Raw genomic sequence first — 57671 nt, forward strand, 5'->3', positions numbered from 1 at the left:
CACGTCAACACCAATCCAACGAAAAAGCGCCAACAAGTCGATAAGCGATTGATTTTCAAAGACCCGAACCACAAAGATAATTTCACAAATCCAGCAAAAGCCATCCAGTGACAACGCAGCAAGTTCGCGAGCCAGCGGCGCAAACTATCCAGCCCCCAGCAAAGATGCGACAATCGCGCCCATTCAATGCATATATATACAGATAGGAATTCATCATGCCCTGGCAAGAACTGCGCCTGACTACTGACTCGACCCAAGCGGAAAACTATTCCGATGTTTTATTTGATCTTGGCGCGCTGTCAGTCTCGATTGAAGACGCTGCGGCCGGCACGCAGGATGAAAAACCAATTTTTGGCGAGCCGGGTGAGCCCGTCGATCAATTGTGGGACACCAGCGTAGTTCTGGCGTTGTTTGATGCCGAAACGGATCTCTCGCTGATCGTGACTGCGGCAGCCAATCAGCTCAAGCAAGCAGCCCCACAATATGAAATCGTGGTGGTTGAAGAACAGGACTGGGTGCGCCTGACGCAATCTCAATTTGATCCGATCCCTATTTCGCCACGTTTGTGGATCACCCCGACTTGGCATGAGTGCCCAGATCCTGCAGCCGTGAACATTCAACTCGACCCGGGTCTCGCTTTTGGTACCGGTAGCCACCCCACCACGCGCCTGTGTTTGCAATGGCTGGATCGCGAAATTCAAGGCGGCGAAAAAGTGCTGGATTACGGCTGCGGCTCAGGGATTTTGGCGATTGCCGCATTGAAACTGGGCGCCGGCCCAACCGATGGCGTGGATATTGATCCGCAGGCGATGATTGCTTCGGCACAAAATGCCGAACAAAACGGCGTGACCGCCCGCTTTTTCCTGCCGGATACCGCCCCAGCTGAAAGCTATGACGTGGTGATTGCCAATATTCTGACCAATCCATTGAAAGCGCTGGCGCCACTCTTGGCGGGTCGCTGCCGCAGCGGCGGCAAATTGGTGCTGTCGGGCATTCTGGCGGAACAAGCACATGAAATCGTGGCGATTTACGGTGAATGGTTTGATTTTGTTGCGCCAAACGAACATGAGGGCTGGGTGTGTTTGTCTGGCTTACGGAAATAAACCCTTAAATCCGGTTAAAATCGCCGCATGACACACATCACGCGCTGCCCAAATTGCAACACCGCCTTTCGCGTTAGCGATGACCAGCTCGCCGCCCATCATGGCAAGGTGCGCTGCGGGCGGTGTTCGTTCATTTTTAATGCGCGTGATTTTTTACAGCCGGCGAGCGAGCCCGCCGCTCCAGCTCCAGCTCCAGCTCCAGCTCCAGCTCCAGCTCCAGCTCCAGCTCCAGCATCTCAGGGTATTGCCACCAAGACCAAACCGTCAAAGCCTTCTGAGGCCATACCCCGCGACCCACTCGATATTCCTACCGAGCCACAGCTACGCGAAACCACGACGCCGCAGGCAGCCAAACCCAATCGCCCAGCACCAGCAGCAGAAGATCGGGATTTACAGCGGGCGCTAGCCAAGCTAATCAAGAAAACCCGCAAAGAGAAAAAACGGAAAAACCTCAAACTCACGCGCAATACCATTGCCGCTAGTTTGCACGACGATAGTACCGAGCTCGACGCAGGTAGCGCCCCACTGACCGAGGCCGACACCGATGAGCTGGAATACCGGCCCATTCTGGATGACAGCGACCCGCTCTTTATGCCCGAGCCACCCTCGCGCTGGCGTTGGCTATGGCGGGTCGGCACTGTGGTGTTGGCTTTCAGTCTGTTTGCCCAATTAGCGTATCAATACCGACTGGAGCTCAGCCAGGAATTCCCAGCCCTGCGCCCGCGCTGGCTGCATTTGTGCAGCAAAGTGGGCTGCGAGATGCCACTGCCGCGCAATGGGCAAATGCTGCGCTCCGAATGGTCAGAGCTGACTTATATTCCCGATCACCCCACGCTGATTCAGGTGAAAGCCACGTTGCGCAATCTGGCGCCGTATGAACAAGCCCTGCCCAAACTGGAGCTAAGCCTCACTGACGATAATGAACGGCTGGTGGCGAAAAAAGTCTTTACCCCGGCGCAATATCTGGCGCAAAACGACACTCCGGTTAACCAGCTCAATGCCAATGATGAATTGCATGCCTTTTTGCAGCTCGACCTTGGCAACCTGCGCTCCACCGGTTATTCACTGTACTGGTTTTACGACTAAGCCCCGCCCGCCTTGCATTTAAGCCCCGGCGAACCATACTGAAAGCAACTTTCAGGAGGAACCGGGCATGTCCACAGTCTTACTTAATGGCACGCCAATCAGTATTGGCGGCCGTTTTCCCCATGTTGGTGAAACCGCCCACAGCTTTATGCTGGTGGACACCAATCTACAAGATGTTGCACTTTCTAAATACTGGGGCCAGCGCAAGCTGATCGCCGTGGTGCCAAGCCTGGATGCGGCCATTGGCCTCACCATCGCACGCCAGCTGGAGCGCCTATCGTATTCGCTCACCAATACAGTCTTGATGACGGTCTCGGTCGATACCCCCTACGCCCTAGCCCGCATCGGCGAGGCCGAAGGTTTTCGCAAACTCAATCTGATGTCGACGCTACGCGGGCGAGATTTTCACAAAGATTATGGTGTGATGATCACCGATGTGCCGCTGTCTGGGCTGATGACCACGGCGCTATTTGTGCTCGACATTAATGATGTCGTTTTGCATGCCGAGCTGGTGCAAGAGCTGATGAACGAGCCCAACTACGATGCCGCGATGAATATCCTGAATCCGCCCGCCAAAGAAGAGAGCGGCGCCGAAGCGCCGGCGGCCGGCTAAACACCGCAGAAAAAAAGCGGCTACGGCCGCTTTTTTTTTATGGCTTCAGCCTTATCTACCCAGCAGTAGCAATTGCCTGCTGCTATCAAACCACAACGAACTACTACTGGAGCGCTCATCAATGTCTACCGTTACTCTGGGTGGCAACGCCGTCACCGTAAATGGCACTTTCCCAACCGTTGGCGCTGTTGCCGCTGATTTCACTTTGGTCGGCAAAGATCTGGCCGACGTGACCCTGGCTAGCTTTGCGGGTCAGCGCAAAGTGCTGAATATTTTCCCAAGCGTTGATACCCCTACCTGCGCGACTTCAGTACGTCGCTTTAACGAAGCCGCGGCCAAGCTGGAAAACACCGTCGTGCTATGTATTTCAGCTGACCTGCCTTTCGCCCAAAACCGCTTCTGCGGCGCCGAAGGGCTGGCCAATGTAGTGAATCTGTCGACCATGCGTGGTCGCGACTTCCTGGCTGCCTACGGCGTAGATGTGGCCAGCGGCCCATTGGCTGGCGTAGCTGCGCGGGCCGTCGTGGTACTGGATGCCGACAATAAAGTGCTGCATAGCGAGCTCGTAAGCGAAATCAAAAACGAGCCAAACTACGACGCCGCACTGGCCGCATTGGCTTAAGCGCCATCGCGCCCGCCGCGCGCTAGCTCGGCTTAGCAGGGCAAATCCCGTACAATAGCTAGGGGATTTGCCCTGTTTGTTTTTGGAAGTCTGCATGTCTAGCTGGCCACAAGCGCTGTTTGAGCAGCATCCGGCGTTTCGTCTTTTGCATCCTTTGCTGGGCCAGTTTCGCGCCATCCCCACCCATGCCGATTGGGATCAGCTACCCAGCCCCGCGCGCAGCCCTAGCGGCGCGCCAATCCGCTTTGTTGACCCAGACAGCATCACGGCCTATTACGAACTCGCGATTTATCAGCACGGCACCGTGGCCACGCGGCTGAATTGGCATGACACCTTCAACGCGCTGATCTGGCATCGTTTCCCGCGCCTGAAAATCGCGCTGAATCAACTACACCAGCGGCAAATCAGCCAAGCCAGCGCACCCAATATTCGCGGCCCGGTGCGTGATGCGGCCACCTTGTTTGATGAATGCGGGTTTATTTTGCCCTACAGCCAGCCCTCGCTACTGGAACTCCTGCAGCAACATCGCTGGGAAGCGCTGTTTCTGACCGAACGCGCAGCATGGGGGCAAACGATTGCGGCCTATTCCTTTGGCCACGCCAATTTTGAAAATCTGTTGGCCCCCTTTGTGGGGCTGACCGGGAAATGCTGGCCGATCGCAGTGGCAGCCGATTTTTTTAGCTGGCCGCTCGATACGCAGCTGAGCTGGCTCGATGGCGAGCTCGCCGCCGCGGTGGATGCCGACCAGCTGCAAACCCCGCGCCAATTGCCACCGCTCCCCTACCTGGGCATACCCGGTTGGCACCCCCAGCAAGATACGGCCTTTTACCAGAACACCGCTTACTTTCGGCCCAAGCGCCAGACCACACCCAGCAAGGTATAAGCCTGTAAACCACAGCATACAATACTTAAACAGCAATACCCCTATTGCAATTTAAACTGCACCCGGCTCAGGGCGCCATCACTGGCGCTGGGGTTTAAATTCGGCCGCAATAGGAAAATCCGCTCACCAGGCAAACCGGCGGCTTTCAGCGCCTCATCCACCCGCTTGGCGCGCTGCTCGGCCAAGGTGCGTAAATCCTGCTCGGTCACCGGCTGATGCTGCAGTAACAGCGCCTCCATTTGCTCGGGCGGCAGCGATTTGGCCAGGCCCAGCACATTGCTCGGCTTATCAAATTTGGCCGCGCTATACAATTTGCCCAGCAGCTCGGCGCGCTCTTCGGCGCTGATCTGGATTTGCTCACTCTCTAGCGACTGGGCTGTTTCGCCGAGCTGGCGGGCTTTCAAGGCCCGCAACTGGCGGTTAAGCAAGCGCGTTTTCAGCCCCGCCTCATCAGCGCTGCGCGCCGCCCAGCCACTGAGCTCCAGCTGCAAGGCCGGCCGATCGTTCAGCAGTTGGCTGGTTTGCTGGATGGCCTGCTGGGCAGCCTCACTCAGCCGGCTAGAGCCCGATTCAAACGCCACATACGATTGGCTCGGCCCGCCGGCGCCCATGCCGCTGAGCGCATCAAAGGGCGCCGTCACGACTTTCTCGAGCAAATTGCCGATCACTTGCCAGATCACTGCGCTGAGTTTGAATTGCGGATCATCCAGCGAGCCTTCCACTGGCAAATTCAGCTTGATCTGCCCACGGCGATCTTTCAGCAAGGCCAGCGCCAGTTTCACCGGCAATTTAGTCACTTCCGGCCCATCGGTTTTTTCGTTCCCCAGCGTGAGCTGATCGAGGAAAATCTGATTGCTGGCCTTGAGCTGCCGGTTTTCCACCCGATAGCTTACTTCGCTGGAGAGCTTGCCTTTCACAATGCCGTAGCCGGCATATTTTTGCGCATAGCTACTGGCCGAGGTGAGCTCATAGCCCTGCACACTGCCGCGCAGGTCAAAAAATGGCGCTTTTGCCAGCGGATTGAGCGTACCGGCAATCGCAACGGGCGCCACCTGATCAAGCGAGCCTTTCAGATTGAGCGTAGCACGCCCCAGCTGCGCGCTATCAAGGCCCTGAATCTCGCCATTCAGGCTAGTGAGGTTGGCGGTGTAGTTGGGCTTGATCAGCAAATCACTAAAGCGCACATTGCCTTGCTGCAGGCGGATTTTACCCACCTTGATCGGGGGTAATTCTGCGTCGCTCACCGGGCGACTGGCCACCACTGCGGCAGGCCGGCTGGCGACGGCTGATTCGCGCGTCACCGACACCTGCCCGGCATCGCTCACCAATACATCCTGCACATTCATCCGCCCATTGGGCGACAGAATCAGCCGCGAATACAGCTGATCAATCAGCACATCGCGCACCTCCACTTTCACCGGCGCAAACTGGCTGTTAATGCCGTTAAAGGCGAGGGTTTTCCATTTCAGAAAATCCTCGCCAGTGGCTTTGTCGAGTGCATAAAACTGCCGCAAAGCCACATCGCCTTGAAAGCCACCGCCCCATTGCGGCTGGCTGCTGAGTTTCAGCCGGCCTTTGGCATCCACAAAACCGCTGGCGAGCGAAATATTCAGCAGGCGGCTGAAATACGGCTGCGCATAGGCGGCATCAAGGCTGCGCGTGTCGAGCTGCAGATTGGCAGCGAACGGCTGCGGAGTGAGCGTACCCGTGAGCGCCAAGGTGGCCTTGCGCCCGGAGCGCGCTTGCAGACTCAACTGCGCACTTTGCCCGGTTTGGGTATCCAAGCCCTGCAGGCGAATTTGCAATTGCTGCAGGCCCAGTGGCACGGCCTGCGCCAACTGGCGATTTTCGAACTTGAGCTGATAGTCATCCAGCTGCGCATTCGCCAGCTTTACTCGCCATGGCGCCGCGGCGTGCGCGGCAGGTGTCGCTTGGGCGGCGGTGCGCGGTGCGCCTTGGCTGACCAGCGCCTGCTGTAAATCCAGCTCATTATCCGGCAACCATTGCAGGGCAATTTTCCCCGCGCCGCTGCGCAATTCTTGAATCTGCAGCTGTCGAGCTACGGTATCCAAGCTCAACCCCTGCACGGCCAGCTCGCCGATGGCCACGGCAGGCTGGCGGGTGTTGGGCAAAGTCCAGTTCAGGTCGCGCAGGGCAACATCGGTGTGCTGCAATTGCAGCTGAGGCGCAGCGGTGTCCGCGGCCGACTGAAACTGCAGCTCGGTCTGTACATTCAACAGCCCGCGCAATTGGCCGCGCACAGCGCTAGCGGCGTAACCGGCCCAATCGGCCAGTTGCCAGTCATGCGCGGCCAGCTTGCCCTGAATTTGCAACGGCTGCGGCTTGAGCTGCAAGGCGGCGGTGAGATTGGCCGCATTAGCCCCTTGGGCCTGCAGATTGATCAGCCAGGGCTGTTGCCCGCGCAGCGCCCAGTGTTGCCCGCTTAACAGCTGTATCTGCACGCTTTGCGCCACCGCCGGATTTACCGCCGCATCTTGCCAATGCAACTGGCTATTGCGCAGGGTAAATTCGCCGATTTTCACATCCGGCAACGTTGTTTTCGCCGGCGCGTTTGTCGTAGTCGCAGTTGTGTTTACTGGCGCGGCGGGCGCCAGCTGTTGCCAATTGAGCTGGCCATTGGCGGCGCGCTGGGTGTGCAATTCCAGCCCATCCAGCCCAAGCTTTTGCAAATGCCATTGCCCTCGTAAAGGCTGCAGATCACCCAGTTCAAGCTTGGCTTGCCGCAGTCGCAGCGCCGGTGCGCCAGCGACGTTGAGTGCCACATCACGCAAAGCGAGCTGGCCTTTCAAGATAAGCTGGGTGTCTTTGGGCTGCTGCCGAAACACCAGCTGCAGGCGGCTATCAAGTACGGCATTGGGGATTTGCAAGGCAGCCGGTAGAGGGGTATAGGCCAGATAGTCTTGTAATTTAAGGCCTTGCAGATCAAACTCCAGGGAGGTATCTAGGCTATCTTTGAAGGGCTTACTCTGTCCCTGCAGCGCAAACCGCTGCCCATTCAGTCGCCCGCGCAACAGCGGCGCAATGTATTCATCCACCCGCTGCGGCAGATTGGAAATAAACGGGATGGCGAGTTCCAGCTGATCCAGCCGCTGCTGGCTATGGCGATAGCGATCATCCAGCGCAATTTCACCCTGCTCTACCTGAATATTATTCAGCGCAAAGCGCAGCGGCTCGCTGGGCGCTGACTTGGGTTTGGATTGTAGTAAATCGGAAAAATTAAATTCGTGCTCACCCAGCCGCACCAGCCGGATTTGCGGCGCCACCAAGGTCAGCTCACGCAACACCGGCCCACCTCGCAGCAAAGACATCACTTCGGCATTGGCACGAATCTCTTTGGCCACAACAAAATCGCCATAACGATCGCGGATGCGTAAATCACGCAGTGTCACGGTCCAGGTAAACGGGTTTAGCCCCAGCTCGCCCACCGTTACGTTGCGCTGCAAGGCGGCGCTGGCTTGTTGCTCCAGATAGGGTTTGAGCATGGGCGGCAATGCCAACATCGCGATCAGGCCCAAAACCACCCAGCCCAGCACCAGCCAACCCAATCGTCGCCCCCAACGATGGCTGGCTAAGCGTTTTATGACATTTGGCAACATGCAGTGCACCTGTAGTCTGGCTAATTATTTACAGCAATTGTATTCCAAGCCCGAATCAACGATAAAGGAAACTCGCCAGTCATCAGTGTAGTCAAACAAAGGTAAAAACCACGCCCACGAGGGCGGGCTTACGCAGTAAAATAAGTGATTGCTACTGAACGTTCCCTTGCTGCAGGATAATCACCGTGTTTTCTTTCTTCCGTAAAAAAGGTCCGGATGGTCAGGAAGTCATGACCCAGACCGGCCCCATGACGCAAACGGGCCCCGCCACCCAGGCGCGCGTCGACGCTGCGCCCGCAGAAAAAAACACCAGCGATAGCTACGATCTGTCGGCGCTGGCCATTGAGGTCTCTAGTAGCTCAGACACGCTCAGCAGTGCCGAAGAACAAGCCGCCATTCTGTTTGCCAACGGCCAGCTCAAAGCCGCCTACGGCGCCCTACAGGCCGACAAGGCCAATTTCATCGGCAAGAAACGGCATGACTCATGGCTGATGCTGTTTGAGCTGTTGCAGCAAGATAATCAGCACGATGCTTTTGATACGCTGGCGCTGGAATACGTGGTGGAATTTGAAAAAACCCCACCGGCTTGGCAAGTGCGCGCAACACCCGCCAAGGCCGCCAGCAGTGGCAGCGGCTATTTTGCCTTTGCTGCCAAACTCAGCCACACCAGCATTGATCAGCAAATCAACGAGCTGCTGCAATTACATAAAAAACACGATCAGATTCGGCTCGATTTTTCCAAAGTGGCAGAAATCGACACCCTTTCCGCCGCCGAATTACTCTCGGCGCTGCAACAAACGCACAAAAAACCCAATAGCCTGCAACTGATTGGCGCAAGCGCCGTGCTCGATTTATTGAAAGCCAAAATCGAAGTCGGTCGCCGGCATCCGGCGGAAGCCCCTTTCTGGTTGCTGAACATCGAAATGCTGCAAATCATGGGCTTGCAGGAAGAATTTGAAAATCTGGCCGTGGATTACGCCATCACCTACGAAGTATCCCCGCCGTCTTGGGATGCCCGTCAGGCCGCCAAATCGGCGCAAGATATCGCCCGCGATGAAGCCGCCGCCAAAGCCGAAATCGCCGCCGAGCAGCAACAGAAAAACCAGCTCGCGGGTAATTTATGCGCCGAGCAACCCGAGCTCTTTGCCCGCCTACTTAAGCAAATCGAGCAAAGCCCCAAGCCGCAGATCGATTTTCGCCAGATCGACCGGATGGATTTCGACTGCGCCGGCCAATTACTTACCCACGCGGTGAACTGGCTGCAGCAAGGCAAAGCGGTGAAGTTTTACAATGTAAATCCACTGGTGCATGCCCTTTTACGCATTATGAGCCTGCAAGACATGCTCACCATCGAAGCGCGCAAATAAGCTTCAACACGCCTCCCCAGCAGCGCCGGCCAGCCCGGCGCTTGTTTTTTGCGCTGGCAGCGCCATCTACAGCCTATTGGGCCGCACTGGCCCGCAGCACGCAAGGAAGTCAGCATGGAACAATTTGACGGCACCACCATTGTCTCGGTGCGCCGAGGTGAACACGTGGCCGTGGGGGGCGATGGGCAAGTCACGCTGGGCAATATCGTCATCAAAGGCACCGCCCGTAAAGTACGCAAGCTGTATCGCGATCAGGTGATTGTAGGCTTTGCCGGGGGCACTGCCGATGCGTTTACCCTGTTTGAGCGCTTTGAAGCCAAGCTGGAAAAACATCAAGGCCACCTGACCCGCGCAGCGGTGGAGATGGCCAAAGATTGGCGCACCGACCGCATGCTGCGCCGGCTGGAAGCCATGCTGATCGTGGCCGACCCCACCGCCACCTTGGTCATCACCGGCAATGGCGATGTGCTGGAACCGGAAGGCGGCATCGCCGCCATCGGCTCAGGTGGCGCTTACGCTCAAGCCGCCGCCCGCGCACTATTGGAAAACACCGATCTGCCGCCGGAAGCCTGCGTAAAAAAAGCGCTCGAAATCGCCGGTGATCTGTGTATTTACACCAATCAAAACCATGTGGTGGAAAGCATGGGCGCGCCAGCTGAAGTGCAGGACTCTGCCGATAAAACGGATAGCGCGCTAAATTCTGAGAGCGCACCAGCACCTGATTCAGACCCCAACTCTGGCTCATCCATCCAAGCTGAGTAATCACAGCGCTTAACGGCACAGCGGCAGCAATTGCCGTAAAATGCTGGCATGACTGATCCAATCCGCCTGCTGCGCGAACTCGACGCGCTGCATTTCACCTCGGGCACCGCCATTGCCGAACGGCTGGGCATCTCGCGCGCCAGTGTCTCCACCGCGCTGGCGCAAGCCGAAGACTACGGCATCGCCCTCACCCGCCGCACGGGTGCCGGCTACCAACTGGCCACACCGATCGAATGGCTCGATCTGCATACCCTAAATGGGTATCTTCCTGCAGATACTGAATTATCAATCACCCTGGCTGATACCCTTGACTCCACCAATCGGCAGCTACTCAAAAACCCGCAGCATGGCCATGTGTTGGCCTGCGAATGGCAAACCGGTGGCCGCGGCCGGCTCGGCCGGCGCTGGCTGGGTGCCTTGGGCGGCAGCCTGATGTTCTCTATGGCTTGGCAATTTGCCGGCGGCCCCGCGCAACTGGCGGGTTTATCTCTCGCAGTGGGCGCCATGGTAGCCGAAACTCTGGCGGCCGCAGGCGTGCGCGACATCGGCCTGAAATGGCCGAATGATCTGCTGCTGCCCGCCACCACAGGGAGCGCTAAAGTAGGCGGCATCCTGATCGAAATGCAGGGCGATGCCTTGGGCCCGGCGCAAGTGGTGATTGGTATTGGGCTGAATCTGCAGTTCCCGGCGCACTGGCAAGCCGAGCTTGGCCAAAGCGCGGCCAGCTTGCAGGCCGCGGGTTTAGCGCTGGGGCGCAATGCTCTGCTCGCGGCCTTATTAAGCCGGCTGGAATGCGGCCTGCGCGACTTTGCCCACAGCGGCTTTGCGCCGCTGCTGCCGGTGTGGGAGAGCTATAGCGCTTGGCAAGGTGAGCAGGTGCAAGTGCTTGCGCCCACTGGCGCCACCCAGAGCGGCGTACTGCTCGGCCTGGCTGCCGATGGCAGCTTGCGCTTGGGCACGGCCGCGGGCGAACAGCTGATCCACACTGGTGATGTGAGCCTACGCCGAGCCAATAGTGAGGCCAGTCATGGCTGATGTGCTCCTGCTGGATTTAGGCAATACCCGGCTGAAGTGGCGCTGCAATGCGGGGCCGGTGCAGATCGCTGCCGACTGGCCGAGCCTGCAGGCCCAATTCGCCACACTGCCCCGCCCGCAGCGCATTTTGCTCTGCTCGGTGAAACAACCTGAACTCAGCACCGAGATCGGGCACTGGTGTCAGCGCCATTGGCAACTGAGGGCAGAGCTGCTGCAAGTGAGCCGCACGGCGCTGGGCGTGCGCAATCACTATCAGCTTCTCAATCAACAAGGGCCGGATCGCTGGGCCGCGATTTTGGGCGCCCGCAGCCATTACCCGCAGAAAAATCTCCTGGTGGTATCCGCCGGTACGGCGCTGGTGGTCGATACCCTCAGCGCTGCTGGCGACTATCTGGGCGGCACCATCGGCCCGGGGCTGGCGCTGATGAAACAGGCGCTGCAGCAAGGCACTGCTCGCCTCCCCGTCAGCAGCGGCCAAAACCAAGGCTTTCCCACTCAAACCAGCGATGCCATCGAAACCGGCTGCCGCCGCGCTATCAAGGGTATGCTGCTAGAAGCCTTATCTGAAATGGCTCAGAACAACATACCCGCGCAGCAGATTGTGTGCTTTGGTGGCGATGCTGCACTGATCGCCAGTTTGCTTAACGCCCCGTGCCAGACAGTAGATAATCTGGTCCTCGATGGTTTGTACGCCCTTGCGCAAAGCAATGACGGAGTGTTTGTCCCATGCGTGTGATTTTTTTCCTGCTGCTACTGGCGAATCTAGCCGTCTATGGCTGGTTTCAACTTGATGGCGGCGGGCTGCAAGTGCAGCTGCAAAGCCGCGAGAAAAACGCCTCGGCCGTCAAAATTGTAACCGGCCAACTGGGGAACACCGCCGAGCCAGCCAGCACCGAAGCGCCAGCTAGCGCCCCAGCAGAGGCCAGCACCGCCCCCGCGACGCCAGTCCCGAGCGCGCAACCTACCCCGACGGCCACCACCGCACCCAAACCGACCGCTGCCCCTACCGCCGTGGCCGAAAAACTAGCCTGCCTGCGCTGGACCGGCATTACCGGCGAGCAGATTGATAGCGCCCGCAGCAAACTGGGCGGCTTGGGCATCACCGCCACTGAAAAGAGCAGCGGCGAATCCACCAAAGTGTGGGTGTATATGCCACCGCTGGAAAGTCAGGAAGTCGCCAAAGCCAAAGCCCAGCAGCTGGCCTCGTTGGGCGTGACGGATTACTTTGTGGTCAATAACGGCGGGCGCTGGCAAAACGCCATTTCGCTGGGGATTTTCAGCACCCGTGAAGCAGGCGAGCGGCATTTGGCGGAACTGCAAGCCAAAGGGGTTCGCTCAGCCGTGGTGCGTGATCGCGATGACACCCTCAAACAAGCTAGCTTTACGATGAAAGGGCTGAGCGAAGAACAGGTGGCCAAGCTGAACAAACTCAGCGCGCAATTCAAAGGCTCGGTCTTGCGCGAAACCAGCTGTAAATAAATTCGGCGGCAAATGGGCGGCGCCAAATTTGCCCTTGCCGAACAGCGTCTTAGTCATTGGTCCGATTGGATACGCAGACCAAGCCAACAAAAAAGCCCGCAGTGCGGGCTTTTTTGTTTTTAAAGTTCAAGGCATTAAGGATAGCTGTATTGCTGCCAGCGCAATTCAGGATCGCGCACGATATAGATTTCCGGCGCGGGGCTGGCGGCGGGCTTGATGACGGTTGTTTCACCCCAAGTCAGCCGTGGCTTGCCACTGCTGCCTGCACTACTACTGCCGCTGCTTGCGCTCACCTCGTTCAAGCCTTTGGCCGGTGGCAGCACCTTACCCCCGGGCAGGCTGCTGGCAGGCATGACCCGCACCAAGCCAGGCGTCACTGCTTGCGATGACTCGGCGGCGCCATGTCCACTACTTTTCTTGCTGCTGCCGCCATGGGCACTGCCAGCATGCGCGCTTGATTTACGCGCGGCGGGCGATTTGGAAGGCACATATACGCGCTGCACCGGTGTCGCACTACTGCTGCCGTATTTGGGCGGCACATACTGCACCACCGGCGGCTCGGTAAACTGCGGCTTGGGCGCTTCGCCATGGGCCGCAGGCTTAGCTGGCTCGGCCTTGGTTTCCGTCTTGGCTTCGACCTTCGTTTCGGCAGCGGCCGGCTTGGTGCTGGCTTTGGGCGCTTCACTGCCGTGCGAGCCGCTCACCTGCAACTGGCCTTTCAGATTATCCACCTTGGTCGGCGGGGCATTTTTAATTGCATGGCTTTCGGTTTTGGCCGGCGGCTTTTCCGCTGGTGTGCCATGGCCGGCTTCGGATGCCAGCACTAAGGCTGGCCAGCATAAACACAGGCTGAGCAGGGCTTTCATTTTTGACCTCCGCGTCCTACAAATCGCACATAGTCGCCCGCCTGCACCCCGCTACCTTGCAAAATCCCTACTGAAAACAGCGGCTGCACCTGGGTGACATTCAGACTACCCACAATCTCTTCTGGCAAACCCAGCGACATGCTGGGCTCAAAACTAGCCGCGGCCAGCGGCAAACCACCGGGCGCCACCCGATACACCTGCAGGCTATCGCCCACCCCTACTTTCGAGGTGGTGCCGGCATCGAAATACACGCGGTTTTTTTCTACCCGCGTGATCCGGGCTGAAAATGGAATACACGCGATGTCTTGCGTGATACGCCGAGCGGCTTCCTGCATCTTTTGTTCAATCAGCTGGCCGTAGGCGGTTTCTTTAAATCCTTCGGTGGCCATGCTGGTGGCGCGATCCTGCATCACTTGGCCACTGGCTTTTCCCGCCAGCCGATGCCGATTCACCAGCGCACCGGATACCCCATCAAACACAAATAATTCAAACTCAAACCGCCGCTCGGCCGGCGTGGCTTTAAGGCCCAGCTGGGTGAAATTCACCAGCGGGATATTCAGCTCCAGCTTGCGCTCACCCTCACGCAAATCATTGCCGTAGCTTGCCGCGTAACGCTCACCACTGGTCGAGGTATCGCGCACGATACCGCCCACCACAAACTGCACCGCATAGCGCCGAGCGAGTTCACGCACCCGCTCAGGCTGCAATAAGGGGTCGGCAAACTGTGGCTGTAAATCAAATGCCGCTTCGGACAATGCCTTTTGCGGCAAAAAACCACCGCTATCAAACAATTTGCGCATCAAATCCAGCTGGATGCCCTCCGGCAGCCGATCCAGATCGCGAGTCTGGGCCGGATGTTGCACCCACATATGCGCGAGCAAAAGCTTGCGCTTGTAATCGCCGCCGCCACACTGCGCAGTCGCCGTTACCGCTGGCGCTACTGCAGCCGTAGCCGCTGTCGGCGTGACGGTCGCGTTTTTAGCTTCCGCCGCCGCTGGTGGCTGCACATCGATGATGACGTGCAGAAAACCACTTTGAGTCGTCCACTCGCGCACCACCGTGTAATCCTGCGCCGGCGTGCCGCGGATTTGCGTATTGTCGCTACTGCGTTGCTGGCTCTGCTGGCTATAGCTTTTGACCGTTGCGCCATTAAACAAAGCCGCATTTTCAAGGGCATCGGCGATCGCCTGCCGGCGGGCCACTTCTAAGCCCTCGCTACCCAGCGGCGCAATACCTTCATGTTGAGCCGCCCACAGCGGCGCTGCCAGCACGCAGCCAGCGATCAGCGTTCGAATCACAGTGACAGATAGAAATTCTGGCTAGGTAAGATGGCTGATTCTACCGGCATTGCCACCGGCTGTGGCACCGCCTTCATGGGCGCTGCCGCTGGGGTAGCTTCGCTGCCACCACTTTGGTGGCTAGCGGTTTGCGCTGCGCGATAAAATTCACCGCCCAGCGTGATTTCTAATGTGGTTTCAAAAGCGCCATCCGGCAGCGGCGTTACTGTGACCACACGAGCGCCACGCAGATACGATTCGACATAAGCACGGAAGCCATCATTATTCAGCGCCATCGCCGATACCGTACTGTTACCGGTGATTTTCACCCCGGATACGGTCTCGGCCAGCGTGCGATAAGCGTCGAGCTTCGAAGCACGCATCGCCAGCAAGCGGCGCTGTGAAGGCGATAAACCATCCATGGTTGGCATCGCGCCATAGCCCACTGCCGTGATTTTGCTTGGCAAGACCACCGGCGGATTGCTCACGCCCTCATCATGGCTTACCGTGGTTTTCCCACTGCTGGCACAAGCGGCCAGACCCAAGCTCAGCAGCGCCACCACCACGGTGCGCCAGCTGGCGGAAAACGTACGCATACGGGTCATCTTGTTCTCCTGACAATGTCATTAAGGCGATGCCTGACGATAGTTCCACTGTAGTCATCCGCTGGCGAAGCGCCAGTGCTTTACCGGCAGCAAACCGCTGACGCGGCGGATGGCCAAGTAGCCAGTTATCGCTTTATCGGCAGCCGCGGTTTTTTCTGCAGCCCAAACGCAACACGGCGGCATAAAAATGCCGCCGTGCCGAGTGCAAAGCTACCGAATCCGCGCTTATTGCTTGATAAACACCAGATCCCACACGCCGTGGCCCAGCTTGATACCACGGTTTTCAAACTTGGTGAGCGGGCGGTAATCGGGACGTTCGGCGTAACCCGTGTCGCTGGTCGCGGTGTTTTTCAGCGTTGGCTCATTGCTCAGCACTTCCAGCATCTGAATCGCATAGTCTTCCCAATCGGTGGCCAGATGCACATAGCCGCCGGTTTGAATGCGTGAAACCAGCAGCTTCACGAATTCAGGCTGAATCAGGCGCCGCTTGTTGTGACGTTTTTTATGCCATGGATCGGGAAAGAAAATATGCGCACCGGCCAAGCTACCGGCTGGCAGCATGTTTTCCAGCACTTCGACCGCATCATGTTGCACGATGCGGATATTGCGGATGGCTTGCTCGCCAATCAATTTCAGCAAGCTACCCACACCCGGGGTGTGTACTTCCACGCCCAGAAAATCGGTATCTGCCCGATGAACAGCGATTTCGGCTGTGGCCTGCCCCATGCCGAAACCGATTTCCAGCACCCGTGGTGCCTGACGGCCAAAGGCGGCATCCAGATCCAGCGCCTCTGGGCGGTAATCCAGACAAAACTCAGGGCCGAATTGCTCCAGCGCTTTGGCTTGCCCAGTCGACAAATGCCCTTGGCGCAGCACAAAGCTGCGAATACGGCGCATAAATTTGCCTTCGCCAGCGGCTTCATCCTGCGGGCTGGTTTGCGGGTCGAGTTGCTCGTCGTTCATGGGGATTCCTTGCCATGTAAAACGCCGCCCTTGAGCGACAAGTGGCGGCGGTTTGGTATTCAATGGCGGTATTTTAATGCGCGGCGGGCGATTCACCAAATTTTGCGGTGCCGGCCCGCTCGATCCAGCCAAGTTTTACCGGGGTATTAATCCAAAGGCTATACGTTTCATAGCCTGGCAGGCAATACCCTAGGCGTTCACTTATTTACTGGCCGCAATCATCCCGGTGACCGGGCTCGATGGATCGGCACTATACAGCTTGCGTGGCACGCGACCGGCGAGGAAGGCATCGCGCCCGGCCTGCACCGCCAGTTTCATCGCCCGTGCCATCCGTACCGGGTCTTGCGCGCCGGCAATGGCGGTATTCATCAAAATGCCATCGCAGCCTAATTCCATCGCAATCGCGGCATCAGAGGCGGTGCCCACACCGGCATCCACCAGCACCGGCACCTTGGCGGCTTCGATAATCAGGCGCAGATTCCACGGATTCAAAATTCCCATACCCGAGCCGATCAGCGAGGCCAGCGGCATAATCGCGCAGCAGCCGATTTGTTCCAGCTCTTTGGCGATGATCGGGTCATCCGAGGTATAGACCATCACATCAAACCCCTCTTTCACCAGCGTTTCTGCGGCTTTCAGGGTTTCACGCACATTGGGGAACAGCGTGTTGGGATCGCCCAGCACTTCCAGCTTCACCAGCCGATGATCGTCGAGCAATTCGCGCGCCAGCCGTAGGGTGCGCACCGCGTCTTCGGCGGTGTAGCAGCCGGCGGTATTGGGCAGATAGGTAAACTGGCTGGGCGGCAGATAATCCAGCAGTGAGGGCTGGCTGGCATCCTGACCGATATTCACGCGGCGAATTGCCACGGTGACGATTTCGGCGCCCGATTCATCCACAGCGGCGCGGGTTTCGGTGAAATCTTTGTATTTGCCGGTACCAACGATCAGGCGGGATTGATAGGTTTTGCCCGCAATTTGAAATGTATCACTCATGATTTACGCCCCTGCGTCTGGATCAAACTGTAGAGATTCACTACCAGCAACAGGGTATAGCCCTGTAGCCTAATTATTATTTGGCCTCTAGCCAGATACCCTTAACCACCACCCACGGCGACCACCATTTCCAGCACATCGCCCTGCGCGAGCAGAGTGCTGGCATGCTGGCTTTTGGGCACGATATCACCATTGCGCTCGAGCGCTACGCGTTTGCCGGTGAGCTCAAGGTGTTCGATCAAACCGGCAACGGTCAGACCATCGGGAAATTCGCGTTGTTGGCCATTCAGAGAAAGCTGCATGGGAAAGCCCGCTGTTGTTCTAGAAAACAGCGGCCATTCTAACATGCAGGTGGGATGCTGCCTTGATGCGGCTCAGATTGCGCGAGATTGCCACGAGGAATTACGGCGCCCGGCCAGCGGGCACGCCAAGGGATTTAGTTGCGCACGCGCTGCAGGCGATAAACCGTCGGCAAGGCGCGCAAACGCTTGAGCACTTTGGCCAAGTGAATGCGGTTATTCACTTGCAGGGTAAATTGCACGCTCAGATAGCGCTCATGCGACTCGACCGCATCGCCCATGGTGACGGCAGCGATATTGGCCTCGGCCTCGGCCACCGCTGCAGCCAGCGCTGCCAGCGTGCCACGCTCGTTTTCGGCCAGCACTTTCACCGGCACATCAAACACCCGCGCCACTTCTGGGTCCCATTCCACATCGATGAGCTTATCGGCGTCGATGCGTCCCTTGGCCACTTGCGGACAATCATGGGTATGCACCACCAGCCCGTGGTCTTTCTTCACAAAACCCAGAATCGGGTCGCCCGGAATCGGGTTGCAACAGCGGGCAAACTGAATCGCCATACCTTCGGTGCCACGAATCGTTACCGCCATCGGTTTTTTTCCCTGGCGCAGATCATCGCTCCATGAGCCCGCCAGCTGCAGTAGCCGTTTGGCAACGACTACGGCGAGTTTTTGCCCTAAACCGACATCGGCTAACACCGCTTCACGCGATTTTTCGCCACTTTCGCGCAGGTATTTCTCCCATACTTCGTCGCTCACTTGCAGCGGCTGATGCAGCGCCGAGAAGGCCTGACTGAGCAAACGCTCGCCCAGATGCATCGACTCATCAAAGCGCATGGTTTTCAGGAAATGGCGAATTTGCGAGCGGGCTTTGCCGGTGGTGACAAACGACAGCCAGCTCGGGTTGGGCTTGGCATGCGCGGCCATCACGATTTCCACGTGATCGCCGTTTTTCAGCTTGGTGCGCAGCGGCACCAGCTCATGATTCACCTTCGCGGCGATACAGCCATGGCCAACATCGGTGTGCACGGCATAGGCAAAATCCACACACGTCGCGCCATTGGGCAGGCTAAGGATCTTGCCTTTCGGCGTAAACACATACACCTGATCGGGGAAGAGATCGACCTTCAGATGCTCCAGAAACTCGACCGCGTCACCCGAATCCACTTGCAGTTCCAACAGCGATTGCAGCCATTGATGCGTGCGTTGCTGCACATCCGAGAAGCTCTCATCGCCGCTCTTATACATCCAGTGGCTGGCCACGCCGGCATCGGCAATGCGGTGCATTTCGGGAGTGCGAATCTGCACTTCAATCGGGGTGCCATAAGGGCCGAACAGTGTAGTGTGCAGGCTTTGGTAGCCATTGCTTTTGGCAATGGCAATGTAATCTTTAAATTTGCCCGGAATCGGCTTAAACAGCGCATGCAAAGCGCCCAGCGCCAGATAGCAGTGCGCGTGATCTTTCACGATCACCCGAAAGGCATAAATATCCAGCACCTCGGAAAAACTGAGGTGTTTTTCCACCATTTTGCGGTAGATGGAAAACAGGTTTTTCTCGCGGCCGGATACCTGCGCCTCGATCTGCTGGGCGGCTAGCTTGGCATTGATGGCATCGAGGATTTTCTGCACCACTTCGCGGCGATTGCCACGGGCGGCTTTCAGCGCTTTGGACAATACATGATGCCGGCGCGGATGCAGGTATTTGAACGCCAGATCATCCAGCTCTTGGTAGATGGCATTAAGCCCGATCCGGTTCGCGATCGGGGCATAGATTTCCATGGTCTCGCGAGCGATGCGCTTTTGCTTATCGACCCGCATTGCATCCATGGTGCGCATATTGTGCAAACGGTCGGCCAGCTTGATCAGCATGACGCGCAAATCGCGCGCCATGGCCAGCAGCATTTTGCGGAAGTTTTCCGCCTGCGCTTCTTCTTTGCTTTGAAATTCCAGCTTGTCGATTTTGCTCATGCCATCGACGAGCTCGGCCACCGCTTTGCCAAACTTTTCGGTCAGCTCCAGCTTGGTCACGCCGGAATCTTCCATCACATCGTGCAGGAGCGCGCCAGCCAGCGCCTGCGCATCCAGCTTCCATTGCGTGAGAATACCGGCAACAGCCAGCGGATGGGAGATATAGGGCTCACCCGAGCGGCGCATCTGACCGCGGTGAGCATCTTCTGCAAACAAAAAAGCCGCCCGTAACATCTGGCGGTCTTCTGGTTTGAGATAGGCCGTTTGCTCAGCGAGAAAACGGTTGGCTTGCTCGATTACCTCCGGCGCGGTAACCAGCGCAGGGACATCTTCAACGACGAGGGGAACCGAGCTTGCCGACATACTGCATTAACCGCGACGGTTCAGGACTTCAACCCCAACCAGGCCGGCTGCCATTTCGCGCAACGCCATTACGGTCGGTTTATCCCGGCCGTTGTTTTCAACTTGCGGGCTAGAGCCGTTTTCCAGCTGGCGGGCGCGGTAGGCGGCAGCCAGAGTCAGGTCAAATCGGTTTGGGATACGATCCAGACAATCTTCAACCGTAATACGGGCCATAATCTTTTACTCTCCGAAAAATGCTTGGACGGCCGCCAATAGCGGCGAAACCGTGCATTATACCAGCTTGCGCCGGAATTAACCTTTTAAGCTTGAAATCAAGCCTGTATGGCGCACCGACTGGCGTGCAAGCGTCAGGCGCTGTGCCCGCACCACCGCCACGATATCGCGTACGGCATCATCGATATGCTCATTCACGATCACATAATCAAACTCATCGACGTGGCCACATTCTTCCTTGGCCACGGCCATACGCTTGGCGATCACTTCATCGCTGTCTTTACCGCGATTGCGCAGGCGGTTTTCCAGTGTTTCTAGTGAAGGCGGCAGTACGAAAATGCCGATGGCCTCAGGGAACAGGCGGCGTACCTGCTGCGCGCCTTGCCAGTCGATTTCCAGCAGAATATCGCGGCCATTGTTGATCACTTCATTGATCCACACTTGCGAAGTGCCGTAATAATTACCGTATACCTCAGCGTGCTCGAGTAATTCGCCAGCATGAATCATGCGCTCGAATTCGCTACGCTCGACAAAGTGGTAATCCTTGCCATCCACTTCACCGGCCCGCGGCTGGCGAGTGGTGTATGAAACCGACAGTTGCACATTGGCATCGGCCGCCAGCAGCGCTGCGACCAGCGTGGTTTTGCCAGCGCCACTAGGGGCGGTCACCACAAACAGATTTCCTTTGGCCATGTTTGGCTCCTGTGTTTCGAGTTGTCAGCCAGTATAAGTGAACTCGCGCCCGCACGAAAACTAGCGCGAGATTCTGGCGCTGATTATTCGATATTCTGAATTTGCTCGCGCATCTGCTCGATCAACACTTTCAGTGTCATCGCAACTTTGGTGGTATCGGTCGAAACCGATTTAGAACCAAAAGTATTGGCTTCACGATTAAGCTCCTGCATTAGGAAATCCAGCCGCTTACCTGCATGGCCGCCTTGCTGCACAATGCGGCGCAACTCGGCCAAGTGGGTATGCAGGCGATCGACTTCTTCCTGTACATCGACTTTTTGTGCAAACAGCACCAGCTCTTGGCGCACGCGTTCATCGTCGGCGCTGCCCAGAGCTTCTTGCAGGCGCTGCTTGAGTTTGTTTTCGTATTCATCAATGATCTGCGGCAGGCGCGGCGCAATTTGCGCCAGTACGCTGCTCATTTCGTCAGCGCGAACCAGCAAAATCGCGCCTAGTTTCTCGCCCTCACGCCCGCGCGCGGCCACAAATTCATCCAGCGCCTCATCCAAGAGCTGCATCGCGGTAGCGTGCAGCACTTCCGCCGGCAGCGCATCCGACTCAATCACCCCGGGCCAGCGCAAGATTTCGCCCATGCGCAAATCACCCGCCCCCGGCTGATGCTCTTTCACTTGATCGGCCAAGCGCAGAAGCTCGGCCACCAGAGCGTTGTTAAGGCGCAACTGGCTAGCAGCCCCCTCACGGGCATTAAATGCCACCCGGCATTCGAGCTTGCCGCGATTAAGCCGGCCACTGAGTTTTTCGCGAATCGCCCCTTCCAGCGCGCGAAATTCCTCTGGCAATCGCAGACTTAGATCGAGAAAACGATGATTGACGGCACGCAGCTCAACCGACAAAACCCCATGAGATAACTCGCGCTGGCTACTGGCGTAGCCGGTCATGCTGAGAATCATAAATTTCCTTTGTAAGAACCCGCTTTACAATTAGCGGGTGGCGACACACAATTTAGAGATACTGCAATTATACCGAAAGCCAAGCATGGCCACCCCAAGCAATCAACCGCTCGCGCGCGGCTACCAGCTGCAAAATTACACCATCGCCAAGCTGCTCTCTGCTGGCGGTTTCAGTATTGTGTATCTGGCCCACGATGAGAACGATTATCCGGTCGCCATCAAGGAATACCTGCCCAATTCGCTCGCCCTGCGCAAAGAGGGCGTAGCCGTGCAGGCCACCAGCGAAGAAAATATCGCCCTGTTTCGCCATGGCCTGAAATGCTTCTTTGAAGAAGGCAAAACACTGGCCCGCATTCAGCACCCGAATATTGTCCGCGTACTGAATTTCTTTCGCGCCAATGAAACCGTGTACATGGTGATGGATTACGAGCGCGGTCGCACGCTGCAAAAGGAAATCCAGCTAAATCACGACCGCGAAGGCGTGGATGAAAAGCTGATTCGCAGCGTGTTTTACAATCTGCTCAACGGTTTGCGTGAAGTACATTTGCATAAGCTGCTGCATCTGGATATCAAGCCGGCCAATATCTATATCCGCAAAGATGGCTCGCCGGTGCTACTGGATTTTGGCTCGGCCCGGCAAACCTTAACCACCGAGCATGCCCGGCTCACCCCGATGTACACCCCGGGCTTTGCTGCGCCCGAGCAATACCGGCGCAAGGATCAATTGGGCCCCTGGACCGATATTTACGGGATTGGTGCCTCGATGTATGCCTGCATCGCCGGCACGGCACCGCAGCCCTCAGATGCGCGCGAAAAAGAAGACAAAGTTCAACGCCTAGATACGCTGTATGGCGATCGCTATTCGCCCGAGCTGCTGGATTTAATCCATCAATGTATCGCAGTTGACCCGACGGTGCGACCGCAAAGCGTGCCACAAATCCAGAAAGCCTTGCTCGAAGCCGGCTCGCCGCCGCGCAAGAAAAACAATCTGGTGAACTCGATCAAACGCAAATGGGCCGAAATGACTCGCCCGAAACGCAAAGGTGAGGAATGAAATTCACGGTTTTTCAGGATAGCCGCAAAGGCGGGCGTGAATACAATCAAGACCGCGTGGGCTACTCCTACAGTCGCGATGCCTTGCTACTGGTAGTGGCCGATGGCATGGGCGGACATTTGCACGGCGAAGTTGCTGCCCAGATTACCGTCGAGCTGCTCACAGATCAGTTTCAGAAAAAAGCCACGCCAGTGATTGCCAACCCGGTGCAATTTCTGACCGAGGCACTACTTAACTGCCACGAAGCGATCTACAACTACGCGATTTCACAGCATTTACTGGAAATCCCCCGCACCACGGTGGTGGCCTGCATCGTGCAGGATGAAACCGCATTTTGGGCGCATGTGGGCGATTCGCGGCTGTATCTGATTCGCGATGGCTTTACCATTGCCCAGACGCGCGATCATTCTAAAGTGCAAAAGCTCGTCGAAAACGGGGTAATCTCCGCCGAACAAGCCTTGCATCACGCAGAAAAAAACAAAATCTACAACTGCCTAGGCGGCACCCTGATGCCGGAAATCGAAGTCGGCGGCCGTATGACGCTGTTTGCCGGTGACTGCATTATGCTGTGCACCGATGGGCTGTGGGGCTCGCTGGCCGAAGATGAAATCACCCACTTCCTCAGCTCCTTCCCCGTCATGTTTGCCTTGCCGCAATTACTGGATAAGGCCGAGTTACGCGGCGGGAAGTTTGGCGACAATCTCACCGCACTGGGCATCAACTGGCATGAAGCCGACCGCGAAGAAGATAGCGCCTTTGTCTCGACGGTGAAGCTGGATGAAAACACCGTCAGCACGCACATCGATACCCTCGGTAAAGACAAGATCCCCGATATCAGCGACGAAGACATCGAAAAAGCTATTGCCGAGATTCAGGCAGCGATCAACAAATACTCCAAATAGATACACCATCTAGGTATAGCACCAGAAGCATTACCTAAAAACACCTACCGGCATATACCCAATAAAAAACCCACCTTCCGGCGGGTTTTTTATTGCTGCATGTGATGCATTAGGTACCGATACGGCCACCGTCATCTTTGGTGATCACGATGGTAGCAGAACGCGGACGTTTACCTGCGCCGTAGCCGGCATTGCTTGGCCATTGGCTGGTGTATTTAGTTGGGTCTGCCACGTCAGCCATTTTGGTGCCTTCACCTGGGTGCTGAATATTAATAAACAGCGCCTTGCCATCCGGGGTTTCGCACAGGCCGGTGATTTCACAATCTTTCGGGCCCACCAGGAAGCGTTTCAGCGTATCGGCAGTAGGTGCTGCGCCAACTTGAGTCACCACATCCAGCTTGCTGCCATCGGTTTTGGTGTAGCTCAGCGTTTTGCTCGCGCCATCGCCCTGTTTACCTGGAATCGCGGCCAGCATCATGCAGTTAGTCACATCGGTGTACGAACCGTCATCGGTTTGAATCCAGCAAATACCTGTGCTCTGGCTAAAGGCCAGGCCGTCCGGCGACGACATATCTTGGTCATCGGTCAGATTCGACAGATTAACCGTGCCTTTATCCATATCGGCTTCAGCGGCGAACAGATACACATCCCACTTAAAGCTGGTCACGGTTGCGCCTTCTTTGGTGCGCAGGATGTGACCATTCGGGTTACCTTTGCTCTTAATGCCATCAGCATCAGCATAAGCACGTGGATTGGCGCTGTCTGGCACCAGTTTCGGGCTCGCTGCCGCGTTGATGTCGCGGTTGCTGTTGTTAGTCAGGGTTTGATAGTAATCACCAGTGACTGGATGCACACCACCCCACTCTGGGCGGTCCATCTTCGTCGCGCCAACCGCATCACCAGCCAGACGGGCGTTAATGCAGATGTCAGCTTGGTCGGCAAAGGTGTAGCCAGCGTAGTTTTTGATCAGCGGGTTGTTCAGCGACAGCTCGATCCACTCACCGCTACCATCCGCATTGAACTTGGCCACATACAGCGTACCTTCATCGAGGTATTTGTCGCCAACGGCAATGCGATCGCTTGGGTTGGCATCCGCAGCCGACCACACGGCTTTGGATACAAACTTGTACATGTATTCATTGCGCGAATCATCGCCCAGATACACAGTCAGTGGCTTGCCGACCACAGGCAGACCAAAGGCGGCACTCTCATGCGCAAAGCGACCCAAAGCGGTTCGTTTTTTCAGTGCTTTGGATTTATCGTATGCATCCATCTCGATGATATAGCCTTGGCCATTCATCTCGTTGCGATAGTCATCAGAGCCGTCAGCCGAAGTACCGGTTTTGCTGATATTCCAGCGCGCATACTTGTCGTCTGCACCAGCGGTTTCCCAACCGTGACGTGAAGTCGAACCGGCGTTACGGCCGTACCGTTTCAGTGCAACAACACTCTTGTCACCACGATTGGTGTCATCTGCGCTGACGCGATAGAAATAACCCGCCCAGTTTTCCTCGCCAGACAGATAAGTGCCCCATGGCGATTTACCGCAACCGCAGTTATTGATCGTACCGCGCGTTTTGGTGCCGGTTGGCGAGAACTTGGTTTTCAACAGCGCGTGGCCACGGGCTGGACCGGCGATTTCAACTTCGGTCAGTGGTGTAACGCGGCGGTTAAAGCTAGAGCCCTGCACGGTGGCCCATTTACGATTGGTAGCTTTGATTTCAACAACCGACAAGCCGTGAATATCAACTTCTTTGTCCACTTCTGCCACTGGGCGTGGCAGGGTTGCGGTACCGCCATTGGCGTGAATAAAGAACGAAGACAGTTTTTCGTCGGTGGTGGCTTCATGGTTCATCGCCAACAGGCCACGATCAGCGGCAGAGGCTGATGGTTTGCCGGCAGCATCCAGACCGAACCATTCCATACCGTCGTGGTGATCACCCGCACGGTTATAGAAATCAGCATCAGTGCCGTCGTTTTTAAACGCGGTCGTCGCGGCAGTCAGCGGATCACCCAGCGCATAGATCACTTGATAGCTGTAGCCCGGTGGCAGTGTTACCACATCAGCCAGTGATTTTGGCACCGCTTTGAAACCCAGACGGGTTACGATCTGGTTTGGCGCAGCCGTAGGAACAGGCGTTGGCCCAACGGTTGGCGCTGGCGTAGCACCTGGCGTCACTACATCGCCGCCCGACGAACAGCCAGTCAGGCCCAGGCTCATCCCGCCCAGCACGGCGGCCGCAGAGGCGCCCATACCCAGGAAGCTGCGACGATTCAGCAAGCGCTGTTCGAGTACCGAATCAAACGTCGGGTTGGCAGAGGTGTTGGAATTTTCGTCATTGAAATGATTAGACTTGGACATCGCTCTTACCCTGAAGGGTGGTCAGAAAAAGCGACACTGTAATCAGCAAATATGACAGGAAAATACCAATTAGATGACAGTTTTATGAGAAACCATCCCTCGTCAGCCTGATGAAATAAATGGGTATAGCCTCAATCGAGAAGATCCTCATAGGCTACGGCCCGATACCCAGCCAGGGTACGCCAGGGCATCGTGGCCGGCATCGGCCGCCGCTCGATGCTAATCCGGTTGAACGACAAGCCATCCAGGCTGCCCGTTTCAATCTGCCGTGGTAGCTGCCAAGCCTGATCCCACAGCACGCGGGTGTACAGTTTATCGCCGCTGCGCTCATACCATTGGCAGCCAGCTGGCGCAGGTTTATTCAGCACCCGCATCTGCTGCAAAGCCGAGCGATCGAGCAAATAGGCCGCATGCTCCCATGAGCCATCAAAACCCAGCCCGGCAAACTCTTCGGTCCGTGGGGTGATGATGGTTTTGGTTTCCTGACGCACAAACTTTAGCTGCGCTTTTTGCTGTGCATCGAGCGCAATCCATTTGGCCGCCAACACAAAATTGGTGTCGTGTTTGTGCTGATGATCCCCCGCCTGATGCACATGCGGTGGGGTGCCGGCCGGCAGGAGCCGCACCGTCCAGACATTACGCCCATCCCGGATGAGGCGCTCTTGAAAGCGGGTTTGTTTTTCTACCCCTTCGCTACTGAGCACTTTACTTTCAAAGGTCATGATCGCGGAGAGTGGCTGCGGCTGGCTGGCAGCGCTGGCGAGGGCGGGCAGCAGTGCCAACCCGAAAATTGCACGAATAATAGACATAAACTCAATCATTAAACTCACCCTGCCGCAACGCGGCAGGGCCTGGTTCACTCCACAAGCAGGCGCTTAGAAACCGTAAGCGGATTTCAGCAAGCTAAAGACCTTGGTGTTGTCGATGGTGCCTTTAAAGGTTTTGGAGGCCCCCCCCGCCCCAGTGGCAAACAGCATCACATCGCCACCACCGTGAGTTTCGCTGCCCAGTCGCACCCCGGTTTCCTGCTGATAATCATCGTGCAACACCTGGCTTTTATCTGCATCGCCTTCCAGTAAATTGCTGCGTACCGGTTTGCGATTTGGCCCGTTACCAAACACCAAGGTGGTGTAGTTATTGCCGTTCACGTCTTTGGATTCAGCACCGGTTTTGTAGTCTTTCACCGTGCCAAGGATATTGCTGCCCCGCTTGCCATAACCATTGATGGTCATGGTGTGATCATGATCGGCGGTGACCACGATCAGGGTGTTTTTCAAGCCTGGATCGCGTTTTTGCATTTCATCCAGCGCCGCTTTGATCGCATCATCAAAGGCAATCGTGTCATCCAGCACTTTTTTGGCATTGGTGCCGTGCAGAGCATGGTCAATTCGGCCGCCTTCCACCATCAGGAAAAAGCCTTCGGGTTTCTTGGCCAGGACCTCAATCGCTTTCAAGGTCATGTCTTTCAGGCTTGGCTCATCCAGCTTGCCTTTCACCCGGTCTAGCTCGTACGAGAGATGGCTTTTATTAAACAGCCCCAGCAATTTGCTGGTGTTTTTACCATCTACCGCCGCTAGTTGGCTGCCGCTGGCGGCGTAGGTGTAACCCTTGGCTTGCAACTCGGCAATCAGATCACGGCCATCCGTGCGCAAACCTGAGGCACTGGTCGGGCGGAAAAATTGCCAGCCGCCGCCCAGCAAGACATCCAGCCCATCGCCCAGCTTGCTGTTATATCCCAGCCCACCCACCGCAGCCTGCGCGGCAATTGCGTTTTCTGCATCACGGTGGCAAATGTGCGCATAAGTAGCCGCGGGGGTGGCGTGGGTAACTGTCGTCGTGGTGACGGCACCCACAGCTTTGCCCTTGGCTTTGGCAAGCTCCAAAATGGTGTCCACCGGTTTGCCATTATTGGCCGCGCAGGCCGAATCCTTGCCATTGGGCTTGGTTGGCTTGGTATCCGGGCTCATCGAGATGACTTCATTATTCATCTTCACGCCAGTCATATAGGCGGACATCGACGGCGCCGAATCGGTGGTTTGCGCATCGTTCGAGAAGGTTTTCACTCGGGCCGTGCGGGTTTTACCGTCGAGCTTTTCCATATTCAGCTCGCCTTCTTCCTTGTATTTGTAGATTCGCGCCGCGGTGACAGTGGCCGGGCCCATGCCATCACCCAGGAAGAAAATCACGTTTTTCGCTTCGCCGGCAGCCAGCGACGGTTGCGCAAAGGCAGAAACAAACAAGGCTGCAAGTAAGGTCTTTTTCATCATCATTCCAGAATAAGTTCGGTTGCGCTGCATCACTTACAGGCCCATGGCGCTGCGAATCAGCGAGAAGACTTTGGTGTTGTCGATCACGCCGGCAAATGAATCGGCGTTTTTACCGATCGCGCCCAGAAAGACGTTATTACCACCATGCGTCTCTGCCCCTACCGCGGTTTGAATCACTGCTTCCTGGTGATAGCTATTGGCAAACACCGCCTCATCGGTCAGCGCAGCAAATTTGCTGCGGCTGTCATTCACGCGGTTTTCCCCAGTACCAAACCCAATAATGGTGTATGGCATCCCATCGTCATCTTTGGCGAGGCTGCCATCGCTGTAATTACGCACCAACCCCAGCACCCCTGGGTTGCCCGCGGCGGATTTACCGGTCCGTGCGGCATAGCCATTCAGCACCAGCGTGTGATCATGGTCGGCGGTAACGACGATCAGGGTGTTTTTGAGTTCCGGATCGGTTTTCTTCACTTCGGCAAGCGCGGCTTTAATCGCGTTATCAAAGGCCACGGTGTCTTGCAGCGCTTTCTTGGCCGTGGTTTCGTGCAGGGCATGATCAATGCGGCCGCCTTCCACCATCAGGAACATGCCTTTGCTATTCTTTTGCAGGCCCTGAATGGCTTTCACCGTCATGTCGGCCAGGCTTGGCTCTTTGGCCGGATCGCGATCTAGGTCGTAGCTCATATGGCTTGAGCTAAACAGACCAAACATTTTCTTGGCCGTTTTGGGGTCCAGCTGATCGAATTCGGCTTTGTTACTGGCAAAGCTATAGGCATTCGCCTTCATTTCGGCGATCAGATCGCGGCCATCGGCGCGTTTGCCACCTGCGGCGGTGGGCTTGAAGAATTGGCTACCGCCCCCAAACACCACATCCACGCCATCGAGCAATTGCCGATTAAAACCGCTCTTGTCATCGCCAGGCACCAATTGGGCGGCAATGTCGTTTTCCGCATCGCGGTGGCAAACGTGGGCATAAGTGGCCGCTGGGGTGGCATGGGTAATGCGGGTAGTAGTCACCACGCCCGTCGCCAGGCCCGCGGCTTTGGCGAATTCCAGCAAGGTGGTCACCGGTTTGCCATTGCTACTGCCGCAGTTGCTGGTCAGGTCTTTATTCGGGTCTTTGGCCAGCGTGTCTTGTGACATGGAAATCACTTCGTTATTCATCTTCACGCCGGTCATATAGGCCGCCATTGACGGCGCCGAATCGGTGACCTGCGCATCATTGGAGAAGGTTTTAACGAAGGCGGTTTCGGGCAGGGTATCGATGGTGAGCTCACCGTCTTCGCCCACGGCGTAGATCCGCGCCGCAGTCAGGGTGGTCATCCCCATCCCGTCGCCGAGGAAGAAGATCACATTTTTCGGAGTGCTGGCCTGCGCAACCGGCGTGGCGCTTGGCGTAGGGGCAGGATTGGTGACGGAGGAACCGCCACATGCGGACAAACCGAGCGCAATGGCGCTCACTATTAATAGTTGTTTCATAAGGCTCTCCCAAAGGTGCGCACAGCTTAGGCGAGAGACACTTACAAATTGGCGACAGGCAGGTGACCGTTTGGTGACCCGCTTGATCTAGATCAGACGCAGCGCAAACAGCGCTGGCGAGCTTAACGCAGGTATTTATTCACTGCCGCATTATGCTCATCGAGGGTATTTGAAAATTGGCTAGATCCATCGCCGCGTGCCACGAAATACAGGGCGGTGGTATCTGCAGGCTGGGTGGCGGCCAGCAAAGCAGCCTCGCCCACCATGGCAATCGGTGTGGGGGTGAGGCCATTGCGGGTGTAGGTGTTATACGGGGTATCGGTGCGTAAATGCGCCTTGGTGATGTCACCGGCAAAGCTCTCCCCCACGCCATAAATCACTGCCGGATCAGTTTGCAGGCGCATGCCCAGCTTCAGCCGATTGATAAACACCCCGGCAATCAGCGGCCGATCGGCCGCGCGGCCGGTTTCTTTTTCCACCAGCGAGGCCAAGATCAAAGCTTCATAGGCATTTTTCAGCGGCAAATCGGGCTTGCGCGCCGCCCAGGCTGCTTCCAGCTTGCTTTGCAGGCGCTGATGCGCACGCGCAAGCAGTTTTAAATCCGAGCTACCGGCCTCGATCTGGTAGGTATCGGGGAAAAACAGCCCTTCGGGCGAATCGGCCACAATCCCGAGGCGCGCCAGAATCTCGGCATCGCTCAGCTGGGCGATCTCGTGCTTCAGATGAGGATTGGCCAGCAGGGTTTTCTTTACTTCCCGCCAGTTCCAGCCTTCCACCAGCGTTACCATCAGCTCATCGGTGTCGCCCTTGCTCAGCTTGCGCAGCAACAGCCACGGCGATATATCCGCCATGATGCGATAGCGACCGGCTTTTAATTGCGTATCTTTGCCGCTGGCGCGCGCCAGCCAGACAAATAGCGTTGGCGAATCCAGCGCTCCTTGTGCTTGTAATTGCTGCGCCAATTGCTGCACCGTGCCCGCTTCCAGCTGCACATAGCCCCCGGCCGGCTTGGGCTGCGGCTCGGTGGCCCAGCTATACAGCCAGCCGCCCAGTAGCACGCCACAGACCAAGAAGCCCAAGAGCGCAAAGCCTGCTACCCGGCCCCAGAGGGAGGGCCGGCTGGTCGGTTTGGCCCCTTTGGGCGCACGGGGTGACGAGGTGGCTTTAGCAGATCGGGCCACGGTGGTTCTCCAGCAGCGATGAGTTAGTTAGGCTCGGCCGCAGGGCCGGCGGTTTTTTGCGCTTGTTTGAGCGCGTAGAATTTTTGCACATTGGCCAGCTCGCGTGAGCGAAACATCGGCGGCAAGCTTTTCCAGATCAACTTGCCGTAGTGTTTTTCAACCAGGCGCGTATCGGCAATCATCAAAATGCCGGTATCACTTTCATCACGAATCAGCCGCCCTGCACCCTGCTTTAGGGTAATGGTGGCATTGGGCAATTGATAATCCATAAACGGGCTACGGCCGGCCTTGGTAATTTGCTCCATTCGCGCCGACAGCACCGGATCATCCGGCGGCGAGAACGGCAGTTTATCGATCACCACCAAAGATAACTGCTCGCCCCGCACGTCGATCCCTTCCCAGAAGGTTTGGCTCGCCACCAAAATCGCATTGGGTGAACGGCGAAACTGCTCCAGCAGCTCGGTACGCGAGGTACTGCCTTGCAAAAACACCGGCCAATCCAGATTGGCGGCTTTGAGTTTTTCCAGCACCAGCTCGTGTGCTTCGCGCATGGCTTTCAAGCTGGTAAACAGCAAAAACGCATGCCCTTGCGTGAGCTGCAGCAAAGGCCACGCTTTATCGATTACGGCGGGGGTATAGCTCGGCGTATTCGGTGGCGGCATGTCTTGCGGCACATACAGTACCGCCTGCTGCTTGTAATCAAAGGGGCTATCCCAGGTGGCCGTTTCGGCTTTCCATAGCCCCAGCTCATGCTGAAAATGCGTAAATTGATTGTTCACCGCCAGCGTGGCCGAAGCAAACACCCAAGCGCGCGGATGAAAATTAACCTGCTTTTGAAATAAATCGGCGATGTTCAGCGGCGTAACATGCAGCATAAAGCCGTGCGGGGTGACATCGATCCAGTGCACGGTTTCAGTTGAATCTTCGGCTTGCCATTCGGTCAGCAAGCGGGCCATTTCGCTCGCGCGCTGATAGCATTTTTCCAGCCCTTCGGCACGCTCGGCCTGCTTGGCCAACAGATCGGTCAGGGTATTGAGCGCCGCTTGCAGCGCCAAAAGCTGCGGGTAAAACTCTTTATTGGCTGCGGCGAGCTCATGTTGCGGCAAACGCAGCTGATCTTTAAAGGTGAGCCGCAGATCTTTCACGCTTTTTTCCAGCGCTTCGGCGGCATTGGGCAAATGGATAAAATCTTTGGCCACCACCAGCGCCTCGGCGCGGGCATCGCGGGCCAGCTCGACAATCTGGCCGCTGGTCAGCGTATCGCCAAAAAACAGGCTAGCGACTTCGGGCAGCTGATGCGCCTCGTCGAAAATCACGGTATTACAGGCGGGCAAGAGCTCGCCTGCCCCTTCATCGCGCAGCCAGACATCGGCAAAAAACAGATGGTGATTCACCACCACCACATCGGCTTCTTGCGCCTCGCGGCGGGCTTTAAGCACAAAGCAATCTTTGTGGCTGGGGCAATCCTGGCCCAGACAATTATCGCGGGTGCTGGTGACATGCGCCCAGATCGGCGCGTCTTCCGGCACGCCCGGGCAGCTGGCTTTATCGCCTGATTGCGTGGCTTTGGCGTAGCGTTTTACTTTTTGCAAATCCACCACATCTTCGCGGCGCATAAAGCGGCCTTCATGCTCGGCGCGCTCCAGATGATAGTGGCAAACGTAGTTCGAACGCCCCTTCAACAGCGCCACCGTCACCGGCACTTTCAGCACATCGCGCACGCTGGGAATATCGCGATTAAACAGCTGATCTTGCAGCGTTTTGGTGCCGGTCGAGACAATGGTTTTGCCGCCCGACAGTAGCGCAGGCACCAGATAGGCAAAGGTTTTGCCGGTGCCGGTGCCGGCCTCGGCAATCAGCTGGCCTTGGCTCTCAATGGCATTGGCCACCGCCTGCGCCATTTCCAGCTGGGGCTGGCGCAATTTATAGCCGGGAAAGGCGGCGGCAAACGGGCCGTCGTCGGCAAAGGCTTCCTCAAGCGTCATCAACAGGCTCTAACTATCAGACAAAAATCAGCACCCGATTGTAGCAGCCAGCCCAGCCAAAAACGCATTATTGCGCCATCGGCGGCAAATTAAACCCGATCACATCCATGCCCAGCACACCCAGCACCATACTCTGATGCAAAGGCTGCACCTGCGGCGTGGCCTGCTGCGTACCGGCTGCTGCGCGCGCGATCAGCAAAGGCAGAAAGTGCTCGATGCTCGGATGCGCCCGCCGCGCGTGGCGCAGCTGTTGCTCCCATTGCAGCCAACCATGCTCACCCTGGGTATTGAGCGCAGCATAAGTATCAGCAATGAATTCAGCCGCATACGGCTCCAGGGTATACTCTGCCGAGCCCGCCGTAGCAGTTGGCGACATCCGGGCAAAGGCATCGCGCAAATTATGCGTAATGCTGCCTGATGTAACGAGCAACACATCCGGCGGTAGCACCGCCGCCAGCTGCTCGCCCAACTGCCAATGGTGCAAATTATCGAGCGGAAATGCCAGCGAGACCGTCACCACCGGCACATCAGCCAGCGGGTAGATTAATTTGAGCGGCACCCACGCGCCGTGATCCAGCGCCGGATCATCACTCACCGCCACCGGCACACCCGCCGCCGCCAAACCCTGCGCAATCTGCATGGCCAGCCCCGGCGCGCCTTGCGGCCGGTATTGCAGCTGATACAGCTCGGGCGCAAAGCCGCTAAAGTCATGCCATTCCTGCCACTGCGCCGCGGTGCCCACCACCGTTTGCCGCGCGATATTGTGCGCCGAAATCAGCACAATTGCCCGCGGCCGCGGCAAGCGCGCGCCCAGCCCGGCCAGAAAATGCCGCGCCGGAATATCATCGATCACCGTCGACGGTGCGCCATGACTAATAAACAAACTGGAATGGGTAAACATGGGGTGCTGCTAAGGAAAATTGAATCAGCCCATGATACGGCGTTCGCAATTCGGCTGCGGCGAAGAGATTTGAAGCTCTTATACAAAAGCTTTGAAGTGCGGCCCCGATACTGACTGCCACCTAAGGTCGAGCACATCAGGCATGCTCAGTGCTCTGCTCATCAATCAAGCGCCCCAAGGTTTGCATCGCCTGCTCAAACTCGGCGCCCCACTGACCGCCAAAATTGAGCCGCATGCAGTGCTGAAACTGGCGGCTGGCAGAGAAAATAGGCCCAGGGGCAATGCTGATGCCGTGGGCGGCGGCCTGACGATGCAGTTGTAGCGTATCAAAGCCGGCGGGGAATTCTAGCCAGACAAAATAGCCGCCTTGCGGGCGGGAGACACGCACGGCTGGCGGAAAATACCGGCGAATCGCGTCATTCATCAGCGCCAGCTGCCCTTCCAGTACATGCCGCAGTTTGCGCAGATATTTGTCATAGGCCCCGGTTTGCAGATAATCGGCCAGCGCCGCCTGGGCAGGCACACTGGCCGAGAGGGTGGTCATCAGCTTGAGCTGCTCCACTTGCCGGGCAAAGCGCCCAGGCGCAATCCAGCCAATGCGGTATCCGGGGGCGAGGCATTTGGAAAACGAGCCACAATGCAGCACCCAGCCAGCGCGATCAAATGCCTTGGCTGGCAAGGGCTGGCGCTGACCAAAATACAGCTCGCCATACACATCGTCTTCAATCAATGGGATCTGCCGCGCGCTGAGCATCTGCACCAAGCGCTGCTTTTTCTCGTCGCTCAGGCTCACCCCCATCGGGTTTTGAAACGAGGTCATCAGCCAGCAAGCCTTGATCGGGTGCGCGGTCAACAGCTCGGCGAGTACGTCCAGATCCAACCCTTCTTTTGGGCAGACCGGAATTTCAATTGCTTTCAGCTTCAGCCGCTCAATCGCTTGCAGCGCGGCATAAAAACCCGGCGACTCAATCGCCACCAGATCGCCCGGCTGGGTGAGTGCGGCCAGCGCCAGATTAAGCGCCTCAAGCGCCCCATTGGTAATGATGATCTGATCGGCGGGCTGGGCAATGCCCAAGCCCAAATAGCGCAGCGCGATTTGCTGGCGCAGGGGTAGATGCCCCGGCGGCAGGCTGGCCACGGTTTCCCATGGATCGATAAAGCGGGCGCTACTAGCCAGCGATTTGGCCAGCCGCGGCAAAGGAAAATGCCGTGGCGATGGAAAGGCCGAGCCCAGCGGCACCACGGCCCGGTCTTGCGCCGCCCCCAAAATCGAAAATACCAGCTGACTGATATCCACTTCGGCCGGCGGCAAGGTGGTGGCGTGCGTTTGCGGCTCGGCCAGCGGGGCGCTGGCTTGGCCGCGCACAAAATAGCCCGAGCGCTCATGCGCGCGCACCAGCCCGCGATCTTCCAGCCGGTGATAGGCGGCAAAAATCGTCGCCGGGCTCACCTGATGCTGGGCGCGTAGCTTGCGCACCGAGGGCAAGCGCGTGCCGGGCGGCAAGGTGCCATTGCGAATATCAGCGGCCAAGAGCTCGGCCAGAGCTTCGTAACGTTTCATCAGCGTTTCCCACGGCAGGTGCAGTGCAGCCAGCTGCACATCTGATACGCATTTTGCCGCAGTTTCTGATTCTGTTCTGGTTTTTTGCGCGCTTGCATACTGCGGCTATTTGCTTGCAGCCAGCCCTGCGCTGGCAGGATACGCCCGATGTCGACTTCATCTGTCCAGACCATTCATTTTCAACCGCGCAATAAAATCTACCCACGCTGGGTACATGGCCGCTTTAACCGCTGGCGCATTGCCTGTGTGCTGCTCACCCAGCTGTTTTTTTATGGTGTGCCGTGGCTACAGATCAATGAGCGCCCCGCCATGCTGTTCGATCTGGCGCACAGCAAGTTTTATGTATTTGGCCTGGTACTGTTGCCGCAAGATTTTGTCTATCTGATGGCGCTGTTGCTGGTGTCGGCCTTTGGCTTATTTGTCTGGACCGCGATTGGCGGGCGCTTATGGTGTGGCTACGCCTGCCCGCAAACGGTCTATACGCAGCTGTTTTTGTGGCTCGAACACCTAAGTGAAGGGGATCGCTCAGCGCGTATCAAACTGGATCGGGCGCCGTGGGGCCTTGCCAAACTCGCGCGCAAAGGCCTCAAACATAGCCTCTGGCTGGCGCTCTCGCTCTGGACGGGGATTACTTTCGTGGCCTATTTCACCCCGCTAAGCGAGCTGTTGCCGGGGCTGGCTAGCTTCAGCCTGGGGCCGTGGGATAGTTTCTGGATTGGCCTGTACGCCCTGGCCACCTATGGTAATGCCGGCTGGCTGCGCGAACAGGTGTGCCAGCATATGTGCCCGTATTCGCGCTTTCAGAGCGCGATGTTTGATGACAACACCCTGATCATCAGTTACGACGCCGCGCGGGGCGAGCCGCGTGGCCCACGCGCGATCGGCCAAGACCCTAAGCTATTGGGCTTGGGCGAATGCGTATCGTGTACCTTGTGTGTGCAGGTGTGTCCGGCCGGAATCGATATTCGCGAAGGGCTGCAATACGAATGCATTGCCTGTACCGCCTGTATTGATGCCTGCGATCAGGTGATGGATCAGGTAGGGTATCCGCGTGGCTTGATTCGCTATACCACCGCCAATGAACTGGCGCAGCAGCCACAACGGCTGAGCGGCTGGCAACAGTTACGGCGCCCGCATGTGGCGCTCTTTAGTGTGGCGCTGCTGCTAGTGCTGGGTTTGAGCGCCTACACGCTCAGTACGCGTCAGCCGCTGAAGGCGAATCTGGTGCGCGAGCGCAATACGCTGGCGCGCGAGCTAGCCGATGGCAGCACTGAAAACCTGTACCGGCTGCAATTACAAAACACCGCCGAACAAAACCGCCGCTATCAGCTGCGGGTCACCGGCCTGCCGGGGCTGCACGCCGAAATTGATCAGGCCCAGACGTTGGAGCTCGCCGGCACCGAGAGCCGCGAATTTGTAGTGCGCGTTAAAACGGCCACGCCACCCGGCCCTGGCGCACACCCGGTGCAGTTTCAGCTAACCGCCGTGGATGATCCGGCGGTGCACATCAGCGAAAGCGCCACTTTCTTCGGCCGCTAGGCAAAAAAAAGCCCTGCCACCACGTGGCAGGGCGAATGACTACAGGGAGAGATGAAACAAACTACACACTTGCATGCACCACCGCCAAAGCTGGCAGTGGGGCAAAGTTTGGAGATCAATCACAAACTTGCCTTAGCTCTGAGTCGGGTGTCGGCAGAAAGTTCATCACTCGCGCAATTTTTTTGCAGCTTTTTACTGATCAGCCGGCGCGGCGGCAAAATGCAGTGTTTGCCCGCTCTGACCACGGCTGGCTTCGCCTAGCCAATACATAATCGCCGGCATGATTGCGCTGGTTTCCGGCAGGCTTTCTTTCGGCTCGGCCGGATGAGTGGCCAAGCGGAACGGCGACTGAATCGGGCCTGGCACCAGAAGATTAATCCGCAGCTGCGGCTGTTTATCCCATTCCGAGGCGGCAATTTGCACCCAGTTTTGCTGGCCGGCTTTACTCACGCTAAAGCCGCCCCAGTAGGCTTTGGCCTCAAAAGCATGGCTTTCGCCTAGCACCAAGACCGCCGCATCGGGGGCTTTGCTCAACAGCGGCATCAGCGCGCGGGTCATGGCAAAAGGCGCGGCAACATTCACGCGGAACATATCCACCCATTCATCCAGCTTTTGGATATTCAGCGGCGAAAGATGGCTAAAGCCATTGGCGGCATGCAAGATGCCATCGAGCCGGCCGAATTCTTTTTGAATCAGCAAACCCAGCTGGGCCAGCTCTGCCTCACCCACTTTGGCCAGATCCATCGGAATGGCCGCTGGCTGCGGGCCGCCCACACTTTCGATAGCGTCGTAAGTGCGGCTGAGCTTTTTCTCGTTGCGCCCCACCAAAATCACCGTTGCGCCGAGCTTGGCCAGCTCCACCGCCGCCATTGCGCCAATGCCCTGCCCCGCGCCGGTGACCATAATCACCCGATCTTGCATCGCGCCAGCGGGGGCCTGATAGTGCTGCCAGTTTTCCATATTCGTTCTGCCTGTCTGCAATCAATCTTAACTTTAAATCGGGGTATGACCTTCAAAGCTTTTAATTAAATAGGCTTCAAAGCCATACCCTACTGATGTATCTGTATTAGCTGGCCACACCCGCCGCCGCTCGGTCGGCCAGAAGCGCCTGCGCGGCCAGCAAGCCGCTGCGCACGGCGCCTTCCAGCGTGGCCGGATATTCACCACGCCCCGGCCCCGCCAGCCCGGCGGTGTAGTCGCCGGCGAGGTAGAGCCCACTCGCCGCAGTGCGATTTACCGGCCGGGCCAAGCCCACGCTACAGGCAAAAGTCGCCCGCTTTTCGGTAATCACCTGCCGGCTAAACACCTCATCCGGCAAACCCAGCTGCTGATGCAATTCGGCTTGCACCGCCAGCGCAAGTTCCTCATGCCCCATGCCGCTGTGCACGCCTTGCGCCGAAATCACCACCGCGATTAAGCCGGGGCATCCATGGGTATCGCTGCGATCAAACACCCATTGCGCCAGACTATCGGCCAAACCCAGCATCGGCTGGGCCAAGCGCACCGCCGGCGCGTATTGCAAATAAACGGTCACGATGGGCTGATACGGCCAGCTGGCCAATTGCGCCGCCAGCGCCTGCACACTGGGCAACTGACTATCTTGCAGCAGCTTGGCCGCCTGATGCGGCGCGGTGGCCACCACCACCGCCTGATACGGCTCGGCTGCGCCATCCAGATACCATCCAGCAGTATCAAGCCATAGCGTTTTAACCCTATGGCCTAGCTGCACATACCCACCCTGCCGCTGGATATACGCCGCCGCCGGCTCAGCATACAGCGCGCTAAAATCCACCAGCGGTAGTAATAAATCTGATGCTGCACGGCGGCCACCCAGACTATCGCGCAAGACATTCAACAGCACCTGCGCACTGGCGATTTCCAGCGGGGTGTTGAGCGCCGCCAGCGTCAGCGGTGTCCAGAAACGGCTGATCAATTGCGCGGGCTGACGATTTTGCGCCAGCCATTCGCTCACGGTTTGATCCACCGGCAAACGCCAGCGCTGCCATTTAGCGCGCTGAATCAGCCACAGCAATGCCCAGCGTTCACCCCAGCTCAGCCCTTTGGCACTGAGCAGACCCGACAACAAATGCAGCGGCGCGGGCCAGCGGGCACAAGCGAGTACAAAATCGGGCTCCACTTGCAGGCGCATCGGCAAACGGCGCAGCACTTGGCCTTCGTCCACCCCAAAGCGGCGTAACTGCCCGAGTAAAGCCTGATAAGCGCCAATCAATAAATGTTGGCCATTATCCAGTGGCGCAGGTTTGCTAGCGCTGCTGTGTGCCGACAGCTGGGCGCGCTCAACGCGGCGCGCCCGCCCGCCCAAGACTTTACCAGCTTCAAACACCGTCACCGCGACGCCGTGCGCGGCCAGCTCGGCCGCGGCGCTGAGGCCCGCGTAGCCGCCGCCTATCACCGCCACACGGCAGGGCGCGCCGGAATTCAACGGCTGCGGCATACGCTTAGGCAAACCACCAGGTTTTCCACGCCAGCCATAATTTGCGAATCGGCGTCAGCGAAAGGCGCTGATTCAGCACTTTTTGCGGCCCATCGCGGCGGATTTCATCCAGCGTGGCGCGGTAAATCGCCGCCATCACCAGCCCGGTGCGCTGGCTTTTCTTATCTGCCGCCGGCAGCAATGCCATGGCTTGTTGATAATATTGCTCGGCCCGATCAATCTGAAAATTCATCAGTGCTTTAAATTCGGCCGTTTCGCGATAATTGAGAATATCTGCCGCCGGCACATTAAAGCGTTGCAGCTCTTCCACCGGCAGATAAATTCGCCCACGGCGGGCGTCTTCACCCACATCACGGATGATATTGGTGAGCTGAAAGGCAATGCCCAGATCATGGGCGTATTTCAGTGTTTTGCGATCGGTATAGCCAAAAATCGTCGCAGCCAGCTGCCCGACCACACTGGCCACACGGTAACAGTACAGATGCAGGTCTTTAAAGCTGTTGTAGCGCGCCTGATTTAAATCCATTTCCATGCCGTCGATGATTTCCAGCAGCATTTCGCGTGGCAAATCATAGGCTTTGACCGCCGGCAACAAAGCCTGAGTCACTGGGTGCTGCGGCGCGCCGGCATACATCTGATCCACTTCGCTACGCCACCAATTGAGCGTAGTGCGCGCGACATTTTCATCGCTGGTTTCATCCACCACATCGTCCACTTCGCGGCAAAACGCATACAGTGCGGTAATGGCCAGACGCTGCTGCGGTGGCAAAAAACGGAAGCTGTAATAAAAACTGGAGCCGCTCTTGGCGGCTTTGTCTTCACAGTATTGATCGGGCGTCACGATGTTCTCTTATGGTTTGGGGCTGGCGAGCGGGATTTTCACTTCGCGGCTGGCGCCCGACGGACCGGGGAATGGCATAAACAGGCTTTTCATCAGCCAAGGCACCGCAGATTCCAGCTCATCTTGCTGGCTGCGATTGCGGGCCCGGCCTTCATATAATTTGGCAAATTCGCCGTTTTTGAGCGCCTTGCGGTCGTAAATATCTACAAATAGCTCGCGGGTGTAGACAGTTTCATTCACCGTTTGGCTACCCACAATGCCGGTTTCCGGATAATAGCGCGGCACTAACACCACGCTACCGCCGCTAATCACTCGCTGATAGCTAACCGAATAACCAATCGTGCCCCAGATCGGTTGCTGGTAAGACTGGTTTTTACCGTCATCAATCTGGTAATCAAATTTCACCAGCCAATCGGCTTTGAGCGGATCTTTCTGCCAGATATAGCCTTGCTTGGCCAGCTGTTCGCCCAGTTGCTGCTCGAATTGCTGGTAGGCCAGACTCTGGCTGTGTTTGCTATTGGCTTCAATGGCAAAGGCCTTGGGCAAAGCCATAGCCGCCTGTACCGCCGCTGCGCCCGAAGCAGCCGCTGGCGCGCTGGCCGGTAGCTGATGCCGCACCGAGACGGTGGCGACAAAGCTGGGGCTAGCGCAACCGGCCAGCAAGGCAAGCGCGAGCAGTGCACTGGCGGCGCGCATTAGGCAATCGCCCCGGGGATGCGCGGCGTATTCACGACCACATCACCGCATTGCGCCCGATGGCGCAGCGCGTGGTCGATCAAGACCAAGGCCAACATGGCTTCGGCAATCGGCGTCGCGCGAATGCCGACACAAGGGTCGTGACGGCCGGTGGTGGCCATCATAACTGGATTGCCCATTTTGTCGATTGATTGGCGCTCTTGGGCAATACTGGAGGTGGGTTTAACCGCCAGATTCACTGTAATAGCCTGCCCGGAAGAGATACCCCCCAAAATACCGCCAGCATGATTAGTCGCAAAGCCATTGGGCGTCAGCTCATCGCAATGCACCGAGCCACGTTGCGCGATGCTGTCGAAACCGGCACCAATCTCGACGCCTTTGACGGCATTGATATTCATCATCGCATAGGCGATGTCGGCATCAAGCCGATCGTACACCGGCTCGCCCCAACCCACTGGCACGTTTTCGGCCACCACCGAAATTTGCGCCCCCACCGAATCACGCTCGGCGCGGGTTTGATCCATATAGGCTTCCAGTTGCGGCACGATCTCGGCATTCGGGGCAAAGAAGGCGTTGTCGCTCACGTGCTCCCAGCTTTGGAACGGGATTTTGATCTCGCCCAGCTGGCTCATATAACCGCGAATCACCACGCCAAATTTCTCTTTCAACCATTTTTTGGCAATCGCCCCTGCCGCCACCCGCACTGCGGTTTCGCGTGCAGAAGAACGGCCACCACCGCGATAATCGCGAATGCCGTATTTATGCCAATAGGTGTAATCGGCGTGGCCGGGGCGGAAAGTCTCGACGATTTTGCCGTAATCTTGGCTGCGCTGATCTTGATTGCGAATCAGCAGCGCAATTGGCGTGCCGGTGGTTTTGCCCTCGAACACACCGGAGAGAATCTCGACCGTATCGGGCTCTTTGCGCTGGGTGACATGACGGCTGGTACCGGGTTTGCGGCGATCCAGCTCCAGCTGGATATCTTCCACGCTCAAATCCATTCCCGGAGGGCAGCCATCCACAATACAACCGATGCCGGGCCCGTGGCTCTCACCAAACGAGGTGACCGTAAACAGCAAACCCATACTATTGCCCGACATCTTGTGCTCCAGAAAATTGTATTTATTGGTCAATAGTTTGATTTTACCACGCGCGCCGCTGCTATACGCAGCGGCGACCCACAGAAAAAAACCGCCGCACTGCAGCTGCAGAACGGCGGTTTAAAGACGGTGGTTTCAAGCGCGCCAGAGGCGATTAGAAGTCGCCGCGCAGACCGATAGCGATGATGCTAGCGTCGGTGTTTTTACCCAGTGAGAAGCCTGAGCTAGTGGTGAACGCAGTGTTTTTCTCGTTATCCACTTTAGAGTAAGTAGCGATTACTTTAACTTGCTTGTGCAGTTTGTACGCTACGCCCAGATCCCACATTTTGCCGCCGGTGTCAGCTTGCTCTTTACCGAAGTCTTCAACATTGTTGGCTACAGCGTAAGCAGCTTGGAATTCCCAATCGTTCAGCGCGTAGTATGCACCCAGACCCCAGCTAGTTTGCTCTTGATCCCACTTAGCATTGGCAGTACCAGTTTTGTTGTTATTGCCTTCAGAAGTGGTTTTCTCCCACACGGCGCTCAGTTTCACGCCAGCAAATTTACCAGTTGCACCTACGGTGAAGGCAGTCATGCTTTCATCGCTTTGCTTACCAGTCGCGTCTGATTTCAGGCTCAGTGAACCACCTTTCAGGTCAGAAGCGGCATTGTCGATTTTGCTATAGCCCAGGCCGATATCGAAATATTGGTGGTTGTAAGCGATATTGGCAGAGAACTGTGGCGCGTTGATTTTTTCGCCTTTAGTGGTAGTGACCACGCCAGTTTTCAGATCGGCAGTCGTGGTATCGCTCAGCTGAACTTTACCAAAGTTGTAGCTCAATTGACCTGAGAAGCCAGCCCAGTTTGGTGTTTCGTATTGAATCATATCGCCTTGACGACCACCCAGACGATTCAGTGGCTGTTTGTCACCCACCAACTCAGATGCATCGTTCAGGCTTGAGTCAAATACGCTGTAGGCTGATTTGCGCAGGTTTTTGTAGGCATTGTCATAACGACCAATCAGGATTTTACCGGCAACAGCGCTATCCAGACCGATGAAGGTGTTACGAGTACCGAAACCGATTTTGCTGCCATCCAGAGGATCACCGTTGTTACCCAGATAGAAACGTGATTCAACTTGGCCGATGGCTTTCAAGTTGTCGTTCAGTTTCCAGTCGCCTTTCACACCGAAACGTGAACCTTGGTCAGCCAGACGTGACTGGCTATCAACACCGTCAGACAGAGTTGTACCAGCTGGGGCATCAACACTCACCACCTCTACTGCTGAACGCAGGCTACCGTAGATTTTTACTGGGCCCAGATCAACGTCAGCAAAAGCGGCTGGGGCAACAAACGCGGCAGCAACTGCAGCAGCAATCAATTTCATCATTTCTATTAACTCCGGCTTTATAAAAGTTAGCTACTGTGAAATTTCACAATGAGCGCATTCTATAAATCCATTGTTAATATTCGAGGTCATTTCAATGACATTTGTATTACATTTAGCAATAACATCTTGTTTTGCCAGAAAAAACAAAAAAGCGGCCGAAGCCGCTTTTTTGATGACTAGATACTAAGCTGACAGTGTCAGATTAGAAACCGGTCCATACGCCAACCATACCGTATTGCAGGTCGCCAGCTTCTTTGTTGCGCCATTGGTAACGAGCGTAACCAACAGTGTTTTTAGACAGGCTGTAGCCGTACTCAACAGAAGCGATAGAACGTGAACCAGCCAGGTTGTCAGCATCAGCACCGTGGTAAGAAGCTTTCACGAATGATTTGCCGAAGCTGTAAGTACCGCCAACGATCCAGTCGAAACCGTCTTGAGAAGCGCCACCGTTAACGTCTTTGCTGTAACCAGTGTACAGAGCGCGCAGGTTCAGACCGAAGTCGAAGCCGTAAGTCGCGCCAACATACCACTGAGAAGCATCGCCTTTAGAACCAACGTCTGAACCGAACAGGTAACCCGCGTTCAGGCCCAGTGAACCAGCGCTGTAGTTAGCAGACAGGTCGGTGATCGAGTTATCACCCAGATCAACACCGTTTTGGTTACCAGCTTTAACGTCCCAAGAGTGCTGAACACCGAATGAGAAGCCGCCGAAGCTTGGAGATACGTAGTTAGCAGAAGCACCGTTCAGGAAGTGAGCAGTCAGTTTACCGGCTGCAGCTGGAGCGAACCAGTTGTTTTCAGCCAGTTGCCAGTTACCGCCTTGACCATATGGCCAGTCCAGAGTCAGGTAGCTGTTCAGGAATTGACGACCCAGTTTGAAAGTACCCCAGTCACCAGTAAAACCAACCCAACCTTCACGACCGCCCCAAGCTTGTTGGCTCAGATAGCTGTCAGTGTGGTTGTTGGTGTTGCCGCTAGTGATCTTTTGAGACACTTTCCAGATCAGAGAAGAGCCGCTGTCCAGTTTGTCTGAACCGCTGAAGTCGATTTGCAGACCACGGTCCAGTTCATGAGTAGTTGCAGCATCAGTGTCAACCACCATGAAGTTCATTTCCATAGAACCGGTGATAGATACATCAGCAAAAGCTGGAGCAGAAACTGCAGCTGCTACAGCAGCAGCGATAAGAGCGCGCTTGAACATTAAATTATCTCCAAAAGAGAGTTGATTTTTTAAACCACCGTAACAGCGGGCCTCTTTGTTTTTGCAACGGGCCACTGCTTTACAGACTCAAGATTACGGAAGAACGCCGAGTGAAGCAAAAGCAATTGCGGTTTCTGGCCCTAGATGTAGCCTTAGCGCAACACACCCAAAGCAATCCCTCAACCCCAAAACCACGCGCAATAACCAGCCAAAACTACACTGCAAAAACAATGATTTAGCGAATCAAGCTTATGCAAAGAATTACATTGCAATACGCTCGATCTGCCCATCCAACCAACATAACCTCCACAAGAGCCACTCATGCAAAACATTGCAAAGGCGACAAGTAAATATTCCCATTCAGCAGGCAAAACAAAACGCCAGGGCTCGCGCCGCTGGCGTTTTGTTTTTGGGCTGGCTAGCGCTTACTTAGCCATCACGCGCACCATTTCAAGCACTTTGCTTGAATAGCCCCATTCGTTGTCATACCAAGCCACCAGCTTCACAAAGGTTTTATCCAGTGCGATACCCGCGTCGGCATCAAACGTTGAAGTGCAAGCTTCGCCACGGAAGTCGGTCGACACCACTTTCTCGGTGGTATAACCGAGTACGCCCTTCATCGCGCCCTCTGAGGCTGCTTTCATTGCTGCGCAAATTTCTTCGTAAGACGCTTCTTTATTCAACTCAACCGTTAGATCGACCACTGATACATCCGAAGTTGGCACACGGAATGCCATACCAGTCAGCTTGCCTTTGACTTCAGGAATCACCACACCAACAGCTTTGGCTGCACCGGTTGAAGATGGAATGATGTTTTCCAGAATACCGCGGCCGCCGCGCCAGTCTTTGTTCGATGGGCCATCCACGGTTTTTTGGGTTGCAGTGGCTGCGTGTACAGTCGTCATCAGGCCGCGCTTGATACCGAAGTTATCGTTAATCACTTTCGCGATTGGCGCCAAGCAGTTGGTCGTACAAGAGGCATTAGAAATAATTTGCTGGCCAGCGTAGGTATCGCTGTTTACGCCATACACAAACATTGGCGTGTCATCTTTCGATGGCGCTGACATGATGACTTTCTTCGCACCTGCGGCGATGTGTTTTTCACAAGTCTCTTTAGTCAGGAATAGGCCAGTCGATTCAACCACCACATCCGCACCGATCTCGCCCCATTTCAATTCAGCAGGGTCTTTCACTGCAGTCAGACGAATGGTTTTACCGTTGACCACCAGATTGCCGTTTTCGATCGCTACGTCACCCTTGAATTTGCCGTGCACAGAATCGTGTTTCAGCATGTAGGCGAGATAATCTGGCTCCAGCAGGTCGTTGATACCAACGATTTCGATGTCGTCAGCAAAGTTGTAAACCGCAGCACGGAATACCATGCGACCAATACGGCCAAAACCGTTAATACCTACTTTAATAGTCATGAATCTTCTCCAGAAAAGGATCGAATAAATCGGGACGGTTAAGCATGCACCATATTGCAGGAGACTGCCTTTGCGCCATGACAAATTATCGTGCAAAAACCAAATCGCACCGCAATCGCCACAATTTGCAGCAATTCACGGTGCGTCTTGCAAGCGAACTATGCCGCTTTCGTGCTACAAAAATTACCCACGCAGACCAGAGGCTTCGCGTGCCAATTCAGTAATGGCAGCCCAATCACCTTTGGCCACCAAATCTTTTGGCGCCAACCAAGAACCACCCACACAGCCCACGTTCGGCAAGGCCAGCAATTTCGGCGCAGACTCAACACTCACGCCGCCAGTTGGACAGAACAGAATTTGGGGCAGCGGGCCACCCATAGCTTTCAGCATACCGAGGCTACCCGCTTGCTCAGCTGGGAACAGCTTCATGGCATCAAAACCTTCTTCCAGCGCCGCAATCGCTTCAGAGGGCGTCATCACGCCTGGCAGAATCTGGATACCCGCTTCACGACCCGCAGCCGCCAATTTTGGCGTCAGGCCTGGTGTCACCGCAAACACGGCACCTGCCGCTTTGGCTTGTGCAAACTGCTCAGGACGAACCACAGTACCCACACCCACGATGGCATCAGGCACGTTGTCGGCAATGGCTTTCACTGCTTCCAGCGCAGCTTCGGTACGCAGAGTCACTTCAAGGACCCGAATACCACCAGCGACCAGAGCCTGCGCCAAAGGCACAGCGTGCTCGACTTTTTCAATCACCAGCACCGGCATAACGGTACAAGCGCGCATGATGTCACGAATTTGCATGAGAATTTCCGTCTTCTGAGTTGCGGCCTAACAAGGTCAGCAAGGTTTTTAAATCGACTGGCGCATCTCCTCACACCCCAGTCGCACGCTACTTATTATTATCAAGCGGACTGATTTTAGTGAGCCAGCCCTAAGCTCAATGCACCATCTTCTGCACCAGTGGCAGCGGCACGGAAGCTGGCAAACAATTCACGCCCCATACCATGACCGTTTTTCGCCATATCGGCGGTTGCCACTTCGCGGGCATCCCATTCAGCCTGATCCACTTTGGCCACCAATTCACCGGTTTCAGCATTCAGCAAAATCACATCGCCGGTGCGGACTTTGCCCAGCGGACCGCCCGACACCACTTCTGGCGTGATGTGAATTGCAGCCGGCACCTTGCCAGACGCGCCCGACATGCGGCCGTCGGTCACGAGCGCCACTTTGAAACCACGATCCTGCAACACGCCCAGCGGCGGCGTCAGCTTGTGCAGCTCTGGCATCCCATTGGCACGCGGGCCCTGGAAGCGTAGTACAGCAATGAAGTCTTTTTCCAGCTCGCCACGTTTAAACGCCGCCAGCACATCATCTTGATCATCAAACACAATCGCAGGTGCTTCCACCACGCGGTGCTCAGGTGCCACCGCCGAGGTTTTGATCACGGCACGGCCCAAATTACCTGACAGCAATTTGGTACCGCCATCGGCCTGGAATGGATTGCTCGCCGGGCGTAGCACGTCGGCATCGCCGCTTTCAGTTGGTGCATCACGCCATACTGCCTGGGTATCTTGCAGGAACGGCTCTTGCGCATAGCGGCGCAGACCATACCCAGCTACGGTATATACATCTTCATGCAGCAAGCCCGCATCGAGCAATTCGCGAATCAGATAACCCATGCCACCAGCCGCATGGAAATGATTCACATCGGCCGAGCCATTTGGATACACCTTCGCCAGCAGTGGAATAATGGCCGACAGGTCGTTAAAGTCTGACCAATTAATAATGACGCCAGCCGCACGGGCGATCGCCACCAAGTGAATGGTGTGATTGGTCGAGCCACCCGTCGCCAGCAACCCGATAATGCCGTTGACGATGGCTTTCTCATCAATCACTTTGCCGATTGGCAAATATTCATTACCCAGCGAAGTGATCGCCGCCGCACGCTTGGCGGCCGCTGCAGTCAGCGCATCACGCAGCGGAGTGCCTGGATTGGTAAACGCCGCACCTGGCAAATGCAGACCCATGATTTCCATCAGCATCTGATTGGAGTTGGCCGTACCGTAGAAAGTACAGGTACCTGGACCATGGTAGCTGCCCTCTTCCGAAGCCAGCAGCGCTTCGCGCCCTACCTTGCCTTCAGCAAACAGTTGGCGGGTTTTGGCTTTCTCTTTATTCGAAATGCCCGAAGCCATGGGACCAGCCGGCACGAAGATGGTCGGCAAATGACTGAACTGCAGGGCGCCAATCAGCAAACCTGGCACGATCTTGTCGCACACACCCAAACAGAGCGTGGCATCAAACATATTGTGAGAGAGTGCCACCGCCGTCGACATGGCAATCACATCGCGGCTAAACAGCGACAATTCCATGCCGGGCTGACCTTGGGTCACGCCATCACACATCGCAGGCACGCCGCCGGCAAATTGTGCAGTAGCGCCCGCTTCGTTCGCGGCTTTTTTGATAATGGCTGGAAAGGTTTCGAAGGGCTGATGCGCTGACAACATCTCGTTGTAGGCTGACACAATGGCGATATTGGGCTGGCGCATTTCGCGCAACATGATCTTATCGCCCTCAGGCATTGCCGCCCAAGCATGAGCCTGATTGGTACAGGCCAGACCTTTGCGCACCGGCTCTTTACTGGCCGCCTGCTCCATCCGCTCTAGGTAGCGAGCCCGGGACTCTTTGCTGCGCTCAATAATTCGCTGGGTAACTTCAACCAAAGCAGGATGCAGGGACATGGAAAGAACTCCGATTTTTTGTAACTAAACCGTCTATCAAACGACTTATGAAATTTAGCGTAGTTTTACTACAATCAAGCCATTTCGACAAGCAAAACTCTTAACAAAGTCAATTCGTTGCAGTGCAGCAAGGCCTTACTCGACAAAGGGTTTCGCTGTGCAAGGCTTGCACCGCATTAGTGCAAACCAGTACGCAACAAATTCGTTTGCTAGCGAGTTTGTGCTTGTAGTAAGATTACAAAGCTTACTATGCTTGGCGGATTGTCAAGCCCCCAATTCCAACTGAGGATGTTTGGCTCATGACTGCAATCGATGCTTTCGACATTGTGTTTTTTGGCGGTACTGGTGACCTCGCTCTGCGCAAGTTGCTCCCGGCCCTTTATCATCAGGATCAAGATGGCAATCTGCCAGCACAAGGTCGCATCATCTGTCTGGGCCGCAGCCCGTCAGACACCGCAGGCTATGTCGAAAAAGCCCACGCTAAAGCGAAAGAATATCTCGGCAGCCATTATAACGAAAATGACTGGACCAAGTTTGCCAGCCGTATCGAATACCTGAAAGTCGATGCGCACACTGAAGCCGATTTCGTGGCGCTGGCCGAAACACTGAACAAATTCCCCGGCCGCGAGCGCGTTTTCTACCTCTCGACAGCTCCTGATTTCTTTGCCCCCATCGCCAAAAATCTGGCAGCCCAAGGCCTGAACGAAGGGAATTCCCGTGTTGTGCTGGAAAAACCACTCGGCCACGATCTGGAATCATCTAACAAGATCAATGACGAAGTCGGCGAATACTTCACCGAGAAGCAAATTTACCGCATCGACCACTACCTGGGTAAAGAGCCAGTACTGAATCTGATCGCGCTGCGCTTTGCCAACACCCTGCTCGAGCCACTGTGGCGCCGCGAATGGATTCGCGATGTGCAAATTACCGTGACCGAACAAGTGGGCGTGGAAACCCGTGCCGACTTCTACGACAAAACTGGCGCGCTGCGCGATATGGTGCAAAACCACTTGCTGCAGCTGCTGACCATCGTCGCGATGGAGCCGCCAGCTTCGATTGATGCCGACGCAGTGCGTGACGAAAAACTGAAAGTATTGCGCGCCCTGAAACCACTGAGCGTGGACGACGTAAAAACCAAAGTGGTGCGTGGTCAATACCGTGCTGGTGCCGTTGCCGGCAAACCGGTAATTGGGTATCAGGATGAACCAGGCGTACCTGCGGGCTCAAAAGCCGAGACGTTTGTGGCCTTGAAAGCCGAGATCGAAACCTGGCGCTGGGCGGGTGTACCGTTCTTCCTGCGTACCGGTAAACGTCTATCTGAGCGCCTGGCCCAGATCGTAATCAACTTCCGCGAAGCACCAACTTCGATTTTCGGTAAAAACCTCGGCCAACCTAACCGTCTGGTGATCGAGCTGCAACCGGATGAGTCAGTACGCCTGTACCTGCTGGCCAAAGAGCCGGGCAACCAAACCCGCCTGCGTCAAGTGTATCTGGATCTGGACTTCAAAGAAACCTTCGCCACTCGCAGCCCTGAAGCCTACGAGCGTCTGTTGATGGACGTGATCCGTGGCGACCTGTCGCTGTTCGTGCGCCGCGATGAGCAACAAGCCGCATGGCGCTGGGTTGAGCCGATTATCGAATCATGGGAAACCAGCCCGGAAGGTCCAAAAACCTACACCGCCGGCACCTGGGGCCCAGCCGCTTCTTCGGCACTGCTATCCCGCGATGGCCTGTGCTGGTACGAAGAAGCCTAACTTACCCCCACCCAGTAACATCCTCAAGACCATGCCTAGCATGGTCTTGACGCAAATACCCTCAGGAGTTTTCGATGGCCTTGCAATGGCATGAATTTGACAGCAAAGACCAACTGGATCAACAACTGGCCAGCACCATCGCCAGCGCCTTGGCAGCCGCCATTTCGGCCCGTGGCAGCGCCGGCCTTGCCGTATCAGGCGGGCGCACCCCAGCCGGCATGTTTAAAGCGCTGCGCAACGCTGCCATCGACTGGTCGCGCGTGGCGATCACGCTGGTGGATGAACGCTGGGTGCAACCCGATCATGCCGACAGCAATGAGCGCCTAACCCGCGAAAACCTACTGCAAGATGGCGCCGCGGCTGCGACGTTTATTTCACTGGTGAATCACGAAGCCACGCCCCACGCTGCCCTGACGAGCATTGAGGCCCGCTTGGCGGCCCTGCCTAGCCCAATTGATGTGGTGATTCTGGGCATGGGCGATGATGGCCATACCGCCTCGCTTTTCCCAGCCGCAGCCGAGCTGGAAGCGGCCTGTGCATCCGGCAATTTGCTGGCGGCCGTGACGCCACCGGTAGCGCCACATCAGCGCATTACCCTCACGCTGCCCACCATCGTAAAGAGCCCGAATGTCATCGTCCACATCACCGGCGAAGGCAAAAAAGCCCTGCTCAACGATGCGATGCAAGCCCAAGTGAGCCTCACCGAGCAATACCCGATCCGCCGTGTGCTGGATCAGGTAGCGACGGCACAGGTGTTCTGGGCGGCTTGATCAGCCATGCACAGCCGCACTTTTCTTCCACTTACCGCCCAGCCACAAGCTGAGCGTGCACACTCGCCCCTGCGAGGACGGATCCCATGCTAGAACGCATCAAAACTGTCTTGGACTCGCTGTCCAAATCGGAACGTAAAGTCGCTGAACTGGTGATTGCCCAGCCGAATCTGGTGGCCAATGCGCCGATTGCCCAGATTGCGGACATGGCCGATGTCTCCCAGCCAACGGTGATCCGTTTTTGCCGCTCGCTCAATTGCTCTGGCCTGCAGGATTTCAAGCTGCGGCTCACCCGCTCGCTAGTTTCAGGGGTGCCGTATGTGCATTCAATGGTATCGGCGGATGATTCGGCTCACGATCTGGCGCGCAAATTGTTTGATAACAATATTTCGCATTTGCTGCGCTGCCGCAATGAGCTGGATACCGAAGCATTGGAACGCGCGATCAAAGTGCTGTCTAACACCCACAAGATCGAAGTCTGGGGGCAAGGTCAGTCAGGTGCGGTGGCCATTGATGCCCAAAACAAATTCTTCCGCCTTGGCGTGCCCACGGTGGCCTACACCGACCCGCATATGCACGGCATGAGCGCCTCAATGCTCAAACCGGGCGATGCCGTGGTGGCCGTATCAAACTCGGGCCGCACGCTGGATATGCTGCGCTCGGTCGAGATTGCCCGCGATGCCGGTGCCGATGTGATTGGCATTACCCACAGCAAATCGCCACTGGCCAAACGCTGCAATATTTGCCTGTACGCCGACACCATGGAAGACCCGGATCTGTACACGCCAATGATCACGCGGATTGTGCATTTGGTGATTATTGACGTACTGGCCGTTGGTGTGGCACTCAAACGCGGCCCTGAGCTGATCGATCAGCTCGAAAAAATGAAACGCAATATGAAAGAAAAACGAGTCCGCGGCCATGAGTAAGCGGGCGAAAAATAAAAACATTGTTCCACAAGGAAACGAGTCGATGTCGAAACTGACTTCTTCGCCTGCCTGGCAGGCGCTGGCTGAGCATTTCCAGCAAATCCAGCCGCTGCACATGCGCGATATGTTCGCCGAAGATCCACAGCGTTTTGAGCGGTTTTCACTGGAAACCGGCGGTCTGTTCTTCGATTACTCGAAGAACCGGGTTAACGAAACCACGATGCGTCTCTTGATGGATCTGGCGCGCCAAAGTGGGCTGGAAAACCGTATCAAGCAGATGTTTGCCGGCGAGAAGATCAACATCACCGAAAACCGTGCGGTTTTGCACGTGGCGCTGCGTAATCTGGATAAAAATCCGCTAATCGTCGATGACGAGGACGTAATGCCGAAAGTGAATGCGGTGAAAGAGAAGATGTTCCTCTTCTCGGATCAAATTCGCTCAGGCGAGCGCGTGGGCTACACCGGCAAAGCCTTCACCGATATCGTCAATATCGGCATTGGCGGCTCGGATCTGGGCCCCTTGATGGTGTGCCATGCGCTGAAAGAATACGGCCATGCGCGCCTGAATATGCATTTTGTTTCGACCGTGGATGGCGATCAGATTGTTTCGACGCTGAAAAAGCTCAACCCAGAAACCACGCTGTTTATCGTTGCATCGAAAACCTTCACCACACAGGAAACCATGACCAACGCCCGCACCGCGCGCAAATGGTTCTTGGAGCGGGTGGGCAACGAAGCTCACATTGCCAAGCATTTTGTGGCGGTATCGACCAACAGCAAGGCTGTTTCCGAATTCGGGATCTCGCTCGACAATATGTTCGAATTCTGGGATTGGGTCGGCGGCCGCTACTCGCTGTGGTCAGCCATCGGCCTGGCGATTGCCATCTATCTGGGTAAACACAATTACCAAGATTTGCTGCATGGTGCGTACACCATGGATGAGCATTTCAAAACCAAACCGCTGGAGCAAAATCTGCCCGTCATCATGGGCATGTTGGGCGTGTGGTATTGCAATTTCTTCAATAGCAAAACTCAGCTGATTTCACCGTACAACCAGTGTCTGTATCGCTTCCCGGCCTATCTGCAACAGCAGGATATGGAATCCAACGGCAAGTCGATTGATTTGGATGGCAATCGTGTGGATTACGCGACCGGCCCGATTGTCTGGGGTGATACCGGCATTAACGGCCAGCACGCTTATTATCAGCTGCTGCATCAAGGTACCGAGCTGGTGCCGATCGATTTTATCGCCACCATCGAGCATCCCGACGTGCCAGAGCCGCACGACACGATTCTGATGGCGAATTTCTTCGCGCAAACCGAAGCCTTCATGCGCGGAAAAAACGAAAGCGAAGTGCGCGCCGAGCTGACCAAGCTGGGCATTGTGGGTGAAGCACAAGAAAAACTGGTGGCGCATAAGATTTTCGAGGGCAATCGCCCCACCACCACCATTCTGATGCAACGCCTGACACCACGTCGTTTGGGCGCCCTGATTGCTCTGTATGAACACAAAGTGTTTGTGCAAGGCACGGTCTGGAATATCAACTCCTATGACCAGTGGGGTGTCGAGCTAGGCAAACAGCTGGCAAAGCTGATTGAAACCGATCTGACCACCCCAGGCCTGACCGTAGGACACGATTCGTCCACCAATGGCCTGATTAACTATTTCAAACGCAATACACCGCGCTAAAAACAGGGCGCAGGCAAACCCTGCGCCACTACTGTCCGGCCACATGAACCGGACAAGACCCAGTGTGATTTCAAAATAACCCACTCACAAGGTAGATATACGATGGCAGATCAGATTCATGACCATGATCCACTTGAAACCAAAGAATGGCTGGATGCGCTGCAAGGCGTCATCGCAGCTGAGGGTGCCGAGCGCGCCCACTTCCTGGTGGAAAAACTGGTAGATCAAGCCCGTCAAGACGGTGTAAATATCCCCTACACCGCCACTACGGCGTACATCAACACGATCCCGGCACACCTGCAAGCCAAACACCCCGGCAATCCAACGCTGGAAGAGCGTGTACTGGCCTACACCCGCTGGAATGCCGCTGCGATGGTAGCGAAAGCCAATCGTGATGCAGCCGAACCAGGCGGCCACATTTCATCGTTTGCCTCGGCAGCCACCTTGTACGATGTGGGCTGGAACCACTTCTGGCATGCGGCCAATGAAAACCACGGTGGTGACTTGGTGTATTTCCAAGGCCACTCTGCCCCGGGGATGTATGCCCGCGCCTATCTGGAAGGCCGGATCAGCGAAGAGCAACTGAATAAATTCCGCCGCGAAGTGGATGGTGACGGTCTGTCGTCTTACCCACACCCATGGCTGATGCCCGATTTCTGGCAATTCCCGACCGTATCAATGGGTCTGGGTCCGCTGATGGCGATCTACCAAGCTCGCTTTATGAAATACCTCGACGATCGCGGCTTCAAACAAAAAGGCGATCGTAAAGTATGGTGCTTCTGCGGTGACGGCGAGATGGACGAACCAGAATCACTGGGCGCGATCTCTCTGGCTGGCCGTGAAAAACTGGACAACCTGATTTTCGTGATCAACTGCAACTTGCAGCGTCTGGATGGTCCAGTGCGTGGTAACGGCAAGATCATTCAAGAGCTGGAAGGCGATTTCCGCGGTTCAGGCTGGAATGTCGTGAAAGTGATTTGGGGTTCAGGCTGGGATGCGCTGCTGGCCCAAGACAAGAAAGGCCTGCTGCAAAAACGCATGATGGAAGTGGTCGATGGTGAATACCAGACCTACAAATCGAAAAACGGCGCCTACGTGCGTGAGCATTTCTTTGGCAAATACCCAGAGCTGCTCGACCTCGTTGCCAGCATGACCGATGACGACATCTGGAAACTGACTCGCGGTGGTAACGACCTGTTTAAAGTTTACGCAGCCTACAAAGCCGCAGTAGAACACAAAGGTCAACCAACCCTCTTGCTGGTTAAAACCGTTAAAGGATTCGGTGTGGGCGCTGCAGGCGAATCACAAAACACCGCGCACAACACCAAAAAACTGGGCGACGACGATCTGCTGCACCTGCGTGATCGCTTCAACGTACCACTGACTGACGAAGAAGCCAAAGCGTGCAAGTTCTATCGCCCAAGCGAAGACAGCCAGGAATACAAATACATGATGGAACGTCGCGCAGCACTGGGCGGCTTTATCCCATCGCGTAAACCGGTGAATGAGCCACTGGAAGTGCCACCACTGGACGCTTTCAAAGCCCTGCTGGAAAGCTCTGGCGAGCGCGAAATGTCGACCACCATGGCCTTCGTGCGCTTGCTGAACACCCTGGTGAAAGACAAACAAATCGGTAAACGTATCGTGCCGATCGTTCCAGACGAAAGCCGTACCTTCGGTATGGAAGGCATGTTCCGTCAATTGGGCATCTGGTCACACGTAGGTCAGCTGTACGAGCCACAAGATGCCGACCAACTGATGTTCTACAAAGAGTCGCAAACCGGTCAGATCCTGCAAGAAGGGATTAACGAAGCTGGCGCGATGTCAGATTGGATCGCCGCCGCAACAGCCTACGCGAATCACGGCCACACCATGATTCCGTTCTACATCTACTACTCGATGTTCGGTTTCCAACGGATTGGTGACCTGGCTTGGGCCGCCGGCGATTTGCGCGCACGCGGCTTCTTGGTTGGTGGTACCGCCGGTCGCACCACGCTGAATGGTGAAGGTCTGCAACACCAGGATGGTCATGGCCACCTGTTTGCCGAGTTTATTCCGAACTGCGTATCGTACGATCCAACCTTCGCTTACGAGCTGGCGGTGATTGTGCAAGACGGTATGCGCCGGATGTACCAAGACCAAGAGAACATCTACTACTACCTGTCAGTCATGAACGAAAACTACACCCATCCAGCCATGCCGGCGGGTGCAGAAGCGGGCATTCTGAAAGGTCTGTACAAATTCAAACAAGGCGAAGCCGGCAAGCTGAAAGTTCAGCTGATGGGCTCGGGTACCATCTTCCGCGAAGTGATCGCGGCAGCCGATCTGCTGAAAAACGATTTCGGCATTGATGCCGACATTTGGTCAGCGCCAAGCTTTAACGAACTGCGTCGTGACGGTATGGCCGCCACCCGCCACAACTATCTGAACCCAACCGAACCAGCACGCGTGCCTTATGTGACCGAGTGCCTGAAAGACGCGCAAGGTCCAGTGATTGCTGCTACCGACTACAAACGCACTTATGCCGACCAGATTCGCGAATACGTTCCGAACCGCTTTGTCGTGCTGGGTTGCGATGGTTTCGGTCGCTCAGCCAGCCGCTCGGAACTGCGCAGCTTCTTTGAGGTAGATCGTTACCACGTAGCGGTAGCTGCGCTGAAAGCACTGGCCGACGAAGGCCAGCTGCCAGCAGCGAAAGTGGCCGAGGCGATTGCCAAGTATGGCATCCGCACCGACCGTCCAGCACCATGGACCGTGTAATAGGTTAAGTGAGACCAGCCTGCCGGGGTATACCCTTCTCTGGCAGGCTGAATGAGCAACGGCGGGCAATACCCCCACCTCACAGGATTCAGACATGAGCAATATTATTGAATTGAAAATCCCGGACATCGGCGGCCACGCGGGCGTTGAAGTCATTGAAGTGTTCGTCAAGGCTGGCGACACCATCGAAAAAGAACAATCACTGATCACCCTCGAAACAGACAAAGCCACCATGGAAGTGCCGGCCACCGAAGGCGGTGTCGTAAAAGAAATGAAGATCAAAGTCGGCGACAAAGCCTCAGAAGGCGATGTTGTCCTGTTGCTTGAAGTGGGTGCGGCTGCCGCCGCCCCTGCCCCAGCTGCTGCGGCGGCTCCGGCAGCAGCACCAGCCGCTACACCAGCACCTGCGGCTACGCCTGCCGCTGCAGCGCTGGTTGAAGTGCATGTGCCGGATATCGGCAATTTCGACGCAGTGGAAGTGATTGAAGTCAATGTCAAAGTGGGCGACACCATCGCGATTGACGACGGCCTGATTACGCTGGAATCTGACAAAGCCAGCATGGAAGTGCCATCAACGGCGGCCGGCGTAGTTGAAAGCATCGCCGTAAAAGTTGGCGATAAAGTCGCACAAGGCGCTTTGGTACTGACCGTGCGCTCTAGCGCGGCAGCAGCTGCGCCTGCGGCAGCGCCGGCTCCAGTCGCCGCCCCTGCTCCGGTAGCAGCGCCCGTTGCAGCGGCTCCAGCCGCAGCAGCTCCAGTAGCAGCGCCAGCAGCAGTCGCGTCTGCGCCAGCTAAGTTTGACGAAGCGAACTTCAACAAAGCGCACGCTTCACCATCAGTGCGTAAATTTGCGCGCGAATTGGGCGTGGATTTGAGCAAAGTAGCCGGTAAAGGCCCGAAAGGCCGCATCTTGCACGAAGACGTTCAGTCCTTCGTGAAATC

The 57671-nt window shown here is 56.3% G+C and carries 47 protein-coding genes and 1 pseudogene (1 of these 48 running past the window's edge); 19 read left to right on the forward strand and 29 right to left on the reverse strand.

From position 1 onward, the window contains the following. The first annotated feature begins 215 nt into the window (after nt 1-215). The 5 genes from prmA to QV747_RS13055 all read left to right on the forward strand — a co-directional run bounded on the left by prmA (nt 216) and on the right by QV747_RS13055 (nt 4307). On the forward strand, nt 216-1103 hold the full coding sequence (prmA, locus tag QV747_RS13035) for a 50S ribosomal protein L11 methyltransferase (protein WP_288791516.1): 888 nt from the start codon (nt 216-218) through the stop codon (nt 1101-1103). 27 nt (nt 1104-1130) lie between these two features. Further along, complete coding sequence (locus tag QV747_RS13040; RefSeq protein ID WP_288791517.1) at nt 1131-2189, forward strand: DUF3426 domain-containing protein; 1059 nt, start codon at nt 1131-1133, stop codon at nt 2187-2189. Nucleotides 2190-2256: 67 nt separating this feature from the next. After that, nucleotides 2257-2802, forward strand: a complete 546-nt coding sequence (tpx, locus tag QV747_RS13045) for a thiol peroxidase (protein ID WP_273431533.1) — start codon at nt 2257-2259, stop codon at nt 2800-2802. Between the two features lie 121 nt (nt 2803-2923). Then, the gene (gene tpx / locus QV747_RS13050) at nt 2924-3424 is read left to right on the forward strand and encodes a thiol peroxidase (RefSeq protein WP_273431535.1); all 501 of its coding nucleotides are present in this window, start codon (nt 2924-2926) and stop codon (nt 3422-3424) included. 94 nt (nt 3425-3518) lie between these two features. After that, nucleotides 3519-4307: a DUF3025 domain-containing protein gene (locus QV747_RS13055; RefSeq protein ID WP_273431537.1), complete on the forward strand. Its 789-nt coding sequence runs from the start codon at nt 3519-3521 to the stop codon at nt 4305-4307. A gap of 41 nt (nt 4308-4348) precedes the next feature. On the opposite strand, the gene QV747_RS13060 is transcribed toward QV747_RS13055, so the two are convergent. After that, the gene (locus tag QV747_RS13060; RefSeq protein ID WP_273431539.1) at nt 4349-7924 is read right to left on the reverse strand and encodes a DUF748 domain-containing protein; all 3576 of its coding nucleotides are present in this window, start codon (nt 7922-7924) and stop codon (nt 4349-4351) included. A 185-nt stretch (nt 7925-8109) separates the two neighbouring features. On the opposite strand from QV747_RS13060, the gene QV747_RS13065 reads away from it, so the two are divergent. The 5 genes and pseudogenes from QV747_RS13065 (at nt 8110) to QV747_RS13085 (ending at nt 12567) form a co-directional block, all read left to right on the forward strand. After that, entirely contained in the window at nt 8110-9291 is a 1182-nt protein-coding gene (locus QV747_RS13065) for an STAS domain-containing protein (RefSeq protein ID WP_273431542.1), read from the forward strand. A 114-nt stretch (nt 9292-9405) separates the two neighbouring features. Continuing rightward, nucleotides 9406-9930 (forward strand): annotated as a pseudogene (gene hslV / locus QV747_RS13070) (ATP-dependent protease subunit HslV); the annotation flags it as partial. 171 nt (nt 9931-10101) lie between these two features. Further along, nucleotides 10102-11088 carry a biotin--[acetyl-CoA-carboxylase] ligase gene (locus QV747_RS13075; protein ID WP_273431544.1) on the forward strand — a complete coding sequence of 329 codons (987 nt, stop codon included), beginning with the start codon at nt 10102-10104 and terminating at the stop codon, nt 11086-11088. Next, nucleotides 11081-11824 (forward strand): type III pantothenate kinase, encoded by a 744-nt coding sequence (locus QV747_RS13080; protein ID WP_273431546.1) that lies wholly within the window; start codon nt 11081-11083, stop codon nt 11822-11824. Before QV747_RS13075 ends, QV747_RS13080 begins: the two co-directional genes overlap by 8 nt. Continuing rightward, nucleotides 11815-12567 (forward strand): SPOR domain-containing protein, encoded by a 753-nt coding sequence (locus tag QV747_RS13085; protein WP_273431549.1) that lies wholly within the window; start codon nt 11815-11817, stop codon nt 12565-12567. The genes QV747_RS13080 and QV747_RS13085 overlap by 10 nt, the downstream gene beginning before the upstream one ends. A gap of 134 nt (nt 12568-12701) precedes the next feature. Here QV747_RS13085 and QV747_RS13090 read toward each other — a convergent pair whose 3' ends face one another. From QV747_RS13090 to QV747_RS13135, 10 genes are all read right to left on the reverse strand, one after another. Next, nucleotides 12702-13433 carry a hypothetical protein gene (locus QV747_RS13090; protein WP_273431551.1) on the reverse strand — a complete coding sequence of 244 codons (732 nt, stop codon included), beginning with the start codon at nt 13431-13433 and terminating at the stop codon, nt 12702-12704. Continuing rightward, nucleotides 13430-14731 carry a flagellar assembly protein T N-terminal domain-containing protein gene (locus QV747_RS13095; protein WP_273431552.1) on the reverse strand — a complete coding sequence of 434 codons (1302 nt, stop codon included), beginning with the start codon at nt 14729-14731 and terminating at the stop codon, nt 13430-13432. Before QV747_RS13095 ends, QV747_RS13090 begins: the two co-directional genes overlap by 4 nt. After that, a complete protein-coding gene (locus tag QV747_RS13100; protein WP_051258832.1) occupies nt 14728-15315 on the reverse strand; it encodes an LPP20 family lipoprotein in 588 nt (195 codons plus the stop codon). The genes QV747_RS13095 and QV747_RS13100 overlap by 4 nt, the downstream gene beginning before the upstream one ends. A gap of 225 nt (nt 15316-15540) precedes the next feature. Continuing rightward, nucleotides 15541-16212 carry a tRNA (guanosine(46)-N7)-methyltransferase TrmB gene (gene trmB, locus QV747_RS13105; protein ID WP_028449531.1) on the reverse strand — a complete coding sequence of 224 codons (672 nt, stop codon included), beginning with the start codon at nt 16210-16212 and terminating at the stop codon, nt 15541-15543. A 267-nt stretch (nt 16213-16479) separates the two neighbouring features. After that, nucleotides 16480-17271 (reverse strand): thiazole synthase, encoded by a 792-nt coding sequence (locus QV747_RS13110; protein ID WP_028449532.1) that lies wholly within the window; start codon nt 17269-17271, stop codon nt 16480-16482. Nucleotides 17272-17372: 101 nt separating this feature from the next. Continuing rightward, complete coding sequence (gene thiS / locus QV747_RS13115; protein WP_273431555.1) at nt 17373-17573, reverse strand: sulfur carrier protein ThiS; 201 nt, start codon at nt 17571-17573, stop codon at nt 17373-17375. Nucleotides 17574-17707: 134 nt separating this feature from the next. Beyond that, nucleotides 17708-19900, reverse strand: a complete 2193-nt coding sequence (locus tag QV747_RS13120; RefSeq protein WP_273431557.1) for a bifunctional (p)ppGpp synthetase/guanosine-3',5'-bis(diphosphate) 3'-pyrophosphohydrolase — start codon at nt 19898-19900, stop codon at nt 17708-17710. Nucleotides 19901-19906: 6 nt separating this feature from the next. After that, entirely contained in the window at nt 19907-20113 is a 207-nt protein-coding gene (rpoZ, locus tag QV747_RS13125; protein ID WP_028449535.1) for a DNA-directed RNA polymerase subunit omega, read from the reverse strand. Between the two features lie 78 nt (nt 20114-20191). Beyond that, on the reverse strand, nt 20192-20806 hold the full coding sequence (gene gmk, locus QV747_RS13130; RefSeq protein ID WP_273431559.1) for a guanylate kinase: 615 nt from the start codon (nt 20804-20806) through the stop codon (nt 20192-20194). Nucleotides 20807-20889: 83 nt separating this feature from the next. After that, nucleotides 20890-21756: a YicC/YloC family endoribonuclease gene (locus QV747_RS13135; protein WP_273431561.1), complete on the reverse strand. Its 867-nt coding sequence runs from the start codon at nt 21754-21756 to the stop codon at nt 20890-20892. A gap of 85 nt (nt 21757-21841) precedes the next feature. Between QV747_RS13135 and QV747_RS13140 the strand changes: the two genes are divergently transcribed. Together QV747_RS13140 and QV747_RS13145 are read left to right on the forward strand one after the other, a co-directional pair. Continuing rightward, on the forward strand, nt 21842-22810 hold the full coding sequence (locus QV747_RS13140) for a serine/threonine-protein kinase (protein ID WP_028449538.1): 969 nt from the start codon (nt 21842-21844) through the stop codon (nt 22808-22810). Then, nucleotides 22807-23712 (forward strand): PP2C family serine/threonine-protein phosphatase, encoded by a 906-nt coding sequence (locus QV747_RS13145; RefSeq protein WP_028449539.1) that lies wholly within the window; start codon nt 22807-22809, stop codon nt 23710-23712. The genes QV747_RS13140 and QV747_RS13145 overlap by 4 nt, the downstream gene beginning before the upstream one ends. Before the next feature lie 109 nt (nt 23713-23821). Here QV747_RS13145 and QV747_RS13150 read toward each other — a convergent pair whose 3' ends face one another. The 8 genes from QV747_RS13150 to QV747_RS13185 all read right to left on the reverse strand — a co-directional run bounded on the left by QV747_RS13150 (nt 23822) and on the right by QV747_RS13185 (nt 35451). After that, nucleotides 23822-26074, reverse strand: coding sequence for a PhoX family phosphatase (locus QV747_RS13150; protein ID WP_273431564.1), 2253 nt, complete (start codon nt 26072-26074; stop codon nt 23822-23824). Nucleotides 26075-26205: 131 nt separating this feature from the next. Further along, nucleotides 26206-26883, reverse strand: coding sequence for a hypothetical protein (locus tag QV747_RS13155; RefSeq protein WP_273431566.1), 678 nt, complete (start codon nt 26881-26883; stop codon nt 26206-26208). A gap of 66 nt (nt 26884-26949) precedes the next feature. After that, on the reverse strand, nt 26950-28338 hold the full coding sequence (locus QV747_RS13160) for an alkaline phosphatase (protein WP_273431568.1): 1389 nt from the start codon (nt 28336-28338) through the stop codon (nt 26950-26952). A 36-nt stretch (nt 28339-28374) separates the two neighbouring features. Continuing rightward, nucleotides 28375-29823, reverse strand: a complete 1449-nt coding sequence (locus QV747_RS13165; RefSeq protein ID WP_273431570.1) for an alkaline phosphatase — start codon at nt 29821-29823, stop codon at nt 28375-28377. Between the two features lie 122 nt (nt 29824-29945). Further along, nucleotides 29946-31004 (reverse strand): endolytic transglycosylase MltG, encoded by a 1059-nt coding sequence (gene mltG, locus QV747_RS13170; RefSeq protein ID WP_273431571.1) that lies wholly within the window; start codon nt 31002-31004, stop codon nt 29946-29948. 23 nt (nt 31005-31027) lie between these two features. Further along, nucleotides 31028-32989 (reverse strand): ATP-dependent DNA helicase, encoded by a 1962-nt coding sequence (locus QV747_RS13175; RefSeq protein ID WP_028449545.1) that lies wholly within the window; start codon nt 32987-32989, stop codon nt 31028-31030. Nucleotides 32990-33056: 67 nt separating this feature from the next. Beyond that, complete coding sequence (locus tag QV747_RS13180) at nt 33057-33890, reverse strand: class III extradiol ring-cleavage dioxygenase (RefSeq protein ID WP_273431573.1); 834 nt, start codon at nt 33888-33890, stop codon at nt 33057-33059. Between the two features lie 136 nt (nt 33891-34026). Beyond that, nucleotides 34027-35451 (reverse strand): PLP-dependent aminotransferase family protein, encoded by a 1425-nt coding sequence (locus QV747_RS13185; RefSeq protein ID WP_273431575.1) that lies wholly within the window; start codon nt 35449-35451, stop codon nt 34027-34029. Nucleotides 35452-35598: 147 nt separating this feature from the next. On the opposite strand from QV747_RS13185, the gene ccoG reads away from it, so the two are divergent. Further along, nucleotides 35599-36990: a cytochrome c oxidase accessory protein CcoG gene (gene ccoG / locus QV747_RS13190; RefSeq protein WP_273431577.1), complete on the forward strand. Its 1392-nt coding sequence runs from the start codon at nt 35599-35601 to the stop codon at nt 36988-36990. A 192-nt stretch (nt 36991-37182) separates the two neighbouring features. On the opposite strand, the gene QV747_RS13195 is transcribed toward ccoG, so the two are convergent. From QV747_RS13195 to edd, 10 genes are all read right to left on the reverse strand, one after another. Next, nucleotides 37183-37950 carry an SDR family NAD(P)-dependent oxidoreductase gene (locus QV747_RS13195; protein WP_273431580.1) on the reverse strand — a complete coding sequence of 256 codons (768 nt, stop codon included), beginning with the start codon at nt 37948-37950 and terminating at the stop codon, nt 37183-37185. A gap of 106 nt (nt 37951-38056) precedes the next feature. Further along, on the reverse strand, nt 38057-39445 hold the full coding sequence (hpnE, locus tag QV747_RS13200; RefSeq protein WP_273431582.1) for a hydroxysqualene dehydroxylase HpnE: 1389 nt from the start codon (nt 39443-39445) through the stop codon (nt 38057-38059). Between the two features lie 4 nt (nt 39446-39449). Further along, nucleotides 39450-40286 carry a presqualene diphosphate synthase HpnD gene (gene hpnD, locus QV747_RS13205; protein ID WP_028449552.1) on the reverse strand — a complete coding sequence of 279 codons (837 nt, stop codon included), beginning with the start codon at nt 40284-40286 and terminating at the stop codon, nt 39450-39452. Nucleotides 40287-40295: 9 nt separating this feature from the next. Next, nucleotides 40296-40982, reverse strand: a complete 687-nt coding sequence (locus QV747_RS13210) for a DUF4136 domain-containing protein (RefSeq protein WP_273431586.1) — start codon at nt 40980-40982, stop codon at nt 40296-40298. Next, nucleotides 40982-42082: a chorismate synthase gene (aroC, locus tag QV747_RS13215; RefSeq protein ID WP_273431589.1), complete on the reverse strand. Its 1101-nt coding sequence runs from the start codon at nt 42080-42082 to the stop codon at nt 40982-40984. The genes QV747_RS13210 and aroC overlap by 1 nt, the downstream gene beginning before the upstream one ends. Nucleotides 42083-42236: 154 nt before the next feature. After that, the gene (locus QV747_RS13220; protein ID WP_047393661.1) at nt 42237-43451 is read right to left on the reverse strand and encodes a porin; all 1215 of its coding nucleotides are present in this window, start codon (nt 43449-43451) and stop codon (nt 42237-42239) included. 202 nt (nt 43452-43653) lie between these two features. Then, nucleotides 43654-44652 carry a porin gene (locus tag QV747_RS13225; RefSeq protein ID WP_273431593.1) on the reverse strand — a complete coding sequence of 333 codons (999 nt, stop codon included), beginning with the start codon at nt 44650-44652 and terminating at the stop codon, nt 43654-43656. 425 nt (nt 44653-45077) lie between these two features. Continuing rightward, nucleotides 45078-46079, reverse strand: a complete 1002-nt coding sequence (gene gap / locus QV747_RS13230; RefSeq protein WP_028449557.1) for a type I glyceraldehyde-3-phosphate dehydrogenase — start codon at nt 46077-46079, stop codon at nt 45078-45080. Nucleotides 46080-46262: 183 nt separating this feature from the next. Then, nucleotides 46263-46886, reverse strand: a complete 624-nt coding sequence (locus QV747_RS13235; protein WP_028449558.1) for a bifunctional 4-hydroxy-2-oxoglutarate aldolase/2-dehydro-3-deoxy-phosphogluconate aldolase — start codon at nt 46884-46886, stop codon at nt 46263-46265. Between the two features lie 116 nt (nt 46887-47002). After that, complete coding sequence (edd, locus tag QV747_RS13240; RefSeq protein ID WP_273431599.1) at nt 47003-48826, reverse strand: phosphogluconate dehydratase; 1824 nt, start codon at nt 48824-48826, stop codon at nt 47003-47005. A 299-nt stretch (nt 48827-49125) separates the two neighbouring features. Between edd and zwf the strand changes: the two genes are divergently transcribed. The 6 genes from zwf to aceF all read left to right on the forward strand — a co-directional run. Continuing rightward, complete coding sequence (zwf, locus tag QV747_RS13245) at nt 49126-50580, forward strand: glucose-6-phosphate dehydrogenase (protein WP_028449560.1); 1455 nt, start codon at nt 49126-49128, stop codon at nt 50578-50580. A 74-nt stretch (nt 50581-50654) separates the two neighbouring features. Then, nucleotides 50655-51350: a 6-phosphogluconolactonase gene (pgl, locus tag QV747_RS13250; RefSeq protein WP_273431601.1), complete on the forward strand. Its 696-nt coding sequence runs from the start codon at nt 50655-50657 to the stop codon at nt 51348-51350. A gap of 86 nt (nt 51351-51436) precedes the next feature. Beyond that, nucleotides 51437-52279 (forward strand): transcriptional regulator HexR, encoded by an 843-nt coding sequence (gene hexR / locus QV747_RS13255; protein ID WP_028449562.1) that lies wholly within the window; start codon nt 51437-51439, stop codon nt 52277-52279. A gap of 43 nt (nt 52280-52322) precedes the next feature. Further along, on the forward strand, nt 52323-53969 hold the full coding sequence (gene pgi / locus QV747_RS13260) for a glucose-6-phosphate isomerase (RefSeq protein ID WP_028449563.1): 1647 nt from the start codon (nt 52323-52325) through the stop codon (nt 53967-53969). Nucleotides 53970-54071: 102 nt separating this feature from the next. Next, nucleotides 54072-56729, forward strand: a complete 2658-nt coding sequence (gene aceE, locus QV747_RS13265; protein ID WP_028449564.1) for a pyruvate dehydrogenase (acetyl-transferring), homodimeric type — start codon at nt 54072-54074, stop codon at nt 56727-56729. A gap of 94 nt (nt 56730-56823) precedes the next feature. After that, on the forward strand, nt 56824-57671 hold the 5' portion of the coding sequence (gene aceF / locus QV747_RS13270; RefSeq protein WP_273431604.1) for a dihydrolipoyllysine-residue acetyltransferase. The gene runs 805 nt beyond the window's last position; only the first 848 of its 1653 coding nucleotides appear in the window; it begins with the start codon at nt 56824-56826; its stop codon lies off the right edge, out of view.

This window comes from uncultured Chitinibacter sp. (assembly GCF_945957625.1).
GTDB classification, from domain to species: Bacteria; Pseudomonadota; Gammaproteobacteria; order Burkholderiales; family Chitinibacteraceae; genus Chitinibacter; species Chitinibacter tainanensis.

Coding starts and splice junctions, on each gene's coding strand:
- QV747_RS13160 (WP_273431568.1), bottom strand. CDS start 28,338: ATGAAAAAGACCTTACTTGCAGCCTTGTTTGTTTCTGCCTTTGCGCAA.
- QV747_RS13075 (WP_273431544.1), top strand. CDS start 10,102: ATGACTGATCCAATCCGCCTGCTGCGCGAACTCGACGCGCTGCATTTC.
- QV747_RS13140 (WP_028449538.1), top strand. CDS start 21,842: ATGGCCACCCCAAGCAATCAACCGCTCGCGCGCGGCTACCAGCTGCAA.
- gap (WP_028449557.1), bottom strand. CDS start 46,079: ATGACTATTAAAGTAGGTATTAACGGTTTTGGCCGTATTGGTCGCATG.
- QV747_RS13085 (WP_273431549.1), top strand. CDS start 11,815: ATGCGTGTGATTTTTTTCCTGCTGCTACTGGCGAATCTAGCCGTCTAT.
- QV747_RS13145 (WP_028449539.1), top strand. CDS start 22,807: ATGAAATTCACGGTTTTTCAGGATAGCCGCAAAGGCGGGCGTGAATAC.
- QV747_RS13080 (WP_273431546.1), top strand. CDS start 11,081: ATGGCTGATGTGCTCCTGCTGGATTTAGGCAATACCCGGCTGAAGTGG.
- QV747_RS13155 (WP_273431566.1), bottom strand. CDS start 26,883: ATGTCTATTATTCGTGCAATTTTCGGGTTGGCACTGCTGCCCGCCCTC.
- QV747_RS13150 (WP_273431564.1), bottom strand. CDS start 26,074: ATGTCCAAGTCTAATCATTTCAATGACGAAAATTCCAACACCTCTGCC.
- QV747_RS13090 (WP_273431551.1), bottom strand. CDS start 13,433: ATGAAAGCCCTGCTCAGCCTGTGTTTATGCTGGCCAGCCTTAGTGCTG.
- QV747_RS13195 (WP_273431580.1), bottom strand. CDS start 37,950: ATGGAAAACTGGCAGCACTATCAGGCCCCCGCTGGCGCGATGCAAGAT.
- QV747_RS13120 (WP_273431557.1), bottom strand. CDS start 19,900: ATGTCGGCAAGCTCGGTTCCCCTCGTCGTTGAAGATGTCCCTGCGCTG.
- QV747_RS13180 (WP_273431573.1), bottom strand. CDS start 33,890: ATGTTTACCCATTCCAGTTTGTTTATTAGTCATGGCGCACCGTCGACG.
- thiS (WP_273431555.1), bottom strand. CDS start 17,573: ATGCAGCTTTCTCTGAATGGCCAACAACGCGAATTTCCCGATGGTCTG.
- QV747_RS13055 (WP_273431537.1), top strand. CDS start 3,519: ATGTCTAGCTGGCCACAAGCGCTGTTTGAGCAGCATCCGGCGTTTCGT.
- QV747_RS13100 (WP_051258832.1), bottom strand. CDS start 15,315: ATGACCCGTATGCGTACGTTTTCCGCCAGCTGGCGCACCGTGGTGGTG.
- rpoZ (WP_028449535.1), bottom strand. CDS start 20,113: ATGGCCCGTATTACGGTTGAAGATTGTCTGGATCGTATCCCAAACCGA.
- aroC (WP_273431589.1), bottom strand. CDS start 42,082: ATGTCGGGCAATAGTATGGGTTTGCTGTTTACGGTCACCTCGTTTGGT.
- pgl (WP_273431601.1), top strand. CDS start 50,655: ATGGCCTTGCAATGGCATGAATTTGACAGCAAAGACCAACTGGATCAA.
- QV747_RS13225 (WP_273431593.1), bottom strand. CDS start 44,652: ATGTTCAAGCGCGCTCTTATCGCTGCTGCTGTAGCAGCTGCAGTTTCT.
- QV747_RS13185 (WP_273431575.1), bottom strand. CDS start 35,451: ATGAAACGTTACGAAGCTCTGGCCGAGCTCTTGGCCGCTGATATTCGC.
- tpx (WP_273431533.1), top strand. CDS start 2,257: ATGTCCACAGTCTTACTTAATGGCACGCCAATCAGTATTGGCGGCCGT.
- QV747_RS13060 (WP_273431539.1), bottom strand. CDS start 7,924: ATGTTGCCAAATGTCATAAAACGCTTAGCCAGCCATCGTTGGGGGCGA.
- hexR (WP_028449562.1), top strand. CDS start 51,437: ATGCTAGAACGCATCAAAACTGTCTTGGACTCGCTGTCCAAATCGGAA.
- edd (WP_273431599.1), bottom strand. CDS start 48,826: ATGTCCCTGCATCCTGCTTTGGTTGAAGTTACCCAGCGAATTATTGAG.
- trmB (WP_028449531.1), bottom strand. CDS start 16,212: ATGCGCCGTATTCGCAGCTTTGTGCTGCGCCAAGGGCATTTGTCGACT.
- ccoG (WP_273431577.1), top strand. CDS start 35,599: ATGTCGACTTCATCTGTCCAGACCATTCATTTTCAACCGCGCAATAAA.
- QV747_RS13040 (WP_288791517.1), top strand. CDS start 1,131: ATGACACACATCACGCGCTGCCCAAATTGCAACACCGCCTTTCGCGTT.
- QV747_RS13165 (WP_273431570.1), bottom strand. CDS start 29,823: ATGAAACAACTATTAATAGTGAGCGCCATTGCGCTCGGTTTGTCCGCA.
- QV747_RS13110 (WP_028449532.1), bottom strand. CDS start 17,271: ATGAGTGATACATTTCAAATTGCGGGCAAAACCTATCAATCCCGCCTG.
- QV747_RS13220 (WP_047393661.1), bottom strand. CDS start 43,451: ATGATGAAATTGATTGCTGCTGCAGTTGCTGCCGCGTTTGTTGCCCCA.
- aceE (WP_028449564.1), top strand. CDS start 54,072: ATGGCAGATCAGATTCATGACCATGATCCACTTGAAACCAAAGAATGG.
- pgi (WP_028449563.1), top strand. CDS start 52,323: ATGTCGAAACTGACTTCTTCGCCTGCCTGGCAGGCGCTGGCTGAGCAT.
- prmA (WP_288791516.1), top strand. CDS start 216: ATGCCCTGGCAAGAACTGCGCCTGACTACTGACTCGACCCAAGCGGAA.
- QV747_RS13135 (WP_273431561.1), bottom strand. CDS start 21,756: ATGATTCTCAGCATGACCGGCTACGCCAGTAGCCAGCGCGAGTTATCT.
- QV747_RS13175 (WP_028449545.1), bottom strand. CDS start 32,989: ATGACGCTTGAGGAAGCCTTTGCCGACGACGGCCCGTTTGCCGCCGCC.
- hpnE (WP_273431582.1), bottom strand. CDS start 39,445: ATGCCGCAGCCGTTGAATTCCGGCGCGCCCTGCCGTGTGGCGGTGATA.
- QV747_RS13235 (WP_028449558.1), bottom strand. CDS start 46,886: ATGCAAATTCGTGACATCATGCGCGCTTGTACCGTTATGCCGGTGCTG.
- QV747_RS13210 (WP_273431586.1), bottom strand. CDS start 40,982: ATGCGCGCCGCCAGTGCACTGCTCGCGCTTGCCTTGCTGGCCGGTTGC.
- gmk (WP_273431559.1), bottom strand. CDS start 20,806: ATGGCCAAAGGAAATCTGTTTGTGGTGACCGCCCCTAGTGGCGCTGGC.
- tpx (WP_273431535.1), top strand. CDS start 2,924: ATGTCTACCGTTACTCTGGGTGGCAACGCCGTCACCGTAAATGGCACT.
- zwf (WP_028449560.1), top strand. CDS start 49,126: ATGACTGCAATCGATGCTTTCGACATTGTGTTTTTTGGCGGTACTGGT.